We start from the raw sequence: 55417 nt of genomic DNA, 5'->3' as shown, positions 1-55417 counted from the left end.
GAATTTAACGCTGAAGGGGAGCGCGGCGTGCGCAAGGTCTCGGCGATCTCGGTTTCCAATAATGAATTCGGCAGCGATTCGCTGATGTATGCCGACAGTGTCACCGGAGGGCATCTCGGGTTCTACACCGCCGATGCGCTGACGCCGCTTGGCGTCGCGCGCCTGACCTTCGATATCCTGCGTGGACGCATGACGGACAACGAGGCGGTGCAGGCCGTAACCGTTACTGAACTGGAACTGCATTTTCCGCGTGCGCGAAAGGATATTCGCTGCGTCATCGACGGCGAACTTCTGCCGATGGACCGCGACGTCATGCTGAAGATCCACGCCGGCGAGTTGAAGGTGCTGGTGCGCAAGCCGCAACAGCCCAATATTCAGGTTCAGGCCCAGGAGGGCCGGGCGGAGGAGCCGGCGGCGCTCTGAACCCTGTCAGATGCGGGGAAGATAGGTGCGGTAATCGAAATCGGAGACGGTGCGAAGGAAAGTGATGGCTTCCTTGCGCTTCGTATCGCCAAAGAGTTTTGCATACCGCGCCCCAAAGATATCGGCGATGAAGGGCGAGGCGGAAAATTCCTCGACGGCGGTCAGGAAATCATGCGTCAGTCGACGGTTGCCGGGCGGTTGGCCGCCCGGTTCAGTGGCGGGGCCGGGATCGAGCGTTTCATCGAGGCCCCTCAGCATACCACCCAGAATGGCCGTCAGCAGCAGATACGGATTGGCGTCTGCTCCGGCCACGCGGTGTTCGATGCGGGCCGCCGGCCCGTTGCTGTCGGGAATGCGGATCGCAGTGCCGCGATGGCCAAAACCCCAGTCGATATCGACAGGCGCAAACGAGCCGGGCTGGAACCGCCGGTAGGAATTGGCAAAGGGCGCAAAGATCAGCTGCGCGTCGCGCATCGTATCGAGCATGCCGGCGCAGACGGATTTGAGCCGCACCGGATCGCCGCCTTTCGCATCGAGGATATTGTGGCCGTCGGCATCCACGATGCTGGCATGCACATGCAGGCCGGAACCGGCATGATCGCCATAAGGCTTTGCCATGCAGGTGGATTTGAGGCCATGGCGGCGGGCCGCCTGTTCGGCCAGCCGCTTCAGAAAAATGCAGTCGTCGGCGGCGGCCAACGCATCGGCGCGGTGGAGAAGGTTGATCTCGAACTGGCCGGGGCCGAATTCCGCCGTGGTCGCATCGGCCGGCAGGTCTTGCGCCTTCGCCCAGGCGCGCAGCGTCGTCAGGTAATCGGCGAGCGCATCGACGGCCCCCATGTCATAGAGCTGGTAGCCGTTCGGATCACCGCGATAGGTGAGACGCGCAGGCGGGCGCGGGCGCCCGGTCTCGCGAAAATCGTCTTCCACCAGATAAAATTCCAGCTCCGTCGCCACGACCGGCGTCAGGCCGCGCGCCTTGTAGCGATCCAGCATCCCGGCCAGGATGGCGCGCGGGTCCATGAAGCTTGGGCTGCCATCCATCTCGTGCATGGTGGCGAGCACCTGCAGCGAGCCCTGCGGCGCCCAGGGCATGGGTGCGCTGCTGCGCGGATCGGGAATGCAGAGCCCGTCCGGATCGCCGATCGTCAGCGAAAGCCCGGTAATGTCGTCATTGTCGTCGCCCCAGATGTCGAGCGACTGGGTGGACGAGGGCAACCGCACCGTGCCGTCCCACACTTTCTTCTGCGCCGAAAGCGGGATCTGCTTGCCGCGCAGGTCGCCGTTCATCCCGACCAGCAGGATTTCAATGCGCGGTTCGGCGGGATAGCTGTTGGTTGCAGATGACGGCGTCTCGGTCATGCGGTGCCCCGGTTCGTCGGGCAGGCTCAAGCCTTGCCAAACATGGTGTCGTTAGGCCATGTTCGTAGCCGATCAGAAACCGCCTTACAATCAGGCACATCGTGCCCGCGACCGGCGCGGGACAATCGATGTGCGAAAGGGATGCCGTGACCGCCGCCAAGACCCTGTCGAACCTCTCTGCCATCGATGCGGCGCATCACCTGCATCCGTTTTCCGACATGAAACAGTTGAACGCCAAGGGCACGCGGATCATCGCGCGGGGCGAGGGGGTTCACATCTGGGATGCACAGGGCAAACAATATCTCGATGCGTTTGCCGGCCTCTGGTGCGTCAATATCGGTTATGGCCGCAAAGAGATCGCCGACGCCGTTTCGCGACAGATGAACGAGCTGCCTTATTACAACACCTTCTTTGGCACGACCAACGAACCGGCGACGCTGCTGGCGCAAAAGATCACCGGTTATGCCGGGGGCAGCCTCAACCACGTCTTCTTCACCAATTCCGGGTCAGAGGCGACGGATACCTGGTTTCGCATGGCCCGCGTCTACTGGAAGGCGCTTGGCCACCCGACAAAAACCCATGTGATTGGGCGTCGCAACGGTTATCACGGCTCAACGGTTGCCGGCGCATCGCTTGGCGGCATGAAGCATATGCACGAGCAGGGCAATCTGCCCATCGAGGGCATTTCCCATATCGGCCAGCCCTACTGGTATGCCGATGGCGGTGACCTGACGCCCGACGACTTTGGCCTGAAAATGGCCCGCGAACTGGAGGCGCGGATCGATGAACTGGGCGAGGACAATGTCGCAGCCTTCGTCGCCGAACCGATCCAGGGGGCCGGCGGCGTCATCGTGCCGCCCGCCAGCTACTGGCCGGAAATTGCCCGCATCTGCAAGGCGCGCAACATCCTGCTGGTGGCCGATGAGGTGATCTGCGGGTTCGGCCGGCTGGGCACCTGGTTCGGCCATCAGCATTTTGGTTTCGAGCCGGATCTGGCGCCCATCGCCAAGGGGCTTTCCTCTGGTTATCTGCCCATCGGCGGCGTGCTCGTCAGCGACCGCGTGGCGCGTGTGATGATCGAGGATGCCGGCGATTTCAACCACGGCTTCACCTATTCCGGCCACCCTGTCTGTGCGGCGGCAGCGCTTGAAAATCTGCGCATCATCGAGGAGGAGGGGCTGGTGGAGCGGGTGCGCACCGATATCGGCCCTTATTTTGCAGCCGCCCTGAAAACACTGGAGGATCACGAGATCGTCGGCGCCGTCGATGCGGTCGGGCTGATTGCCGGGGTACAGATTGCCAGCGACAAGGCGACGCGCCGGCGCTTTGAAAAGCCTGACGATGCCGGCACCCTCGTGCGCAACCATTGCCTGGAAAACGGACTGGTGATGCGCGCGACGGGAGACCGGATGCTCGCCTCACCGGCGCTGATCATCACACGCGCCGAGGTCGACCAGATGGTGGAGACGTTGCGCGCCGGGCTCGATCACCTGCGAGATACGGTTTCTCGGTAGGCTGTTGCGGTAAGGCTCAGCGCGCCGGGGCAGGCGCCTGCTTCACCCACGCATAACCGAAGGTAAAGGTCTGGCGTCCGCCTGAAAACAGATAGGGCACTGCCGTCTGGCGCGGCCCGGTGCTTTCGTCAACCACAAGTCCATGTGCTGTTAGGAACGGGGCAACCGTGTCCGGAAGGTCGGTATCGCCGGGTTTTGCCGGCCAAGCGACCAGTCCCGCGCCCTGATGAGCCACCGCCTGCAGGGATACCGGTTCCGGCGTGCCCGGTATGAAAACCGGCACCGTTGGCAATGGCAGGCGCACATTGCCAGCCAGCATCAGGTCGCTGCTGACGATGTAGGACGGCCGTTCTCCACGTTCCGCCATCACCTGTTCAAGGAAGGGGCGGTATGGAATGTGTTCCTTGCCGTAGTCGCCGATCAGCGGGCCGATAAGGTTGCTCAGCGCCAGATAGACCGAAAAGCCGGTGACGATGCCAAGAAGCGGCGGCGCCATGCGTGCCACTGACTGGCGCATGTCGCCTTCGACTGCATCGAGCTTCAGCACCAGATAAAGCGGCAGCAGCAGCAGGAAGGGCGAAAGCCATTTCTGGCGGATGCTGGAGGCGCCGAAGCCGATGCCGATCAGCGCCACGATGACAAGCGAGGCGATGATCATGCCGCCAACAAGGCGCGTCCAGCGGCTTTGCGCCCGCACGGCAGCGCCGATGTCGCGATAAAACACCAGCCCGAACAGCAGGAGCACCGGTGCCGAACCCTCGGCCGTCGCCTCGACAATGGAGATGAGTCCCCGGATTGTGTCCTTCACGGCATCGCCGGATGCGCCTTCGTGCATGGCGTTGACCGTATCCACCGTTGCCAGGTCAAGGTGATAGAGAACCCAGACCAGATGCGGCGTGACAATGGCGAGGGCCACAAGTGCTGCCGGGACGACCCGCCAGTCATACAGTCGGCGGCGAAATTCCGCATCCGGCAGCATGGCGAGAATGGCTGCCATCGGCAGGATGACGAAATTGTATTTGGTGATGACGCCGATGCCGACAGTGACGCCAAGCACCAGATAACCTGCCAGGCTCGCGCGCTTCAGGACGTGCAGAAGCGCGCAGAGAAACAGCGAGACAAGACAGAGCGTTGCCACCGCATGGGTGAGGTCACGCTGCGCGAGGATGGTCACGGAGGGGACGGCGAGAACGCCCAGCATGGCGACGAACGGCAGGCGCCGGTCGTTGATCACCATGCGGGCTGCGATGAGATAAAACAGGCAACAGAGAAACAGCAGCCCGTTCTTCAACAGCGATATCGTTGCCACCGACAGGCCGAAGAGGTCGACGATGCCATATTGCAGCCAGTTGTAAAACGGCGGCTGGCGACCATAACCCATCAGCAGCATCTGCGCCTGAAAGGCCTGCTCGGCTTCGTCGTTCTGCAGGCTTTCCGAGCGAATGACCCGCAGAAGCACGCACAGCACGAAATAGCCGAGAATCAGCCAGATGACGACGTCCGGATGGCGGACGAGGAATTTATGAATTCGGGTGCTCACCGCTGAAAACATCTCTCACGATATAGCTCAGGGAATTTTCGTCTCGATAATAGGTCCGCGCCAGCATTTCAGCGAGGATGCCCGTCGTGATCAGCTGCATGGACGACAGAAACAGCATGATGCCGACCAGAAACAGCGGCCGCGTGCCGATATCATTGCCCATGATGAACTTGTCGATGAACAGGTAAGTGAGGATGAGGCCGGAGAGCGCGCCAAGTGCGAGCCCCAGCGAACCGAAGAAATGCCCCGGCCGCGCCTTGAAGCGCATGAAGAACATCACCGAAAGCAGATCGAGGATCACCCGGAAGGTGCGCGAGATGCCATATTTGGACGTGCCGTGCTGGCGCGCATGATGGGTCACCGGCATTTCGCCGATGCGTGAACTCGGCACGACGCCGGCCACCCAGGCAGGGATGAAGCGGTGCATTTCGCCCATCAGCCGCACCTGCTTGATCACCGATCCGCGATAGATCTTCAGGCTGCAGCCGTAATCGTGCAGGCGCACGCCGGTGATGCGGCCGATCAGCCGGTTGGCGATCCAGGATGGGATCTTGCGCAGGAAAAGTCCGTCCTGACGGTTCTTTCGCCAGCCGACGAGCAGATCCAGTTCGCGCCGCTCCAGTTCTTTCACCATGTCTGGAATGTCGCGCGGATCGTTCTGCAGGTCGCCGTCGAGGGTGGCGATCAGGCGTCCGCGGGCATGGGTAATGCCTGCCTGCATGGCAGCCGTCTGGCCGAAATTGCGCTGCAGAGCCACAACCTGCAGGTCAAGGCCCGGGCGGTTTATGGCGCTGCGGGCACTGGCAAGCGTTGCATCCGTGCTGCCATCATCGACAAGGATCAGCTCCCACGGATAGGGACAGCCGACCATCGCCTCTTCGATGCGGGTAATCAGCGGCCCCACACTTTCTTCTTCGTTGAAGATGGGAACGACCAGCGACAATTCCATCGGCACGGCCTCCGGCACGCCTTCCACCGGTGTTACAACTGACTGCACCTGTTTTCTCCTCGCTCGGTTCCTCGCGCAGCGCGTCCGGACCTGCTCTCAAGGCCGCCATTCAGGCGCCTACCGTGTATGCTGTGAGGGACCTGTTATATCAAGAGCAACGGCGTTGCCAGTGCCGCTGCCTCGTCAATACGCCGGATAGATAACGGCGTAACCGAAGTGATACAGGTCTCCGTCGGCCCCATGGATGTAAGGCAGGCCAACGGTGTGCCTCTCGATCCGGATGGACGGGCCGGCAAACCGGTCGATCGCGGCACGCAGGTCCGGCGGGATCTCGCCGATCTTGTCGGTATCGCTGTGCCATGCCGCAACGATGGGGTGATCATCATCCCATCGGTAGCTTGGCTGGAATGAGGGCAGGAAGCCCGAGTAGACCGGCACGTCCGGCAGATACAGGCGCAGATTGCCGCCGAGATGGGTGTCGCCTGCAAGGATCAGGCTCGGCCGCTTGCCCACGTCTTCAAGCAGCCGATCGACGAAGGCGTGATGGGGATAGTTCAGCTTCTCGTATTCCCCCGTCCACTGCGGCAGATAGAGGCGCACGCCAAGGATCGTCGGCACAATCACCATGATGGCAAGCGCAAGGGTGATGAAGCGCCGCATCCCTTCTGCCGTCAGTCTCCCCGCAGAGGAAAGCTTGAGCGTGAAATAAAGCGGCAGGACCACCAGAAGCGGGGCAAGCCAGCGGTCCTTCACATGCTCGGCTCCCGTCAGGAGAAGCACCAGCAGCATGCAGGCCGCCATGGCAAGCAGCATGTATTCGATGAACTGTGTCCAGGGGTTGCCGGCGCTTCGGCTTTTGAGGAAGCCGTTTCCGAATGCGAGCCAGTAGGACAGGACTGTCAGACCGCCAAAGCCGATCACGGCAATGATCAGCGACGTGACGCCCGTGAAAAACGGAAAGCGCACCGGCAGGGAGCCGCTTTCCTGCATTTTCGACAGCGTGTTTTGCGAGGCCATGTCGAGATTGCCGAGTAACCAGGTGGCATGCGGAGCAACCGCGAGAAGCGCCAGTGCAGCCGTGGCGAGGAAGCGGATGTCGAACACCCGTTTGCGCCATTGCGGATGAATAAGCACGACCAGGAACGCTGCGGCGGGCAAAAGCGCGAAATTGTATTTCGCCACCAGCCCCAGCCCGGTCGCAAGGCCGGTCACGGCATAACTCCCGAGCGTCGGCTTCTTCAGCGTGAAGAACAGGCCGTACAGGAACAGGCCGGCACAGATGATCGCGCCGACGGTATGTGTCAGGTCGCGCTGCGATTCGAAGGCCACCTGCGGAATGGTCAGCAGCCCGAGCGTCGCGATGACCGCATGCTCAGGCCGGGGCAGCAGAAGCCGCGCCGTTCTCCAGGATAACAGGTAGAACCCCAGGAGGATGGCGTTCTTCAGTGCGGCAAGCGAGGCAATCGACACGCCTGCGACAGAAAAGACAAGATATTGCAGCCAGTTGTAGAAGGGAGGCTGGGTCCCGTAGCCGAATGCGAACCACTGCGACGCGACAACCTGCTCCGCTTCGTCGAACTCGAGCGAATCCGAGACCAGCAGGCGCAGCAGAAAATTCAACAGGAAATAACCAAAGAGCAGGACGGGAAGTATGATGTCCCACCGTGTTGCGTTCTCCGTGTCAATTTCTAAGGACGTGGCGGGAGGCAACGGTGGTGAAGGCATGTCAGGTTTCATCAGCAGGGTTCTTCTGATTGGTGAAAAAGCGGCGGCCCAGTGTTCGAACGGCCCGCAACCTTGCAAAGCGGCGGTGGCAAAGCGTTGGTTGGAAAGCGAAAGGTCAGGGGCATCTTCACGCAGCCCGTTCACAACGGCAGTTGTCGATGCCTGTTCTTTCTCCTAAACGTCGCTGATAGACGACAGGCCATGGCGTTCTAGCCCGCGACCTGTCTATCACGATCCACCGTTTGGACGGTTTTTATATGAACAGCGACGGGCTTGCCAGCCAAAAGCCATGGATGATCCGCCACGCGATGACACTGGTCACCGCACTGGCGATCCTTGCCTATATCGCCTTCATCGAATGGTTCTGGGGCTGGGAGCAGATTTTTAAGCTCTGGCAGGACACCGGATGGCTGACGCCGCTTGCGGCAATGGTGCTGCTGATCTTCACCTATGTGCTGCGCACCTGGCGTATCCACGACTATTTCCCGCGCGAGACGGCCGGGCAGTTTCCGCTGCTGTTGCGCCTGGTGCAGGTGCATAACCTCTTGAACATCATGCTGCCGTTTCGAAGCGGCGAGATGAGCTTTCCGCTGCTGATGAAACGCGAATTCGGCCTTTCCATCACGCGCGCCACGTCTGCGCTGCTGGTCATGCGGCTGCTCGACCTGCACGCGCTCATGGCAGCGGCGGGTGTCGGGCTGGCGCTTGAGGCTGCACATGCCTGGGCCTGGCTTGCCTGGTGCCTGTTTGCGCTTTTGCCGGCTGCCGGTTTTGCGGCGCGCAAGCCGCTGTTTCGCCTGCTGCATGGCAGCCTGCCGGCACGGCTGGAAACTCTGCTTGGCGAAATCGAGTCAGGCCTGCCGTTCAGTGCGGGAGCCTTCGTGCGCGCCTGGGCCGCAACGCTGATCAACTGGTTCGTCAAGATCGCGGTTCTCGCCTGGGTGCTGGTGCTGATCGGCGGACTGGATGTAACGGCAGGGTTCGGCGGTGCGCTGGGTGGCGAACTTTCCTCCGTCCTGCCCCTGCATGCGCCGGGGGGCGTTGGAACCTATCCGGCCGGCATCACCGCCGGTGCGCTGGCCTTTGGTGGCGGACGCGACGCAGGTGCCGTGGCAGCGCTTGGCAAGGCTGCCGTCAACACGCATCTCCTCGTCATCGTCACCTCCGTTGCCGGCACGTTGCTGTCGATGATCGTTGCCGGGCGACGGCGGCCCGGTCGCGCCGTCTGACGCAAGCCGGGTTGGCGTTATCGAGCCTACTGGAACGCCGTCTCGTAAAAGCTGCGCAGTTTTCGCGAGTGCAGCGTCTCCGTCGGCATGGCCGCCAGTTTCTGCACGGCGCGAATGCCGATCTTCAGGTGCTGGCGCACTTGGGTGCGGTAAAACTCCGTCGCCATGCCCGGCAGTTTCAATTCGCCATGCAGCGGCTTGTCGGACACGCAGAGCAGGGTTCCATAGGGCACGCGGAAGCGGAAACCGTTGGCGGCAATGGTGGCTGATTCCATGTCGAGTGCGATGGCGCGCGCCTGAGACAGGCGTTTGACCGGTCCGCGCTGGTCGCGCAGTTCCCAGTTGCGGTTGTCGATGGTGGCAACAGTGCCGGTGCGCATGATCCGCTTCAGCTCAAAACCTTCGAGCCCGGTGATTTCCTCCACCGCATCTTCCAGCGCCTTCTGCACTTCGGCCAGTGCCGGGATCGGCACCCAGACGGGCAGGTCGTCATCCAGCACGTGGTCTTCGCGCATATAGGCATGCGCCAGAACATAATCGCCAAGGCGCTGGCTGTTGCGAAGCCCCGCGCAGTGGCCAACCATCAGCCAGGCATGCGGACGAAGCACGGCAATATGGTCGGTGATCGTCTTGGCGTTCGAGGGCCCGACGCCGATATTCACCAGCGTGATGCCGGCATGGCCCTTTTTCTTCAGGTGATAGGCCGGCATCTGCGGCAGGCGCGCAATCGGCTCCGGCCCCTTGTCGGCGCCGGGCAGGGTGACGAGATTGCCGGGCTCGACAAAGGCCGTATAACCTTCGCCACCATTTGCCATCAGTTCGCGGGCAAAGGCTGCGAATTCGTCGATGTAGAACTGGTAATTGGTAAACAGCACGAAATTTTGGAAATGCTCGGCGCTTGTTGCCGTGTAATGGCTGAGGCGCGCCAGCGAATAATCGATGCGCTGGGCGGTAAATGGCGCAAGCGGCGCCGGCTCGCCCGCCACCTGGTCATATTCGCCATTGGCAATCAGGTCATCGGTGGTGTTGAGGTCGGGTGTGTCGAACAGGTCGCGCAACGGCATGTCGTTCAGCACCGTCGACGACGAGGCTTCCACATGTGCGCCTTCACCAAAGGCAAAATGCAGCGGGATCGGCGTGGTCGATTCCGAAACCGTCACCGGCACATGATGATTGCGCATCAACAGCCCGAGTTGTTCCTTCAGGTAATGACGGAACAGTTTTGGCCGGGTGATGGTGGTGGTATAGACGCCGGGTGCCGTCACATGTCCATAAGACAGGCGCGAATCGACATGGCCGAAACTCGTCGTTTCGATGCTAACCTGCGGATAACAGGCCCGGTAGCGGCCGCGAACCGGACCACCCTGTGCCAGATCGTCGAAGCCGCTGATGAGGAACGCCGTATTGCGCTCGTAAAGCTCGGCAAGGGCATCGACCGCCTTAACGGGATCGTCAAAGCTCTGCGCCTCGTAAGGCTCCGGGCTGATGCAGTGGGCGGATGCGAAAGGAAGGATTCGTTTGCTCATGATGCATTATAAAGCGCTCTTGCTAACAAGCAAATTACGCTTTTCCGTCAATTGAATGATCTTTTTGGCGAAGCCCTGCGCCGCCGGTGGGCAGCCGGCAGCGATGCGGCATTGCTTCGCCCGCCAGCTTCGTCGTCAGAGGGGGCGAAGCGCGTGCTGCCCTGGCCCTAAAGCCGCGTCCAGGTCTGCGCCTTGCAGAAGACGGCAAGCACGCAACCCTTCATCTTCAGGGAATTGCCGGTCACGGCGCCGGTGCCGGCATAGGTCTTGTCGTTTTCGGGGTCGGTAATCTCGCCCTTGTAGTCATTACCTTGGCCATCCATCCGGCCGATCTGCTTTCCGGCAAACTTGCCGGTCTTCAAGGTTACGCAGAAGGCCTGTCCGCATTTGGCAATCGCTGCGGTCTCGCCGCTTGCGGTTTTCCAGTTGCCTTCGATCGGCTCGGCGGCGACCGCAGCCGATGCCAGCGCCATCATCAGGCCTGCGGCCCAAACTGTTTTCCGAAGCATCCCCATCAACTCCTCCGTTTGATCCTGCCGTATTTGATGCGCCCTATGGCGCGAGCGCAGGCCTTCTGCTCCTCCAGCAGATCGATCGCACCCTCATCAAAATCTAGCTTACGTTCACGTAAAGGTAAACAGGATTTGTCGTCTGAGAACCGGGATCAGGAGATGTCTTTTTGCATCCTTGTTCGATGTCTTGGTCAAACATGGTGAGCAAAGAATGAACGCGTCATGGTGAACGGGAGGTAAAGACGGCGCAAAAGTCCTTAATTTCCAAGGCATGTGATGTTTAACGAAAAGCGAGGTTTACCAAGCGTTTAGATTTTGTTTTCGGCAAATTAAGCATGCATTTTAGACAAATTTTGAAGCCCGTCCGGCATAGTGAAGCCATCAGACGAGCAGGAAAACCTGCCGGCCGGAAGGATCGCAAAGCCGCTTGAAGATGGCAGATCCGGAGGGTGCCCCTCGAGGGCCAGATAAAACAGGGTTCGTAACATTAGGCACTGAAACAGGGATCTTAACGATGGCACGCTTTGACATGCAGACTTCCGAAACAGCCCCCATGGGAGGCGAAGCCCGCGCCGAGACCTTCTGCGACATGGGCCTGAAATATGCGACCGGACGCGGTTGTCCGGTCGATCTGGTGGCCGCGCACAAGTGGCTGAACATTGCTGCCATCAGGGGTTCCGACCGGGCCGCCGAACTGCGGGCGGATCTTTCGCAATCAATGACCAAGATGCAGCTGGCCGAGGCGCTTCGGGCCGCGCGTGACTGGATGACCATGCACTGAGCCGCAGGGCGGTCATCCCCACACTCTATACTATGCTTCAAAAGCCGCGCACCGTCGCGGCTTTTGCCTGTGCAGGCTTTGGTCAGGCAAGCCGTGCCAGAACCTGCGGCAGCGCCTTTGCCAAAAGCGCCATATCCGCCTCCGGCCCGGTGCTGACCCGAATGCAGCGGTTAAGCGGGGCGACGCCGGGCATGCGGATGAAGACGCCGTGTTCCATCAGCCCATCCACGATAGCGCGCGCGTAAGTGCCGTCGCGGCCGCAATCGATCGCGACGAAATTCGTGGCAGACGGCAGCGGCGACAACCCGTTTTCGCGCGCAATCCTGGAAATCTCCTCCCGCGAGGCCTTGATGCGGGCTGTGACGGTCGCGAGGTAATCCTGATCTTCAAGGGCCGCAAGCGCTGCCGCGACGCTGATGCGCGCCATGCCGAAATGGTGGCGGATCTTGTCGAAGGCTTTTGCATTGGCAGGCGTGGTGATGACATAACCGATGCGCGCGCCGGCAAGCCCATAGGCCTTGGAGAAGGTGCGTGTGCGCATGACGTTCGGCTGATCGATGAGAGCCGAGATATCCGGCGTCGTGCCGTCAGGGGCGGTTTCGCAATAGGCTTCGTCGAGAATGAGCAGGCAGTTTTCCGGCAAAGCCTTGGCAAAGGCGGCCACGCTTTCGCCATCCCACCAGCTTCCCATCGGGTTGTCGGGATTGGCGAAATAGACGAGCGGCGCGTTTTCCCGGCGCACGATGTCAAGAAGTCCGGACAAATCTTCCCGGTCATTTACATAAGGTGTCGTTACCAGCCGGCCGCCATAACCGTTCACATGAAAATTGAAGGTGGGATAGGCGCCAAGCGAGGTCACGACAGGCGTTCCCGGCTCAACGATCATCCGGGCGATATGGCCGAGCAGCGAATCGATGCCTTCGCCGATAGCTATATTCTCCGCTCCACAGCCGAGATGCGCCGCCAAAGCCTGTTTCAGGGCAAAGTTTTCGGGATCGGCATATTTCCACGTGTCGGAGGCAGCCTCGGCGATGGCCGTCAGCACGGAAGGCGCGGGGCCGAAACCGCTTTCGTTGGCGCCGATGCGGGCCTTCACCGCCAGACCGCGGTTACGCTCGATGGCTTCCGGGCCAACGAAGGGCACGGTGGCCGGCAATTGGCTGACAAGGGGAGTGAAACGCGAAAACGCCGACATGCTGTACGTCCGATGTGAGGAAAATCATGTCTCAGCATAGGTGCGTTTCATGTCGGCGCAAGGCGGGTCCGGCGCGTTCCGGTTCGGTCACCGGTTGCCTTTCAAGCTTTCAATGCTCCGCCATCAGTGATTGGTGTCGAAGCTCACCCGGATCACGTGATGCAGGAAATCCGCGTCAATCAGCATGTTGAAGCCGACCGTGACCTTTTCCTCGTGACGACGGATCAGCGTGCAGCCGATTTCATCCCGGATGCCGAGGATTTCGAGGAAGAAGTTCTTCGGCACCGGCAGATGCGGGCTGACATCCAGTTCTGCGCCATAAAGCGAGATCTTGCGCACAAGGCAGCGCAACTGGTCCTTGGTGCTGAGGCGATGCCCGACGAAGATGATCTTGCCCGGGCGATCGATATCGAATTTTTCAAACACCTCGTCATGAGGAATGAACGGCTTTGTATCTCTGACGATGTTCAAGGGCATGGAACCCTCCCATGACTGCTACGGTCCGATCTTGACCGCTCAAGTATGATACATCCTGAAAGTGAACGATAAAATACCCGATATCGTGAGATTTTCCTGTTTTTCCGGGCGCTTGAGCCGGAAAAACTGGCACAGTTGACGAAGCCGCGGGCCGGGGTTACCCCATGGCTATCGACGGCTGCCGGAAAGGGCCGCCGCACGCCTCATGGATGGAGTGTATAAGGTGTCGGACAGGGTGGTCATCATCGGCGGCGGGCAGGCGGGATTTTCGCTCGTCGCCAAACTGCGTGCCCTCAAGGACGAGCGCCCGATCATCATGATCAGCGCCGAGGCCGTGCCCCCTTACCAGCGCCCGCCGCTCTCCAAGAAATATCTCATGGGCGAGATGGAGTTTTCGCGTCTGCTGCTGCGCCCGGAAAGCTGGTTTGCCGAGAATAATGTCGAACTGAAGCTTGCGACCTTCGTCGAGGAGATCGACCGGGCCGCCCGCACGGTGCGCCTGCAGGATGGATCGCGTCTTGCGTACGGCACGCTTGTTCTGGCAACCGGTGCCACGCCGCGTATGTTGCCGGCGGCCATCGGCGGCGACCTCGACGGCGTTTACGTGATGCGCGACAAGCGCCACGCCGACCGACTGGCCGGTGAGATGCGCGCCGGGCGACGGGTTCTGGTCATCGGCGGCGGTTACATCGGTCTCGAAGCCGCAGCCGTTGCCCGTGCCAAGGGCCTGGAGGTGACGCTGATCGAAATGGCCGAGCGCATCCTCAACCGCGTCGCCGCCAAGGAAACCGCTGATATCATCCGCGCCATTCACGTCGGTCACGGCGTCCAGATTCGCGAATCGACCGGTCTTCGCCGCCTCATCGGCGCAGACGGCAAAGTCTGCGCAGCCGAACTTTCCGATGGCAGCGTCATCGACGTGGATTTCGTCATCGTCGGCATTGGCGTGACGGCAAACGACATGCTGGCCAAGACCGCCGGCCTTGATGTGGCCAACGGAATCACCGTCGACTCGTCAGCGCGGACCTCTGATCGCCACATCTTTGCCGTCGGCGATTGCGTCAGCCTTCCTTACGAAGGCACGCAGGTTCGTCTCGAATCAGTGCAGAACGCCGTGGACCAGGCCGAATCGGCTGCGGCAATCATTGCCGGGGGAGGGCAGGCCTATCAGCCCAAACCCTGGTTCTGGTCGGATCAGTATGACGTCAAGCTGCAGATCGCCGGCTTCAACCAAGGTTATGACGAAACGCTGGTCCGTCCAGGCGCGCGCGAAGGAGCCGTTTCCGTCTGGTATTTCGCCAAGGGCCGGTTCATCGCGGTAGATGCCATCAACGATGCAAAAGCCTATGTGACCGGCAAAAAGCTGCTCGACCTCGGTCGCCAGCCCGATAAAGCGATTCTGGCCGATGCGGCGGCAGACCTGAAGCTGCTTCTGGCGTAAAAACATCCCCTGTTGCAGGGCTTTTCCGGCATTTGCAGGGTTTCCCCAAGGGAAATGCGTCAAAACGCGCAAAATGCCTTGCAATCGCCAGCCGTCCGCAATAATCACCTCCCCACCGGAGAGGTGGCCGAGTGGTCGAAGGCGCTCCCCTGCTAAGGGAGTATACCAGAGATGGTATCGTGGGTTCGAATCCCATCCTCTCCGCCACGTTCTGGTTGTAGGGCAAGCCCGGCCAGAACCGCCGATGTTCTTCTTGATCATCGCGCTTATCTAAACTTCAAGCACTGATTGTAGTCAAAGCATAGGCTGACGTGCCGTCTGCGTAAGATCCTGTGGCTTAAGGGCTTTCTTAATCAAAAGTAAATTTGCGTTAGCTCCGCCTCATACTTTTGTGTCCTTTTCGCAACAGGGGTTTCCTAAGCGCCTGTGCCAGATCGAAACCGCTCCAGTTCACGATTGCATGAACGACCCTCTCTTGTATGTTCACAATCAGAAGCGGCGGTGGATCGTTGTCTTCTAAAGAACCGACGGGGATGGGGCAGGGAATGCTGTCCTTCAGCCAAAAAACCCAGACCCTTACGAAACTTTGACTGGAGGTCAATATGAACATCAAGAGCCTTCTTCTCGGCTCCGCTGCAGCTCTCGCTGCAGTATCTGGCGCACAGGCCGCTGACGCAATCGTCGCTGCTGAGCCGGAGCCCATGGAATACGTTCGCGTTTGCGACGCTTTCGGCGCCGGCTTCTTCTACATCCCGGGTTCTGAAACCTGCCTCAAGATCGGTGGTTACGTTCGTTTCCAGACGAACATCGGCAAGGACTCTTCGGGTTCGTCTGACTGGGATTCGTTCACTCGCGCTCAGCTCGAGCTCGATACTCGTTCGGACACGGAATTCGGCGCACTGCGTGGCTTCATCGGTCTGCGTGGCGATGCTGACTCTTCGGCATCCGGCGCTCGTGGCGTCAACGTCGACCAGGCCTTCATCGAAGTTGGTGGCCTGAAGGTCGGTTACTTCTACACCTGGTGGGACGATGGTCTCTCTGGCGAAACCGACGTTCTTGCTACGGATGCAGCGCATCAGAACTCCATTCGTTACACCTACACCGCTGGCGCATTCTACGCTGGTGCAGCTGTTGACGAACTGGAAGGCTTCTCGCGCGGCAACGGCGAAACCGACAACAACGTCGGTATCGAAGCCATCATCGGTGGTGCAGTTGGCCCGGCCAAGCTCGCTCTCCTCGGTGGCTACGACACGGACCAGAGCGAAGGCGCAGTTCGCCTGATCGCGACCGCTGACCTCGGCCCGGGCACGCTCGGTCTTGCTGGCGTATGGGCCAGCGGCGTTAACGCTTACTACGATAACTCCGAGTGGACTGTTGTTGGCGAATACGCTGTCAAGGTTACCGACAAGCTCAAGCTCACCCCGGCGGTTCAGTACTTCGACGGTCTGAAGACCAGCAACACTGCTGGTTTCGGCGATGCAAATGCTTGGAAGGCTGGTCTCACGGTTGACTACCAGCTGGCAACCAACTTCTCGGCAAAGGCTTCGGTTCAGTACTACGATCCGGACAATGCTGACGAGACGTGGTCTGGTTACCTGCGCCTGCAGCGCGCATTCTGATCTGATTTAAATCGGATTGACGGAAAGCCCGGCTCTTAGCCGGGCTTTTTGCGTTTGGTAGTCGCTAAGAGCGGCCGCCGGCAGCGGTATGGCTGGCGGGGATATGTGCGGGGCTCGTGTAAGGCCTTTCATGGCTCCCGATGAATCCCGGCAAAATGCGGCGGTCTGGCGCAGGCCGATGGAACCGGAAGGCGGGATATGGCTTTGTCATGCCGTCGCCTGACACCTTCTTGCCGTGCTGGAGAGGTTACGCCGCACCCGCCACCCCCTTGCGCCTTTTTGGCCATTGAGCGGAATACCCGAAGATTGTCCGGGATGTGCCGAGTCGGATGCCAATCAAGGTCCACAGAAATGCAGGTGCTGCAGCGAATCGATCCTCGGAACGCTGGACGCTGGAACGACCGCTCCGGAGAGCATTTCTCCACGCTTGCTTGCTTTGACGATTGGCCAGAAGATTTGGCTAATTGTTACCGGAGTGCACGGATTTCACAGAGTGCGGAAGACTCGGGCGATCACATCGTCGGTGGCGTGCGGACACGCCCCCGCATCGAGCCGGTCTGTTTAACGGCATTGATGATGGCATCCCCGACCGCTGCCGCGGTCGATCGGCTGACGTCCCCAAATTTGCTCGGCTGTCCAAAAAATACGGCGGGCTTGGTCTGCGACTCGAAACGCAATGCTCTCTGTCCGAGAATCATAACCAACATTGTCCGGCAGTCTGAGTCGGGTTCCCCGGAATTCCTGACAAAAATGACAAAATGCGTCCGGTATTGATGAACGGCTGATCCGCACAGTCGCCGAAAGGTGAACAATATATTGATAAATTTTAACGGGTTAGGCGGGATTGTGTCCCGTTTCTGCGCGGCAATGGGTCGTTCTGCCTAAAAAAGGAGCGGCAAGACCTTGGCCTGTCACGAATGCGCAACACATGCGATCCAGCGACCACGCCGCTGCCCTTTTCGTGACATTTTTAATTTTCCCCGTCCGGCGATCGGTGGTTAGATAACAGCAATTCAGGCGACGGTTCGTTACCTGATGTCTTCTAAACAACGTCCCGAGGAAAAATCATGAACTTTAGAGCTGTCGTCCTGAGCTCGGTTGCCGCACTGTCTTTCGGCTCCGCCTCCTACGCCGCTGATGCCATCGTGGCTGCTGAACCTGAGCCCATGGAATATGTCCGTGTCTGCGACGCTTTCGGCGCCGGCTTCTTCTACATCCCGGGCTCGGAAACCTGCCTCAAGATCGGCGGCTACGTTCGTTTCCAGACCGATTTCGGTCGTGCGCAGTCCGGTTCGTCTGACTGGGATTCGTTCACCCGCGCCCAGCTTGAGCTGGACACGCGTTCGGACACTGAATTCGGCGCTCTGCGCGGCTTCATCGGTCTGCGTGGCAATGCTGATCAGTCTTCGAGCCGCGGCGTCAACGTCGACCAGGCCTTCATCGAAGTTGCTGGCCTCAAGGTCGGTTACTTCTACAGCTGGTGGGATGACGATCTCTCGGGCGAAACCGACATCCTGTCTTCGAACACGACGCAGTATAACGCTGTTCGTTACACCTACACAGCTGGTGCCTTCTACGCAGGTATCGCTGCTGAAGAACTCGAAGGTCGCCTTGCTGGCGACGTATCGTCAAGCTTCAACAACCTTCCCGTTTCCAGCGCATATGTTGCTGATCCGGACAACAACGTCGGCGTAAGCGGCACCATCGGCTTCGCCATGGGCCCGGTTACGGCAAACGTTATCGGCTCCTACGACACCGACGCTGAAAACGGCGCTGTGCGCGGTATCGCTTCGGCCAAGATCGGCCCCGGCACGGCAAGCATCGCCGGCGTATGGGCCAGCGGCGCAAACGCTTATTACGAAGAATCCGAGTGGACGGTTGCTGCTGAATACGCTCTTGCCGTAAACGACAAGCTCAGCATCACCCCCGGCTTCCAGTATTTCGGCACGGTTGACGTCAACTCCTCGGGCGACTTCACCGGCAGCCGTGATGCATGGCGCGCTGGCGTGACCCTGGACTACAAGCTGGCTGAAAACCTCACCACCAAGATCGCTGCAAACTATCAGGACATCGATGGTTCGTCGGCTAACGGCGGTGGCGACACCTGGACCGGCTTCTTCCGTCTGCAGCGCGGTTTCTGAGGTTGACCTCAGGAAGGCTTGATGCCTTCAGTGTCTGAAAATTTGAACCCGCCCCACAAGGGCGGGTTTTTCTATATGGAACGGGTTATTTTGACTGTGCTTGGACATCGCTTGGAATGGATCAGTCGGCGTCGCGGAGAAAGTCGAGGATCTGCCGGGGCAATCCACCCAGGTGCAACAGCGGTGCATGTCCCTGACCCTTGGCGGTCACGCACAAGAGTGCCGGGCGCTTTTCCCGCATGCGCGCCACCGTCTCCGGTGTCAGGAGCTTTGAGTATTCTCCCCGGATAACCATCATCGGCCCCTGCGGGAACTGATCGAACTGTGTCCAGAGCGACGGCAGGGGTTGGGACAGATCCAGTGCGGCAAAGGCTTGTCCGATGGCGGGATCGCAATCGGCAGCCAGCCGCCCGTCGCTTTCCCGGTAGATCGCCCGTGCAAAAGCCGCCCAGTCGTCGTCCGAGAGAAGCGGGAAGGCGGGGCCATGCACCTGTTTCAGCGTCGCCACTGCCTGCGGCCACGTGGCTGGCATATCCGGCGCGCGCAGATAATCCTGGATCTGCCGCAGGCCTTCGATGGCAAGGTCCGGCCCGATATCGTTGAAGATGACGGCGGACATTTTTTGCGGGGCGAGACCCGCCAGCACATGCAGGATGAGCCCGCCCCGAGACGTGCCGATAAAGGCGGCCCGGTCGATACCGCAGGCATCCAGCACCGTCAGCAGGTCCAGCGCCTCCTGACCAGCCGTATAGCTCGCCTTGTCGTCTGCCCGCTCTGACGTGCCGCGCCCGCGATAATCAATCGCGATGACCCGCCGGGGTTTTGCGGCGTCCTGGGCGATCAGTCCGGCCATCTCATGAAAATCCCGCGCATTCCGGGTGAGGCCCGGCAGGCACACGACGGGATGCGCTGTCGATGGACCGGCGGGATCATAGATCCGGTAGCCGAGCCTGATGCCGTCGCCAGCCGTTGCAAATTGCTGAAGCCATTCCATGATGCGCTGCCCTCCGGTTGCCTCGACACGCTAGCCGATCATCGCGGGGAAGGGCAGGCTGAAATGCGCAAGCGTCGTTCTGAACCCAGCCTGTCAGCGCCTGCCGAAACGCAGGTCGTCCTCGATATCGGCGCTCTGGCCAAGGCGCGTCTTGTACACCTGATAGTTTTCCATCACCCGCTGCACATAGTTGCGGGTTTCCGGAAAGGGGATGCGCTCGATCCAGTCGACCACGTCGTCCAGCGATTTGCCGCGCGGGTCGCCGTAACGCTCGATCCATTCCGGCACGCGGCGCGGGCCTGCATTATAGGCAATGAAGGTAAGGATATAGGAACCGCCAAAGCTGTCGATCTGCTCGCCGAGATAGTGCGCGCCAAGGGTGGCGTTGTAGCCGGGGTCGGAAGTGAGCCGTGCCGGCGTAAATGTCATGCCGTGACGGGTTGCAACACCCTTTGCCGTGCCCGGCAGGATCTGCAGCAGGCCGCGCGCATCGGCAGACGAAATGGCTGCCGGGTTAAAGGCGCTCTCCTGCCGCGCGATCGCATAGGCAAGCGCCTTGCCGGACCCCTCGATATGGGCGCTGGCGGGAATGACGCCGACCGGAAAGGCCAGCGCTGCGACATCGATCCCGCGGTTGAAAGCCGATTTGCCGATCTGCAGCGATAGCGCATGGTTGAGGTTGCGCTCGGCGCGGGCGGCCAGGATTGCCAGTTCGCCCGGGCTCGTCAGCTGGTCTGCAAGCGCCCGGTAGAGGGCGTCTGCGCGCTCGTTGTGGCCGGCCGCATCCAGCCGGTCAATGGCGCGCACGGCCTCGCGCGCATCAAAGGTCCGCCGGTCGCTCGGTGTCGGGGCGGGATAGGACACATTGATTGTCTTGGTCTTCAGCCGTGCGGCGGCCAGCTGGCCATAGAAGGTTGCCGGATAACCGGCAGCCTTTGCGTAAAACTCCGCCGCTTGGCCCGGCCCCCCCTGATCTGCGGCGCGACCAAGCCAGTAGAGCGCGCGCGAGGCTGAAAGTGGCCGCGAGGAAGCGGCCAGGATCCGCTCGAAATGTTTTGCAGCCGTTGCCGGATCGTTGAGCCCCCGCAGGGCATACCATCCTGCATGAAATTCCGCGTCGACGATATCGACCGTGCTCTTGGCGTCATGGCTGGCCGTGATGCGATAGGCTTCGCGAAAATCACCTTTGTCGGCAAGGCCTCGCGCAATGATGCGCCGTTCATTCCACCATTCGGTGGCATTTACCTGTTGCGACCGGTCGCGCGGCGCCCGCTCCATCAGGGCTGCCGCCTCGGGATAACGATCCTGCTGGCGCAGATATTCGACGCGGACAAACAGATAGGCCGGGTCTCTTGCAAAGGCAGAGCCTGCCGCATCGAGAAGGGCGCCGGCATTTCTGGCCTTGGCTGAAACGGCACTCCAGGCCGCATGGAGCGGCTGCGCATGGCCAAGCTCGGCGAATCGCTTCGCCTGCGCGGTGCGGCCGCGATACATCAGATATTCCATCCGCGCCCGGTGATCGGATGCGGTAAGGAGCCCGCCGAATTCCTGCAGGAGGCGGTCCTCCAGATCCTTGTCGAGCGCAGTGCCGATCCAGAACGGCCGCAGAACGGCGCCCGCCTGTGGTGTCCTTCCGGTGGAAACCAGCGCACGGGCAAGAATGATTGCGCCCTGCGGCGTTTCCGGTGCGCTGCGACCAAAGGCTTCCAGCACCTCTGATGGCGCCGGATTTTCCCGGAAAAGGGCCCGTTCGAAATTGCCGCGCAACCGGCCAAGGCCCGGCCAGCCCTGCAGCTCGCTACCGGCCAAGGCAATTTCGTGCGAGGGCACGTCGCGCAGGCCGGAGGTGACGATGGCCCAGGTTAAGAGGTGGCGGTCGAGCGACCCTTGCGCAAGCTGGTCGCGCACGGCCAGTGCATCGGTCGCGTCGTTGCTCGACAGGAAATCCAGCCCCGCCTTCAGCTGTGTGGTCGGCAGTGTCGGTTCTGCGGGGGAGGTGGGGCGAGGCGGAATGGAGCCGGTATATTCCGGCACGGAAACGCGTTCCAGCGGTGCCGGGCGCGTCAGCGGCAGCGGCACGGGGCCGTCCGGCACGGGGGCTGCCCACAGGCTTCCCGCGCAAAACGAAAGCCCCAGGCCGCTTAACAGAACCGACTTTCTCATCCCTCAACCTGCGGCACGAACTCTTCTATCCTATTAGTTGACGTGATGATTAACAGAGGCTTACCGAACGGCGGTCGCGACCGGATTTCTTGATCACGATCCGGTGCGAAACCGAAAAGACCCTGCTTGTTTCAACCTATTGGCCGCACTATGGTGCCCGCCACATTATCAGACAATACGGCCGAAGCATGAAGATCGGCCGTTCGGGAGTTATTGCATGTTCAAGGGGTCCATGCCCGCGCTTGTCACGCCTTTCACCGATTCGGGGGCGGTGGACGAGGATGCTTTTGCCGCTCACGTCGAGTGGCAGATAACCGAAGGCAGCACCGGTCTGGTGCCGGTCGGCACAACAGGCGAATCGCCAACCTTGTCCCATGACGAGCACAAGCGGGTCATCGAGCTGTGCATCGAGGTTACGGCAAAGCGCGTGCCGGTCGTTGCCGGCGCCGGCTCCAACAACACGCGTGAGGCCATCGAGCTTGCCCAGCACGCCGAACAGGCCGGCGCCGATGGCCTGCTGGTCGTCACCCCCTATTACAACAAGCCGACGCAGAAGGGGCTGATCGCGCATTATTCGGCGATCGCCGAGGCTGTGTCGCTGCCGATCATCATCTACAATATTCCGGGCCGTTCGGTCATCGACATGACGCCGGAGACGATGGGTGCTCTGGTCAAGGCCTATCCGAACATCGTCGGTGTCAAGGATGCGACCGGCAGGATCGAGCGCGTTTCCGAGCAGCGAATGACCTGCGGACCGTCCTTCGTGCAGCTGTCCGGCGAGGATGCAACGGCGCTCGGCTTCAACGCCCATGGTGGTGTCGGCTGTATTTCCGTCTCGGCCAATGTCGCGCCGCGGCTTTGCGCCGAATTCCAGCAGGCAACGCTTGCGGGCGATTACGCCAAAGCGCTCGATTATCAGGATCGTCTGATGCCGCTACACAAGGCAATCTTTATGGAGCCCGGCGTCTGCGGGGCAAAATATGCCCTGTCGCGTATTCGGGGGCTGAACCGCACGGTGCGCTCGCCGCTCATGTCGAGCCTTGAAGCCTCGACGGAAGCGGCCATCGATCAGGCGCTGCGCCATGCCGGCCTGCTGAACTAACAGCCGCCTTAACACGAATACGCCGGCAGTTTTGCGCTGCCGGCTTTCCATCTGGCCAGCGGCACACTACATTGGTGTGACAGCCCGGCCATCGGCCGGCCGAATTTTTTGAGACTTTTGACGGATCGGACCAGCTTCCATGGCACCCAGGGGCAGCCAGCGCGTCGTAAACAAGATCGTTGCGGAAAACCGCAAGGCGCGCTTCAACTACGAGATCATCGATACCTACGAGGCGGGCATCATGCTGACCGGCACGGAGGTGAAGTCGTTGCGCGAAGGCAAGGCGAATATCGCCGAATCCTATGCGTCCGACGAGGGGCAGGAAATCTGGCTGATCAACTCGCATTTGCCGGAATATCTGCAGGCGAACCGCTTCAACCACGAGCCGCGCCGCCGCCGCAAGCTTCTGCTCAACAAGCGCGAGATCAACCGGCTGCGCGTCGGCATCAACCGCGAAGGCATGACGCTGGTCCCGCTCAAGATCTATTTCAACGAAAAGGGCCGCGCCAAGCTCGAACTGGCGCTCGCCAAGGGCAAGAAGCTGCATGACAAGCGCGAGACCGAGAAGGAACGCGACTGGAACCGGCAGAAGAGCCGGCTATTGAAAACCGGCTGAGGATTTTGCCGCGTCACTGCAATCGTTTGAAAGCCGTGGAGCATTTTGGCTCCACGGCTTTTTCATGATGTGCGGCCGGTCGTTCGTTCAGCGGCCGCTAAAGCCCATGGCCATCATTGCGGCTGCCCGATGTGCCTCACGCAGCAGTTCATCCTGCCGGGCGGCGCGGCCTCGTCCGTCATAGGGTTCGTTGTGCCCGCCGATGAGACCGATATCGCGCAACTGGTGATCATCCAGCGCCACGGTGGAATTGCGGGCGGCGCGACGGCGAACGATCGAGAGGAAGCCGGAAAAGCCGAACAGGCGAAGGATGCGGCTTGCCGGCATCGTTTCGGTATCGGCGGAGATTTCAACGGTCTGGTCGATCGTGCGCATGGCTCACTCCTTGTCGATGAGGCACGAAATAGTGTTCCCGCTCTGCCGGTCGGGCAGCGGGCAACGGTGATGGGTTGGGGGTTTCCAGGGTGTCGCCTCTGCGACAGGCGGCAAACTGTCGCAGACCAAGCCATTCGTCCAGTGAATGTTTTGAATGTCATGCATCACGGCAACTGATCGCCGCGGGTGCCGCGTTCCGCCGTCCGTGGCGCCGAGTTGCGTCGCCGATGGTGCCGCGCGACGCTGCCACGACGCCGCGCACGGTGACTTTGCGTCTCCGTTTGCGCCTGTCATCATAATTATAGCCGCGCCTTAAATGGCCATTAAGGTTAGCAAGGCATAAATTTGGACATCAGGAAGTTACGAAACCGGTAACCATGTTTTCATGCCGGCGCCGCCTGTCCGTTCGCGTTTAGTGTCGAGTAGAGCGTAGTATGACGAGTATTATCACCAACACGGGTGCCATGGCGGCACTTGCCACCCTGCGCGATATCAATCGTGCCCTGGAGACGACCCAGGGGCGTATGGCGAGCGGCGTACGCATCGGCCAGTCCTCGGAAAATGCCGCTTACTGGTCTATTGCCGCCACGATGAAATCCGACGACAAGGCGCTGGCCGCTGTCCAGGATGCGATGAACCTTGGCGCTGCCACCGCAGACACCGCCTATGCGGGCTTGAGTGCTTCCATCGATGTGGTGGATGAAATCAAGTCCAAGCTGATTGCCGCGCGCGAACCCGGTGTCGACAAGGAGAAGGTCGACAAGGAAATCGACCAGTTGAAACAGCAACTTGTCTCCATCACCGATGCGGCAAGCTTCAACGGCGTCAACTGGCTGAAGCTCAATGACGGGTCTGACACCACGGCCAAGGTGGCTGCCTCGTTTTACCGCGACCTCGACCGCAGCGTGTTCATGGACATGATCGAGTTCGATCTGGTGGCCAGTGATGGCACCATCACTTCGCTTGTCGACAACCGTTCCACCAGCACCAATGGCGGCGCCGGCATCTTTACCAACACCCAGTTTGCAATCGATTCCGGAGCAAGTGCCAATTATGTGCTGGTCGTCAACCAGAGCAACAGCACATCAGGTGTCGAGATCGCGCTGACCCGGGAGACCACCAGTGATGAACTGGATGACATGATCACCGTGGTCGAGGAGATGTTGCAGATGATGGCGGATGCCGGCGCCAATATCGGCTCGGTTCAATCGCGCGTGGCGCTGCAGCTCGATTATACGTCCAAGCTGCGCGACTGGATGAAGGGTGGCATTGGCACGCTGATCGATGCCGAGATGGATGAGGAAGCCACGCGCCTGAAGGCGCTGACGACACAGCAGCAGCTTGCCATCCAGGCCCTGTCGATTGCCAACACGCAGCCGCAAAACATTCTGTCGCTGTTCAATTAAAGGCAGGCCACTTTTTGGCGCAGCATCAATTTGCCTGATAGGTGTCCTCACCAAAACGCGCTTGGCTTCTCCATTTGCTTCGTTATTGTCAATTTAAATGGGGGAGCACCTTGATGTCCGAGAAAACCGCGCCGGGACTTCCCTGGCTGATCATTGCCAGCGGATCGCTGATCGTGCTGCTCATCTTCGGGCCGCGCTCGGCCATGGGCTTCTTCCAACTGCCGATGCTGGCGGACAAGGGCTGGGATCGATCCACCTTCGGCCTTGCTATGGCCTTCCAGAACCTGTTTTGGGGCCTCAGCCAGCCGTTCTTCGGGGCGATGGCGGATAAATACGGCACCGGCCGTGTTCTGGTTGCCTCCGGCGTGCTTTATGCGCTCGGCCTGCTGGTCATGGCGCATGCGGCAGCACCGCTCTGGCTGCATATTGGTGGTGGCGTGCTGGTCGGCACCGCCATCGGCGCCGGCTCGTTCAGTGTCATCCTGTCGGCCTTTGCCCGCAACGTCACCCCGCAGCAGCGCTCCATGGCTTTTGGCATCGGCACGGCGGCGGGATCTGCCGGCATGTTCCTGTTTGCGCCGATCAGCCAGACGCTGATCAGCACCTACGGCTGGTCGGACAGTCTTGTCATTATGGGTGTGATGATGCTTGCCGTGCCGCTCTTGGCCTTTCCGCTGCGCGGCAATGCCTCATCGGGCACGCAGAGCAAGGCGCAGTTCGAACAGAGCGTGGCGGGGGCGCTGAAGGAAGCGTTTGCCCATCAGAGTTTTCTGTTGCTGGTCAGCGGCTTCTTCGTCTGCGGTTTCCAGGTGGCGTTCATCACTGCGCATTTTCCCGCCTATCTCGGTGATATCGGCATCGATGCCCGTTATGCGGTCATCGCCATGGCCTGTATCGGCTTTTTCAACATCATCGGTTCACTGGCCGCCGGTGTGATCGGCCAGCGTTATTCGAAGCCGTATTTTCTGGCGCTGATCTATATCGGCCGCTCGATTGCCGTCACGGCCTTCCTGCTCCTGCCGCAGTCGCCGCTGTCGGTCATCATCTTTGCCATCGTCATGGGCCTGTTATGGCTTTCCACCGTGCCTCCCACCAATGCGCTGGTCGCCATCATGTTCGGCACACGCCATCTTGGCCTCCTCGGCGGCATGGTGTTCCTTTCGCACCAGATCGGCTCGTTCCTCGGCGTGTGGATGGGCGGTTTTCTCTATGACCGTTTTGGCTCATACGATGCGGTCTGGTGGCTTGGCGTGGTGCTTGGCCTGTTTGCCGCCGTGGTTCACTGGCCGATCCGCGAACGACCTGTGGACCGGCCCCTGGCACCTGCGGTTTAAATTTTAGTCCTGCGGAACAGTCGAAATGCGCGTCAGCGCCTTCAGCGCCGCCTGCACAAAACCGTCGCGGGCGGCGTTTTCGGTGATGCCGCGCGGCTCGTAGACGTGGCGGTTGAGAAAATAACCGCTAAGGCGGAACGCAGCCGCCAGGCTCTGCGGATCGACGCTGCGGTTTGACTGGGGGCCCAGAAACGCCGGCAGAGCCAGAAGCCTATCCGCATACGGCGCGCCGGCCGCACGGCTCACCGCCCGCCCGCTTTTCGGGGATACGTAGACCAGATCCTCCAGCGTCCCCGTCGCCGCACATTCGCCAAGGTCCAGCCCGAAGCCGAGATCGTTCAGCACCGCAAGCTCGAAGCGCACGAACAGTTCGCCGGCGCCTGCCGGATCGTCCATGTGGTCAAGGATGATATCGAGTGCCTCGAACAGATGCGGATGCGGATCGCGCTCCGGCAAAAGCCGCAGTAGCGAGCCCATGGCCTGCACGCCGTAAAGCGCGGTGGCGCTTTCCATCAGCCGGGCGGCACGCAGGTTGACCGGCTCCAGCTTGAAATCGCCGAGATGCTCATCGAGCCGCGCCCGCCACACGGCCTCCACCCGGTTGCCCGGCTGCAGCACCGGCTGCATGCTGCGTGAGCGCCCGCCGCGCACCAGCCCCATATGCCGGCCGCGGGCGCGCGTCATCAGTTCCGCCACCACGCTGGTTTCCCCGTGACGGCGAACGCCGATGATGATGCCTTCGTCCTGCCATTGCATGCTCTGGCCAAATTCCTGTCAGTTTATCCGCATGTTAGCGCATCAAAACGCGCCGATGAACCGATTTATCCGCTTGCTTCTTCGCCAATGGAACAAACTGCCGGGTTTGGGGGTTGCTGGCGCGAAACAAATGAGGGAGTTCCCATGCGCCACGCCGCTGCCGCCATCTTTCTTTTCGCTATCCCGACGATCGTTGTCGCAGCACCCCCGGCGTCCGCCCAATCGCCGGCCCTGGAGCAGGCCTGCGTCAACGTGGCAAAAAACTTCCTTCTTTCGCCGAAGCTGACGACCGGTATCGTGCAGTCCTTCCCGGAGCTTGATCCGCCCGGCGCGCGGCTGACCTATGCGACGCGCGACAATCCGCAGCCGGTCGATTTCACCAATCAGATCGAGTGCGAGTTCAATAAAGCCGAAGCGCCGTTCGGCCTGACGCGCTTCTGCATTTCCAACACCTGTTATTCGGCAACGGAACAGGAACCGGAACAGCGCCGTCGTTATCTCGAGGTCAAGGCGCTGATGGACCGCCAGAAGTAAGAAGGGGCCGCAAGGCCCCTTCAAGGATCGGATGACGCGAAGGTCGCCTGACCGCCGAAGCCAGATCGGCACGGCAAGGTCGGGTGATCAGCCTTTTGGGAACTCCAGTCCCATTTCGCGAAAACGCTCGGGGTCGTCGCCCCAGTTTTCGCGCACCTTCACGAACAGGAAGAGATGGACGGGCTGCTCGAGGATTTCGGAGATTTCCTTGCGGGATGCGGTGGAAATTGCCTTGATCGCGTCGCCGTTCTTGCCGAGCGCAATCTTCTTCTGGCTGTCGCGCTCCACATAGATCACCTGTTCGATGCGCACCGAACCGTCCTTGCGCTCTTCCCACTTTTCGGTTTCGACGTGGGAGGCGTAAGGCAGCTCCTGGTGCAGGCGCAGAAACAGCTTTTCGCGGGTGATTTCAGCGGCGAGCTGGCGCATCGGCAGGTCGGAAATCTGGTCTTCCGGATAATACCACGGTCCTTCCGGCAATTTCCTGGCCAGATAATCCATGAGGTGCGTGCAGCCCGATCCGGTCGTTGCCGAAATCATGAAGGTCTGCTCGAAGGCAACCTTCTCATTGGCAATCTGCGCCAGTTTCAACAGGTCTTCCGGGCGGACCCGGTCGATCTTGTTCAAGACGAGGATCTTTGGCTGATAAACGTCCTTCAGGCCCTCCAGGATCGTATCCGCATCACCGCGAATGCCGCGCTCGCTGTCGATCAACAGCATGATACGGTCCGCGTCCTTGGCGCCGCCCCAAGCGGTCGTCACCATAGCGCGGTCCAGCCTGCGGCGCGGCTTGAAGATGCCGGGCGTATCCATGAAAACGATCTGCGTGCGGTCATGGATCGCGATGCCGCGCACGATGGCGCGTGTCGTCTGCACCTTGTGGCTGACGATCGATACCTTGGCGCCGACCAGGCGGTTGAGCAGCGTCGACTTGCCGGCATTGGTGGCGCCGATCAGTGCGACGAAACCGGAACGCGTCGGGCGTTCTTCCTCAGGCGTCTCAACTTCGGCCACGGCGTCTTCGGCGGGAATGTTGTCTTCTTCGGTCATAAAGTCCTTCAGCCTTCGTTGGCGGGCTTTTGCCACACGCCTTCACGTTCGAGCATTTTGGTCGCCGCCACCTGTTCGGCTGCGCGTTTGGAGCGTTCGACGCCGGTTTCAGGGGCAACGCCCTTGATTGACACGGTCACGGTAAAGCGGGGATCGTGATCCGGGCCGGAGCGATCGTCAACCGTATAAAGCGGCGTGGTGCCGAAACGGGCATGCGACCATTCCTGCAGCTCGGTCTTGGCATCCCGCTTGGCGGCATCGGCACGGGTCGCCCGGTCGTGCCAGTTGCGCAGGATGAAACCGCGTGCTGCCTCCAGGCCGCCATCGAGATACAGTGCGGCAATCAGGCTTTCCACCACGTCGGCGCGCACGTTCAGCATTCGCTTGCCGGTGAGCTTCTTTACATCGGCGCCGGTGCGGATGAACTCGTGCAGGCCCAGCTCATCGGCAATGCCGGCGCAGCTGTCGGCGCTGACCAGCTGGTTCAGGCGCACGGAAAGCTCGCCTTCGGTGGCATTGCGGAAGGTCGTGAACAGCATTTCGGCCACGCAGAGGCCGAGAACCCGGTCGCCCAGAAATTCCAAGCGCTCGTAGTTGGCGACTTTCGCGCTGCCGGTGCTGGCATGGGTCAGCGCGCGGTCCAGCCATTGCTTGTCCGAGAAAGCATGGCCGATGACTTTCTCAAGCCTCTGGCGTTCTTCCCCGGATAGCGATGTCGGCTTCATCAGTTGACCACCTTGAACAGACGATCCCAGCGCATATTGGCCGGCCAGTTCCAGATCTCGCGGAACGAGGTATCGTTGCCGAGCGAGAAGAAGATGACGCTGGCGCGACCCACGAGGTTTTCAGCGGGAACATAACCCACATCGAAGCGGCTATCGAGAGAGTTGTCGCGATTATCGCCCATGAAGAAATAATGGCCTTCAGGCACGATGAATTCGCGGGTGTTATCGCCGCGCGAGACGGGCGACTGGTCCAGCGTGTCATAGGTCTTGCCGTTATCCAGGGTCTCGCGGAACACCGGAACGTCGGCTCCCGGATCAAGGCGATAATCGGAGGTAAAGCTGCCATCGGCCATTTTCGGCACCGGCTGTCCGTTGATGTGCAGCACGCCGTTGATCATCTGGATACGGTCGCCGGGCAGGCCGACGAGGCGCTTGATGTAATCCACGTCCGGATCCGTCGGCAGGCGAAAGACGATCACGTCGCCACGCTTGGGCGGCGAAAACTCTAGGACGCGGCCGGAGAACAGGTTCGGCGAGAACGGCAGCGAATATTTCGAATAACCGTAAGCGAACTTGTTGACGAAGATATAATCGCCCACGAGCAGGGTCGGCATCATCGAGCCGGAGGGGATGGTGAAGGGCTGGAACAGCACGGTACGGATCACCATGGCAAGCAGCAGCGCCTGGATGATGACCTTGATATTTTCCCAAAGGGCGTTCTGCTTCTTTTCGGTTCGTTCTGCCACGTGTGCGTCTTTCGTTTCCAGCGTTTTGCGCTTCTCTAAACTCTTAACCCCATGCGGGCAATGGCCTTGACCGTGCGGGCCTTTTCAGGCGGCAACGACCGGACGGGCTTCGATGACCACGAAGGCCTGCGCATAGGGAAATTCGTCGGTGATGGTGAGGTGGATAACCGCTTCATGGCCGGGAGGCAGAAGGCTTTTCAGCCGCTCGCCCGCGCCATTTGTCAGGGCCATGGTTGGTTTTCCCGAGGGCAGGTTGACGACGCCCATGTCACGCCAGAACACGCCCTGCGCAAGGCCGGTTCCGAGCGCTTTCGAACAGGCTTCCTTGGCGGCGAAGCGCTTGGCATAGGAGGCGGCGCGCATCTTGCGCCCGTCGGACTTTTTGCGTTCGATTTCGGTGAAACAGCGGTGCGTGAAACGCTCGCCGAAGCGCTCGATGGATTTTTCGACCCGTCTGATATCGATCAGGTCGCTGCCCATGCCAATGATCATGCCCATTCTCCCTGCTGCCAGTCTGACCGAGATGTCAGGGCGCACTCTGCGTATCGACCGCTGCGGCTTCTTCGCGGCGCGCGACGAAATTTGCCCGTCGTGCGGCACGATACCTTCTGATCCCCACAAAAGTGGCGATATAGCAGCAAAGGCCAGTCAAAATCGCGGGAGGAAGGGCGCCAATCGCCAGCGGTTCGAAAACCGGCCGCCACAGTTCGCGCACGTGAAAACCTTCAAGCAGATGAAGGAGATCGGCCGTGGAGGTGGCGGCACTGGGCTCGCGGCCAAGCATTTCATGGCCGATCTGCCAGGTAATCGGCAGAATGAAGGGAATGGTCAGCGGATTGCTGAAGGCGGTGCCAAGTGTTGCGGCAATCAGGCTTGCCCGCAGCAGGAAGGCGATGGCCAGCGCCATGGCAATGTGAAAGCCGAAAAACGGCGTCCAGGCCGACATCAGGCCGATAGACAGACCCGCTGCGACCGCATGCGGTGATCCGCCCATCCGCAAGGCCCTTGCCCTGACATAACGCAGGGTCCGCAAGAGGCCTTTGCGGCGTCTGTTCTTCAACCCGCGGGAAGGGGCGGGATGAGTTTTCTTCATGAAACTGAACGGCATGAAAGCGCGCATGAGTGACTACCGGTCCTTGCCGGCAGGGCCCGGCGCTTCGCTTGCGCGATCAGAGGCCCTTACGGAACATACCGCGGTCGATCTGGCGCATGCGATATTCGAGTTCGATCGCATCGTGCGATTCATTCAGATAGGCCATTTCACGATCCTGAACAGAGGGAGCGCGAAGGGCGCGGGCGATGGTGCGAAGCGGCTTGAACATTGTTATCTCCTAATGTTGCGTTGCACAACATATAGTCGATGCCAGACCTTTCCACCAACGCGACCTTCCCTCATCAGCCGTGCGTGTAGTGCATAGCGGCAGGACATCATCCTGCCGCAGTGCTTAACAGGTGATCAATCGTAGACGCGCTTGACCGTAGACACGCAGTCGAGATCCTTCAACTGCGTCAGAAGCTGGTTGAGATGGCGCAGGTCCCAGACCTCGATTTCCAACGCAAGCTCGGAAAAATCCGCCGCCACCCGTCCCATCGTCATGGTGCGGATATTGATGTCGAGACCGGCGATCTTCTGGGCGATGGTGGCAAGCGTCCCCGGCTCGTTCAGCGCATTGATCGCGACCTTTGCCGAGAACCGTTGCTTGTTGGCGGCATCGAGATCCCAGCGCACGTCGATCCAGCGCTCGGGCTGGTCGTCGAACCGCTGCAGCGCGGAGGCCTGGATCGGGTAGATGGTCATGCCCTTTCCCTCGTCCATGATGCCGACAATGCGGTCTCCCGGCACGGCACCGGCGGGGGCGAAATGCACTTCCATATTGCCCGAGAGCCCGCGGATCGGCAGCGGATCCGGGCCATCGATCTCCCCCGCTGCCTTCGTTGCGTCATGCGCCGTGCGTTCTGCACCGGGCAGACGGAACATCATGCCGGATGCGCTCTGCATGTTGAACCAGCCCTGGTCGGCAGCCGGCTTGATAGTTGTGCGTTCATCCTTGAAATCCGGATAGACAGCCTTCAGCACGTCGAGCGAAGACAGCTCGCCGCGACCGACCGATGCAATCGCATCCTCCACATCCTTCTGACCGAGGCGATGCAGCGCAGGTTTCAAAACCTCGCGCGAAAAAGCCTTGCCGGCGCGCTCGAAGGTACGCTCGAGAATGCGGTGGCCAAGGCCTGCATATTGTTTGCGGATGGCCATGCGGGTGGCGCGGCGGATGGCCGAGCGCGCCTTGCCGGTCACGACGATTTCTTCCCAGGCCGCCGGCGGCACCTGCACGCCCGAGCGGATGATCTCCACCTCGTCGCCATTGGCAAGCCGGGTGACCAGCGGCATGATGCGGCCGTTGATCTTGGCGCCAACCGTGGTGTCGCCGATATTGGTGTGCACGGCATAGGCAAAATCGATCGGCGTTGCCCCGCGTGGCAGCGCAATCAGCTTGCCCTTCGGCGTAAAACAGAACACCTGGTCCTGGAACAGTTCGAGCTTGGTGTGCTCGAGGAATTCCTCCGGATTGTCGCCTTCCGCGAGCGCTTCAATCGTGTGGCGCAGCCAGGAATAGGCATTGCTTTCCCGTGACAGAAGTTCGCCCGGTTCGCCGCCCTCGCCATCCTTGTAGAGGCTGTGGGCGGCAATACCGTATTCGGCAATATCGTGCATGCGCCGCGTGCGGATCTGCAGCTCGATGCGCTGGCGCGACGGGCCGACGATCGTGGTGTGGATGGAGCGGTAATCGTTCTGCTTCGGCGTCGAGATATAATCCTTGAACCGCCCCGGCACGACGCGCCAGCGTGTGTGGACGATGCCAAGCGCGCGGTAACAGGCCGGCACGTCATCGACGATCAGCCGGAAGCCATAGACATCCGACAGCTGTTCGAAGGACAGCGACTTCGACTGCATCTTGCGGAAGACGGAATAGGGTTTTTTCTGGCGTCCCTTGGCGGTGGCGTTCAACAGGCCGTTTGCCACCATCAGGTCGCGCAACTCGTCCTCGATCTTGGCGATCAGGCCTTCGTTGCGGGCGGAAAGTTCGGCCAGCCGGTTGGTCACCGTCTCATAGGCTTCCGGGTTGAGATAACGGAAGGAGAGATCTTCCAGCTCGTCGCGCATGTCCTGCATGCCCATGCGGCCGGCCAGCGGCGCATAGATATCCATGGTTTCTTCGGAAATGCGGGCGCGTTTGTCGTCGCGCATGTGCTCGAGCGTGCGCATGTTGTGCAGCCGGTCGGCAAGTTTTACCAGTAGCACACGCACATCGTCGGAAATCGCCAGCAGCAGCTTGCGCAGGTTTTCCGCCTGCTTGGCCTTCTTCGAAACGAGATCCAGCCGCTTGAGCTTGGTCAGCCCCTCGACGAGGCGGCCGATGTCCTCGCCGAACAGTTCGTCAATTTCAGCCCGCGTGGCCGTCGTATCCTCGATCGTGTCATGCAGCAAAGCGACGGCAATCGTCGACTCGTCGAGATGCATCTCAGTGAGAATGGCGGCCACTTCCAGCGGATGCGAAATATAGGGGTCGCCGCTCGCGCGTTTCTGCTGGCCGTGTTTCTGCATCGCATAGACATACGCCTTGTTGAGCAGAGCCTCGTTTGCATCGGGCTTGTATTTCTGGACCCGCTCGACAAGCTCGTATTGCCGCATCATGCTGTGGAAGATCCTTTGAACAAGCCGGAACAAAAAGAAAAAGGCGCGCCAACCGTGAGATTGGCGCAGCCATCATTATGCAGACAACAAGATTATGGCGAGATCATTGACGATCGGTAATCGTCGGTGATCCCTCAGTAATCGTCGCTTTTTTCCGGCGGTACCAGGCCTTCGATGCCGGCCAGCAGGTCTTCTTCCGTCATCTGGTCGAAGGTCAGCGTTTCCGGCAGGTCGTCTTCGTCCATGCCCTTTTCGGCGCCGGCGCCGGCGGAGGCACCGGCATTGGCCGAGATCATCGTCGACGGATCGGGCTCGGGTTCGTCCACTTCCACATGCTTCTGCAGCGAGTGGATGAGGTCTTCCTTGAGGTCGTCGGGCGACAGGGTTTCGTCGGCGATTTCGCGCAGCGCAACGACCGGATTCTTGTCGTTGTCGCGATCGATGGTGATCGAGGCGCCCTGCGAAATCTGGCGGGCACGATGGCTGGCGAGCAGCACCAGCTCGAAACGGTTATCGACTTTGTCGATGCAATCTTCTACGGTGACGCGGGCCATTGCCTGTCCTTCTGCGATCGGTATTCATGTGATTAGGACGCCGGATACAGGCAATGGGCGAGGAATTCAAGTTTTTCCTCGTCTGCCCTTGTGTGTGATGGTGTCTACGACCAAATCTCTATGGATAACCAAGCGAAATCGCTTGGATAAAGCCGAATCGTGAATTAAACACTTCGTATATGAAGATATGGTAATGTAAGAGAGCAGCCTGCCCCTTTTTTTAAGATAGGGGCGCCTGGGGAGAGGCTGGCAGTTCAAAAACATTTTGAGAATGAATGGAGGAAACCATGTTTGACCCACGGGAAAAAATTGCCCTTTTTATTGATGGCGCCAATCTTTACGCCGCATCGCGTAGCCTTGGATTCGATATCGATTACCGCAAGTTGCTGAAGGCGTTCCAGAAGCGCGGTTATCTGCTGCGCGCCTATTATTACACGGCGCTGATCGAGGATCAGGAATATTCGTCCATTCGACCGCTGATCGATTGGCTGGATTATAATGGCTACAAGGTCGTGACCAAGCCTGCCAAGGAATTTACCGATTCCCTGGGCCGCCGCAAGGTGAAGGGCAATATGGATATCGAGCTTGCCATCGATGCAATGGAACAGTCGGAAACTGTCGACCACCTGGTTCTGTTTTCCGGTGACGGTGATTTCACCACGCTGGTGGAAGCGCTGCAGCGCAAGGGCCGCAAGGTCTCCGTCGTCTCGACCATGGCAACCCAGCCGCCGATGATTGCCGACGACCTGCGCCGCCAGTCGGATCACTTCATCGACCTCATCTCGCTGAAGGCCGAAATCGGCCGCGATCCGTCCGAGCGCGTGCAGCGCCCGGTGGAACCGGCACCCGAGCAGGCAGAGGCCTGAACGCCGACATCGGTTGAAGGCAACGTCCAGGCGTTCATGCGCCTTTCCCGCCGGGCTGCAAGCGCGGTGGGAAAGGTGTCAGCGGCGCTTGATGGGCCAGGTGTCGCGCCGGTCGAGGATTTTTGCGGCATCTCCGACGGCAATCGTTCCCGAACCCACCGGCACGGCGTTCCAGCCGAACAGCGGTCCCGGCACCCGCCGGTCCGCCGACATGCGGATGCGGCCCATGGCCGGCATCGGACTTGCCCCTTCGCGTGAGCCGGTCTGCTGGTCCTGCGTCGTCATGATGCAGCGCGCGCAGGGTTTGACGAGATAAAGCACCACGCCGCCGATTTCGATGGAACCCCAGCCGTCTTCGGCAAAGGGCTCGTCATGGTCGATCACCACATTGGCGCGAAAACGGTCCATGCCGACCGGTTCCTCGCCATGGGCTGCCATGTCGGCATTGAGCGCGGTCAGCGACCCCGTCGTCGTCACCAGAACCTGATAGCCATCACCAAAGGCGACCGGCGTGCCGGGGCCTGCCCAGTCTGCGCTTGCGGTTCGGCGCGACTGCGCGTCGAAATAGACCAGTTTGACCGGGCGGCCGAGAAAGGCCGACAGGGCGTCGTTGACCCTGGTGTCGGCCACGGCGGCACTCACCGTCTGATCCCAGATCGTCACATCCATGCGATCATCAACCGGTGGCGGCGCGACCGCGAGCGGCGGCTGGCCTTCCATCGACAGGGTCAGATGCACGCCAAGCGTTGTCGAAATCTGCGCCAGCGCCGGCAGTTGCCGTTGCGTGATGAAACTGCCGGATGGATCGGTCACCATCCAGCGTCGGTCATGGCCAAGGCCCCAGGCATCGATCGGGCTTTCGCGGAGCGAGATGCCGCGCCCGCTCTTTAAGGGGAAGATGTTGAGGGCAGAGACGCGCATGGAAAATCCTCAGATTTCATCGAGAAACAAATCGCGGAACTGGGCCAGCCGCTGGTGCCGTTCGCCGGCAAGGTGCCGGCCGGTCGGCGTCTGGAAACCATCGGCCAGCCGCAGCAGCTTTGTCTCGAAATGATCGAGTGAAAAGGCCTTGTCGTCCAGCGCGCGGTGCTCTCCTTTCGGGTCGGCCGGCTCGTAGAGTTTTGAGCCCATGCGGCCGGCCGTATAGAAGGTGCGGGCAATACCGATGGCGCCAAGCGAATCCAGCCGGTCGGCATCCTGCAGGATCTTTGCCTCGAGCGTTTGTGGCGCATGGCCCGCCGAAAAACTGTGGGTGAGGATGGCATGTGCCACCGCCTCGATCCGCGCTGGCGGCCAGTTCAATCCAGCCAGGATGTTGCTTGCCTTTTCGCTGGCAAGCCGGGACGACTGTGCCCGCTCGGGATGGTTTTTGGCCAAGGACACGCAATCATGCAGAAGCACGGCCGCGGCAAGGATTTCGCCGTCGCCGCCCTCCTGCGCCTGGATGCGAAGGGCATTGTGGAACACGCGCACAATATGGGCGATATCGTGGGCGCCATCCTCCTCCTGCACCGCATGGTGCAGAAGCGCATCGGCCAGAGTTTCATAAGGCGCAAAACGCGCCACGATGGGGTTCACTTTTCCCTCAGGCATCAGCTGCTTCTTCCGATTCGGAGACGGTCTCTTTGCCGTTCTTCTGCGCCAGAATGCGCTGGTAGAAAAGCCCGATCCCGATCAGAACGCCGCCCAGACCAATGAAGGACAGCGCGCGTAAAATGCCTTCGAGATTGGCCATGTCGATGAGGAACACTTTGAGCACGGCCACCAGCACCAGGCCCGCCGAGACGAGCCGCAGGCTGCGCAGATCGCGCCAGGAACCGACCGCCAGAAGCCCCACGCCGATCAGCAGCCAGACCACCGAATAGGTATAGGTCTCGCCCTCGAAAAAGCCCTTCCAGGAGGCGATGTTTTCCCCCTGCCAGAACCAGCGTACCGACAGCGTTGCCCAGGCAAAGCCGAGGATGGCGGCGGTGATTGCAAGCATGGTCACGTAGGGCGCTGGCCGTCTCTGCCGTGCATAAGCGGCAAGGCCCGAATAGGCGAGCGCCGGCAGCAGGTAGCCGGGCACCAGCAGATTGAGGAACGGCCAACTGCCGGTGTTTTCGCCGGAAAAATACGGGTTGAGCGCGCCGAGATGCAGTGCCAGCACATTGAGCGTGGCAACCACCCCCGCCAGCATCGAGCCATAACGCAAGGCGCGGCTCGGGCTTTTGATGTCGAGCGTCATCAGCACGCCTGAGAGGCCGATGGTCAGGAGTGTATAGATGGACTGTTCGCCAAGCGTCGGCACCCGGTCATCCAGAACGCCACCGGAAGCCGCATGGCGCACCAGAATGGCAAGCGTCAGCAGCCCCATTAGGGCGGCAAGTCCCTGCAGCGCGTTAAGCGCCCGCCGGCCGGGCCAGTGGCGCAGGTGCCAGCAGGCAGCCACGAGAAGCAGCGCCGGCACGCCATAACCCGGCAGCAGCGCATTAAAGACCGGCGTGGTGGAGAGATGCAACGGGCCAACGATGGTCGGTTCATAGGCAATGCGCGCCATCACCACCAGGGTTGCCGCAACCATAACCAGCGGCAGGCCGCGCCAGGGGCGCAGGCGCGTTGCAAGAACATAGACAAAGCCCAGAATGGCGAGGCCCAAGGTGGTGGCAAGGCCGTGGGTCAGCGTGTGCAGGCAGAGCGTGAAGGCCGCAAACGAGCCTAGAATGAGGATGTCGCGCGCAAGCACGCCGGAGGGGCTTGGCGTCTGTGGTTTTTCCATCCGCTCGACGGTCGACAGGATGGCAAGGCCGAGTGCCAGGGCAAAGCCGCCATGCAGCCAGTCGCGGCCGAGCGCCCCTTCGGTTAGGAAGGTGATGGTGGCGAGTGTTGCCGGAACGATGGCCACGATCACGGCCCAGACAACGGCCATGTCCCGGTCCTGCCGGCCGCGGCGGTGCTGGAACAGCAGGCCGCAGGCGGCAAGGATGGCGGCAAGAACAAGGCCTCCAAGCACGGTGGTGCCCGGCGAGGGGAGCCAGCTTGCGGTGCCGGTGACGATCAGCGGTTCGGACAGGCCGCCACTGAGGTTCATCAGGGCCAAGAGAGCCGTGCCCCAAACGGCAGCCAGGGCAGAAAACAATGCCGGCCAGGCGCCGGGTCTGCGGCCTGCGCCAAGGCTTGCCAGCATGCCTGTTGCCGCAACGAAGATCAGCATCGGGTCGCCGTTTGATCCGTTGCTGGTGGCAAGAAGCGTCATCACGCAAAGCAGCGTGCCAAGCGAGACCGACAGCATGATGCCACGCGGCCGGCGACCGAGCAGATGGCGGATGCGTTGCCACCTGCCGGCAGCATGGGCCGGGGCGTCGGCCATGTCGTCAAACAGGCGGCCGGGCCACAGGAAAGCTGAGCCGGCAATCATCACCAGAAGCGCGATGCCCGGCGGAAACGGATCGCGCATATCGGCATAGAGCGAGTAGGCAATCACCCAGAGCGACAGGCCGGCATTGGACAGGATCGGCAGCATGTGCCAGCGGCGCAGGCGCGCGGCCCCATTGGCGGCAAGCCAGACGATGGAGAGGAAACCGAACAATGCCATGATATCCGGCGCATCCGTCGTCACCAGCGCAGGCGTGGCAAGGGAGGCTGCAAGGCCAAGGCCGGCCAGCGCCTGTCCGTGCAGCAGCGAAAGCGCAAGCGTTGCAAGCGAGACGGTTGCCAGCAGAAAAAAGGCGGGCAGGGGGCCGATAAACGCATAGACGCCGTAGGCAACATAAATGGTTGCCAGCAGCGTCACGCTGGCGGCAGCCGTCAGTATGCCGGGGATCATCGCATTGGAAAAGGCTTCCAGGCGCTGCGGAAAGGATCTGCGCCTGAGGATCTCGCCGAAGGCCGCCAGCAGGAGCCCGAACAGGGTGGCCAGCATCAGCCGGGTTTTCGGGCCAATCAGCCCGCTTTCGATCGAATAACGCACCAGGAAAACGCCGCCGAGCGCCAGCGCCAGCCCGCCGACCCACACCGTCCAGCGCGCCCCAAGCCGGCTTTCCAGGCTTTCGCGCGGTTTTGTGACGCCAGGCTTTGCCGGGGCTTCCTGAATGCGCTCCTCTTTATCCTCCGCGACCTCGGGCTCTTCAGATGCTTGGGAGGTTTGCGCCTGTCCCGGAGCCGGCTCGTCCTTGTCGTTCATGATGCGCAGGGCGGGAGAGGCTGTCTCGGCAAGCGGCACGGCATCGCTGCCCATGGCCTCGCGCAGCGCCGTGACATTCTTTTCCAGCACCTGCAGTCGCTGCGCCAGCCGCCGGTGTGATACGACGAGCGCCAGCAGCAGGACGAGAAGTAAAAGTTCCAGCATGTATGCTCCGCCATATGGTTTGGGTCTGCTTATATCGGTGCAGCCGCGGCAAAGGAAAGGTCGCAGTCCCGAGGTCGGACAATCGGCGCTTCGAGGTTAAATCTTCGGCAGGACTTGCCTCCTTATCGACCATATGTCTTTATTTTAGTCATTAGACTTATTGTGGTCATATTCTGTGCAATTTTGACTTGCGTGCGGGGCCAAGAGTGGCTTTGATGGCGCGTATCAGCATCAGTCCAGGGGGAAACAGTTCATGATCACGCGCCGCCTCTTTACCCGGCTTCCGGCCATCGCGGCCTTTGCACTTGCCGCCGGCCTGTCCGCGCCGGCGCTTGCCGATACGGCCATCAAGTTCACGCTGGACTGGAAATTCGAAGGCCCTGCCGCCGGCTTCCTGCTGGCGCTCGACAAGGGGTATTTCAAGGCGGAAGGCCTTGATGTCACCATCGACAGCGGCAATGGCTCGGTCGAGGCCATTCCGCGTGTCGCCACCGGCGCCTATCAGATGGGCTTTGGCGATATCAACTCGCTGATCAAATTCCTCGATGAGGCCCCGAGCCAGAAGATCAAGGCCGTGATGATGGTTTATGAGCGCCCGACCTTTGCGGTTGTCGGCCGCAAGTCGCTCGGCATCACCACCGATCCGAAATCGCTGGAAGGCAAGAAGCTCGGCGCACCGCCGCCGGATGGCGCCTTTGCCCAGTGGAAGGCCTTCAAGCAGGTCGCCAAGATCGATGACAGCAAGATCAAGATCGAATCGATCGGGTTTCCGGTCCGCGAGCCGATGCTGGCGAAGGGCGATGTCGATGCCGTCTTCGGTTTTGCCTTCTCGGTCATCCTCAACCTCAAGAAGCAGGGTATCAAGGACGAGGATATCGCCACCATCCTGATGGCCGAACATGGCCTCAACCTCTATGGCAACGCGGTTCTGGTGAACTCCGATTTCGCGGCCAAGAACCCGGAGGCCGTCAAGGGCTTCCTCAAGGCGCTGACCAAGGGCTTTATTGCATCGGTCGCCAAGCCTGAAGAGGGTGTTGCCGCAGTCCTCAAGCGCAATGAAACGCTCGACAGCGCCATCGAACTGGAACGCCTCAACATGGCCAATGCCATGAACATCAAGACGCCTTATGTGGTCGCAAACGGCTTTGGCGGCATCGACCCCACCCGCCTTGCCGCCTCCATCGAGACGCTGAAAGTGTCGATGGGGCTCAAGGGCGCCGTGAAGGCCGAGCAGGTGTTTGACGCCAGCTACCTGCCGGCCAAGGCGGAACGCATGCTGCCTTAAGGAGGCGCATATTGCCCTAACGGGCTTGCCCCTCACCCTGGCCCCTTCCCCCCGCCTGCGGGGAGAGGGGACCATTGCCTCTAACCCTTACCTGAACGAGGATCTGGGCGTGTCGGCATCTCCCTTCTCCCCCGCGGGGAGAAGGTGCCCGAAGGGCGGATGAGGGGGCTCCTTGCGCCAACTCTGTGCCGTGTCGCCCCCTCATCGCCTCGCATACGCTCGGCACTTCTCCCCGCTGGGGAGAAGGCAAAGTTGTCGTTGAAGGAGACTTATTTTGTCCCACCTCGTTTCCATCGATAATGTCGACATGCGTTATGGCGGCGCGGATGGCACGCTTGCCGTCTCCGGCCTCACCATGCGCGTCGACAAGGGCGAGTTTTCAGCCGTCGTCGGTCCCTCCGGCTGCGGAAAATCCACGCTGATGAAACTCGTCACCGGCCTGCATATTCCGCAGGCGGGTGTCGTGGTGGTGGCGGGTGCTCAGGTGACAAAACCGGTGTCCATCGTCGGCATGGCCTTCCAGAACCCGACCATGCTGCCGTGGCGCACGACGCTCGAAAACATTCTTCTACCGCTGGAGATCGTCGAGCGACATCGCCATCGCCTGCGCGCCAACAAGAAGGAATATGTCGAAAAGGCCGAACATCTTCTGGAAACCGTCGGCCTCAAAGGCTTTGGCCAAAAGTTCCCCTGGCAATTGTCGGGCGGCATGCAGCAGCGCGCCAACCTTTGTCGGGCGCTGATCCATGAGCCGGATCTTCTGATGCTGGACGAACCTTTTGGCGCGCTCGATGCCTTTACCCGAGAAGAACTCTGGTGCGTCATCCGCGATCTGCATGCAGCCCAGGGCGTCACCATCGTGCTGGTCACCCATGATCTGCGCGAGGCGGTGTTTCTCGCCGACAAGATTTTCGTGATGAGCGCAAGGCCCGGCCGCATTCTGAAGGAACATCATGTGCCCTTCGCCCGCCCACGCGATCTCGAGATCATGTACCAGACTGAATTCAACGACATGGTGCACGAACTGCACGGTGAAATAGCCAAGGCGAGGGTTGTGGCATGAGTAGCATCACCGAAACCCCCGTCGCAACGCTGCCGAAGAAGCCGCTTTCGGCGCGGATCAACTGGGTGCGCGCCGCACCTTTCCTCTATACGCTGGCGCTGTTCGTGCTCTGGGAAGGGCTGGTGCTGGCGCTCGACATGCCCCCCACCATCCTGCCGTCGCCGACGCGGGTGTTTCAGGCCATCGTGCAATACTGGTCGCCGATCTGGAAAAATTCGCTGCAGACGCTCTACACCACGACGGTCGGTTTTGCGATTGCGGTGGTGGCGGGGCTTGCCATCGGCCTCTTCATCGGCTGGTCGAAAACGATCTATGCCGGGCTTTACCCGCTGATGATCGGCTTTAATGCCATCCCCAAAGTGGCGCTGGTGCCGATCCTCGTTATCTGGTTCGGCATCGGCACGGTGCCGGCGGTGCTGACGGCCTTTTTGATCTCCTTCTTCCCGATCGTCGTCAACGTCGCGACGGGCCTTGCGACCATCGAGCCGGAAACGGAAGACGTGCTGCGCGCGCTCGGTGCCCGCAAGATGGATATCATGCTGAAGGTCGGCATACCCCGCTCGATGCCCTATTTCTTCGGCTCGCTGAAGATTGCCATCACACTCGCTTTCGTCGGCTCCGTAGTCTCGGAAACGGTCGCCTCCAATTATGGCCTCGGCAACATGATGAGTTCGGCGCAGAGCCAGTTCAACGTGCCCCTGGTGTTTGCCGGCCTGCTGATGCTCGCCATCGAAGGCATTGTCATGTACGCGCTGATGGCCTGGCTGGAACGCCGCATGACCGGCTGGGCGCATCGCTCCACGATGGCGCAATAAGGAACCCGGGAATGGCGCGATTTCATGCGCCTTTCACCTCGGCGGTGCGAACCGCTGCCGCCTCACACCATCGTTGGCGGAGGCGGGGTGTCATCCTGTTTCGTGTCTGCGGGGTGGTAGGTCACCTGCGGGAAGGGGATGCTGATGCCGTTTGCGTCGAAGGCTTCCTTGGTCCACTTGGTCATGTCGCGGGATGTCATCCACCACACACTGCTGTTTGCCCAATAACGCAGCGCAAGGATGACCGCGTTGTCGCCAAGGTCCATAACGAAGGCGGACGGCGGCGGATCCTTCAGCACGCGTTCGTCCTTGGTGGCAAGATCGAGAAGGATGGAAAGCGCCCGGTCGATATCGTCCTCATAAGCGATGCCGACCTTGAAATCATGCATGCGGGTGGAGAGACGGCTGTAATTGGTCACCGGCACGTTCCACAAAAGCGAGTTGGGTGCCAACCGGTAGAGCCCGTCATAGGTTTTAAGCTCCGTGGCAAACAGCCCGATATCCTGCACGATGCCGTTTACGCTGCCGGTATCGATATATTCGCCGACGCGAAACGGCCGCAGCACCAGAAGCATGATGCCAGCTGCGATGTTCTGCAGCGTGCCCTGAAGCGCAAGGCCGATGGCGAGACCGATGGCGCCAAGGGCTGCAAGGATCGAGGCCGTCTGAACGCCGAACTGGCCAAGCACCATCACGAGAACGATAATCAGTACCGCATAACGGATGACGTTGGAGAAAAACTGCGCCAGCGTCGCATCGATGCCATGAATCCGGCCGAGCCCGCGCCGCGCCCAGCGGCTGAGCAGGCCCGATGCCAGCCAGCCAAGCACCAGCAGCAAGAGCGCGCCAACGACCGAAAACGAATATTGGACAGCGAGCGCGGAAAGTTGCGCCAAAGCCGCTTGTGTGGCCACCACCAATTGCGATGCCTGATCCTCCATGGCCGAAATTACTCCTTCTTCAGCAGACGAGAGGGGGTAACTGGCGCGGCAGGGGGCGAGGTCAAGCTTTTTCAGAGGCGGGAAGGGGCTGGTCCGCGGGTGCGCAAAGCGGCAGCATGAACGTGGCCCGCCCATCCGTCTCAGCCCCGCGGCCGATGGATTTGATCGCAGCGACGAGGCGGCCGCCACGCTGAAGCGCGCGGTCGCCGATCTCGATCAGGCGGGTGTTGGGGGTGGCATGCGGGGCAACTTGGCGCAGGCGCGCGGCAAGCGCATACTCATCCTGATCCGGATCGACGGAGAGCACCGCAATCACGGCGGCTGCCGGCGAGCGGGAGACCCCCATCCAGCAATGCATGAGGAGCGGTGCCGCGCGGTCCCAGTCCCGGGCAAAGGCAATCAACTCTTCCACATGCTGCTCGCTTGGCGCCACCAGATTGCCGGTGCCGGCAAAGGCGATGTCATTCATCGCAAGCTTCAGGTGCCGATCCGCGGAAATGACGCCGGGACGGTGAAAATCCTGTTTCTCAGCCATCAGGCTTACCATTTCACGCGCCTTGTGGCGCACGGCAAGTTCGGCGATCTTTTCCAGGGGGCCAACGACAATGCCGGTCATGGCATCTTGCCGGTTGGGCACAGCGCATCCAGAGCATGGAAGCGCTCAAGGAACCGCGTCTGCGCTTCGGTTGCCGCCATTGGTTCGATTGCGAGCATGTCGCTTGTAATGCCGCGCGGCAGGCCGAAGAATTTCTGCGCCTCGGCTACGGAAAATCCGGCAAGCTCCGTCGCCTCGAAGAAGGCCGCCACCGTATCGGCCTTTTTGATGCGGGTTTTCAACTCGCGACCCGGATGCGGGGGCAGCCCGAAGCGCAGGTGGATGGCTGCTTCCAGGCGCTTTTCCACCCCCTTGTAGCCGCCGCCGACGACAGCCTTGAAGGGCGAGATCATGTCGCCGATGACATATTCCGGCGCGTCATGCAGCAGCGCCATCATCAGGTCCACAGGCGAAGCGGCGGGGTTCGTCCGGCAAAAAATCTCTTCCACCATCAGGCTGTGCTGGGCCACCGAAAAGGCGTGGTCGCCGCGTGTCTGGCCGTTCCAGCGGGCCACGCGCGCAAGGCCGTGGGCGATGTCGGCAATTTCCACATCGAGCGGCGAGGGGTCGAGCAGATCGAGACGGCGACCGGACAACATGCGCTGCCAGGCGCGCGCGGAAGATTGGCTCGTGCTCACGCGTCTGCCTCGGCAGCGTCGGACGGGAAGGAGAGCCCGGTCCAGGCAGGCAGTGTGAGACTGACAGGCTGGTCGCCGGCAAGGATCGGCAGATCGCGCGACAGCGCATCGCCCACCCGGTCTGTACGCACAATGGCAAGCCCCTTCGTGCCCAAGACAGTGCCGAGCGTTCCAAGCGGCTTGCCGCCGGCCGTCAGTTCCGTGCCTGACGAGGGCAGTGCCGTCTCAGATGAAACCTGCACCAGACGCCGGCGCGCGGTGCCGCGATGCTGCATGCGCGACACCACTTCCTGGCCGACATAACAGCCCTTGCGGAAGGAGAGGCCGCCATCGAGATCGAGCAGGATGTCGTGCGGGAAAGCGTCCTGGAGCGCGTAATCCTTGCCGGACTGGGCAAGGCCTGCCTCGATGCGCAAGGCATGGTATGCCGTCTCCGCGGCCGCATCGGCTATCGCATCCGGGCCGGCGGGCGCGCGCTTCAAGAGAATGCCGGCCTTGGCAAACGCCATGTCGGTCACACCTGCCGCAGAGTCTGCCGCGTCTCCCCAAGTAACGTTGACGCCTGCCTGCCCTTGCGTGATGCTGACGGCAGCGCGCAGCTTGTACATGGAAAGCCGGCGCGAAAAGGCCTCGCAGAGCGACGAGTCGCATTCCAGCATAAATCCGCCGTCCGTGCGCCAGATGATGAAATCGAACAGGATCTTGCCCTGCGGTGTCAGAAGCGCGCCGGGGCGGGCCTCGTTTTCGGCAAGGCCGTCAATATCGGTGGTGACGATGCCCTGCAGGAAAGACTGTGCATCGGCGCCGTCGATGCGGATCAGGCTGCGGGTCAAGAGAGTGGCAGTGGTCATGGCAATCCTGTCTGGTTCTCGATGCCAGACATATAGTGCCGCTCGCATTTTTCAAAATGCAACGGCAAGGTGGAGAGGGCAATTGGCATCAGGAGAGGTTTGGCAGGAAGGGCCGGCAGCGCGGTTCAATCGCCGCCGGTAAACATCTTCCACTGGCCATCGGGTGCGATGCCGAGGCGATAGAAATTGTAATTGTTGGTCTCTTCCATCGCCGCAAGGTCGCCGGCCGTAATGATGCGCAGCAGTTCCACGCGCTCGGGCGATGACAGCGTATCCAGCGGCTTGCCGACGAAATAGGGCCAGACATACATCTCCTCCGGCGTGCCGGCATTGATGCGGGCCGCACCGGTCTGCAGAAGATCCAGCATGATGGCGAGGATTTCCAGCCCTTCCGGATCGCCGGACAGGCTTTTCAGCGCGTCCAGCGCGTCACTGCCATCAGCGCCAAGCTGGCGCATCTGGTCTGCGTCGAAATGCACCAGCGGCCGCAGGCGCTCGAACTCGCCGGACGCGGCGGCTTCGACAAGCGCAGACCGGGCGGCCTTCACCGGTTCTGGAAGGCGTTCCAGATCGCGGATGATCTCGGCTGGCGCCGGGGCTGCGGCTTGCGCATCCGGGGCATCGACGGCCGGTGGGGCAGCCGTGCCATTGGCGGAAGGGCTGAACAGCGGGCCGGGCGCCTGCATTGGTGCCGTATCGGGCTTTGTGGCATCCGGCGGATCGCTCGCCTGGCTGACTGTCGTGTCGGAAAGGGCATAAGCTCCGTGAGGGCCAGTTGTCACGGCAAGCACAAGACCTGCCGCAGCCAGCAGTATCTGCAGAGAGGAGGGGCGAGCAATTGTCGCCGCTTGGGTCTTCATGAAAAAGCCTCGGTTTCTTCAGGCTCGGAGCGTCAGGGCCGTTTAATCCGCCTGACTTTTGGATCCGGCAGGTGATTTTATTCAGCCCTTGGAGTTAAAGCCATTGGATGTGCAAGCCCGTGACGTTTACTGAACGGTCCGCTCGGGTGAAAATTCACCGGCAAGCATGCGGGCCCGCAGCGATTCCAGCATGGCTTCTGCGCCGTCTTCGCCATGCATGCGGATCGTTTCCCGCATGGCAAGCGCGATGGCCGCGTCGGCAATAATTTCCGGCTCGATGCCGTCTGCACGGCCGTCGGCCCAGGCTTCATTCTGGTATTCGAGCGCCGCCTGCATCTTCTCGTGCACAATCATGTCGTCGATGTCGTTGCGCGCTGTCTGCATTTTTATTCCTCTTGCAAGGGGTGTCCGTTGTTACCGGCACGTTAACAACACTAGCAGTCTTTTATCGAAACCACACGCCCCCAGCGCGAAAGAGGTAAATAAAAGCCTAATTTCCGTAGCGTGCTGCGATTTCGCCCGACAGTGTTGCACCTTCGTTACGGTAGCGTTCTTCCGCAACCCGGGCCGCCGGCGTGCAGGTGGTGTGCACCGCAGCAAAAGTCCTGTATCCTCGGTTGAACGAGGCCGTCAGTTTTTCCCGCCGCTTCGGCTCATTGGCGGTTTCAGCATCCAGCAGAGACTGCATGGAAGCCCGCCATTCATCCGAATCAGTCCCGCAGAGCGTGCGCAGGTATTGGACGGAGCCAAGAATTTCTGCAAGCCGCAACAGTTGCGCGTCATAGGGGGCAGGCTTTTCCGTCGGCTGTTCGGCAGCCTGCGGTTCAGCTGCCTTTTTTTGCGCAAGCGCTACGGAAGAAAAGCCCGGCAGATCCGGAAATGGCGCCAAGGGCAAAAGGCCAAGGCCCAAGGCCAGAACACGCAGGATCGGGAGGGGGAGGAAAGGCTTCACGGTCATCATGTGCTCTATGGAGGCGCCAGACGCGCCTTTTCAAGGGGCGGAGCGGGATTGGGCTGCCAGCCGTTCGACGCAGTCCAGAACGCTTTCTGGAACGGCAAGCGCGCGGATGTCTTCCAGCGTGAACCAGCCGGCATCGGCTGCATCATCGGCGGCGATGGCCTCGCGATCGGCATCGGCCTTCACCAGAAACACCGACAGGAAGAAGTGGCTCTCCAGATGGCCGGCCGCATCGTGCGTCTGAAGGTCATAGGTGGCAAAGAGTTGAGCGTCGCGTGCGACAATGCCGGTTTCCTCAAAAAACTCCCGCAGCGCCGTTTCCTGCGGTGTTTCGCCCGGTTCGGCGCGCCCGCCGGGAAAGGCAAAAAGATCCAGCGAGGGGGGATTGCGGCGTCGGATCAGCAGGTAACGCCCTTCGCGTTCCAGGATGGCGGAGGAGGCGGCGCGTGGGCCGTCTGCGGTCTTGTCGGTCATCGTCATCGGGCCACCTTAGCGGGCCTTGCGTCTTGCGCAAGCATGCGGGCTCTGCAACAGATGAGACATGAAGAGCACTTTCCTGTTTGGCCTGGCGGCACTTGCCGAAATTTCCGGCTGTTTTGCCTTTTATGCCTGGTGGCGGCTGGAAAAATCGGCGTGGTGGCTGGCGCCCGGCCTGTTGTTGCTGGTGCTGTTTGCCTGGTTGCTGTCCCTGGTCGAAAGCACCGCGGCCGGGCGCACGTTTGCCGCCTATGGGGGGCTCTATGTGGCGGCCTCCCTGTGCTGGCTTTATCTGGTGGAAGGCAAGGCGCCGGACCGCTTCGATCTGTCGGGCGGCGCACTCTGCCTGCTCGGCTGTGGCATCATCCTGCTTGCGCCGCGCAGCACCTGATCCGCTCCACCCCGGGGGGGGGCGCTTGACGGGCTTGCGCCCGGGTGCGATCAAAAGGTCATGTGTGGACGTTACGCCCTGACCGCGACGCCGGAAGACATTCTGGAATTTTTGAGCGTCATCGAGATCGACGATTTTCCCCGGCGCTACAATATTGCGCCGACGCAGCCGATCCTGCTGGTGACCGCCAGCGACAGACCGGCGCCCGGCAGCAACCTGCCGGAGCGGCAGGCGGTTCTGGCCCGTTGGGGTTTTCTGCCCAGCTGGGTCAAGGACCCGAAGGAATTTCCGCTGCTCAACAATGCGCGTGCCGAAACCGCCATCGGCAAGGCCTCGTTTCGCGCCGCCATGCGCCACCGCCGCGTGCTCATTCCCGCCACCGGCTTTTATGAATGGCATCGGCCTGCCAAGGGCGAAGACGGCAAGGCGCAGGCCTATTTCATCCGCCCGAAATCGGGCGGCATCATCGCCTTTGCAGGCCTTATGGAGACGTGGTCTTCCGCCGATGGTTCCGAGGTGGATACGGCGGCCATCCTCACCACACGCGCAAACGTGATGATCGGATCCATCCACGAGCGTATGCCCGTGGTCATCGATCCCCAGGATTTCACCCGCTGGCTTGATTGCAAAACGCAGGAGCCAAGGGAAGTGGCAGACCTGATGAAGCCGGCGCAGGAGGATCTCTTCGAGATGATCCCGGTGTCTGACCGCGTCAACAAGATCTCCAACATGGGGCCGGACGTGCAGACGCCGGTCGAACCGGTTTTCGCGCCGAAAGCTGTCGCGCCGAAAAAGAGTTCCGGCCAGCTCTCGCTGTTTTGACGTGAGGGCGGCTGTCTGGCCGATCAGGCCGGCTTCAGCGTCTTGCGCTTCAGCATCAGCGCTGCTGCGACAACGGCCTTGATGCCGAGCGGGCGCAGCGGCGCATGCAAATCCTGCTTTGCAGTTTCGACGGTGGTGATGGTCTTCTGTTCGCTCATGACGTTCCCCTGAACTTGCGCGATTCTCTTTGCTAACAATGTCTGGCCGCGCATCTCCGCAGAAATCAGGGCGGAAATTTGGCGCGCGGCACAAGAAGCGGTCAGCATGAAACCTAGAGACGCAGACTTGCGGGAAACTGTTGTTGAAAAAGCGCATTTGCGCCGCACCGCAACCTAATATTGCAATGCAGCAGTAGTTTGAATCAGACGTTGGCGTGATCGTCTTCGATGGTCAGCGTACCGTAACGACGCTTCCAGGCCCGGGCACTGAACGGCAGCACCAGCAGGTAAGCAACGGTGGTGACGGCCAGAACCTCCCATGTGTAGCTCATCAGCAGGGCGACATAGATCACCACACACAGAATGACCGGCAACATCAGGTCCCGCCGCACGCGGGTTTCCGATTTGCCCGACCAGACGGGAAGACGCGAGACCAGAAGGTAACCGATCAGCACGGTATAGGCCGTGGCACACCAGGCGATGCCACGATTGCTCTCAAGCCCCAGAAAACCGAGATAGACCGGCAGCAGAACCAGAAGTGCACCCATCGGCGCGGGCACGCCGACAAAAAATTCCGACTGCCATTTCGCCTTGTATTCACGGTCCGCCATCACATTGAAGCGGGCAAGCCGCAGGCCGGCGGCAATCGCATAGATGAGCGCGGCGATCCAGCCGATGGAGCCGACCTGATCGAGCACGAAGACATAAAGAACGAGTGCCGGGGCGACGCCGAAATTGATGATGTCGGCCAGCGAATCCATCTGCACGCCAAATTTCGACGTGGCCTTCAACGCGCGCGCCACGCGTCCGTCGATCCCGTCGAGGAAAGCTGCCAGCAGAACCATGGCGACGGCCAGCTCGAAGCGGTTTTCGAAGGCCAGCCGGATGCCGGTAAGGCCGGCGCAGATGGCCAGTACCGTGATGAGGTTGGGCACCATCAGCCGCAGGGGGATTTCCCGCAGGCGAGGTCCGCGTGCCGCATCGTCATCCGTGCGGTGTTCGGCACTCGTCTGGTGCGCATCGTGGGTTGCGTCGCGGTGATCGTCCAGCGGCTGCATGGCATTCTCCAGTTTAGGTCAGCTGCGGCGGCTGACGGTCGGGCCCTTGAAGGAGCCGAATTCGGCGATGACGGTTTCGCCGCCGACCGTGCGCTGACCGAGCGAAACACGCGGCTGGCCGCCTTCCGGAACGTAGACGTCAAGACGCGAACCGAATCGGATGAGGCCAAAACGTTCGCCGGCATCAAGCGGCTCGTTGGCATGCACAAAGCAGAGGATACGGCGGGCAACCAGGCCTGCGATCTGGACGACGCCCAGCTTGCCGTGCTTGGTTTCGATCACCATGCCATTGCGTTCGTTGTCAACGCTTGCCTTATCCAGTTCGGCGTTGACGAACTGGCCGGGGCGATAGACGATCTGCGACACGCGGCCGCGCGCCGGTGCCCGGTTTACGTGGCAATCGAACACGTTCATGAACACTGAAATGCGCAGCATCGGCTCGCTTCCGAGATCAAGTTCGACCGGCGGCACCACCATCTGCACGGAAGAGACCCGGCCATCAGCCGGGCTGATGATCACATCGTCGTCCTGCGGGACAACGCGCTCGGGATCGCGGAAGAAATAGGCGCACCACAGTGTCAGCAAGAGGCCGATCCAGAACAGCGGTGCTGCAATCAGGCCCGCGACCAGAGATACGACGAAAAAGGCGATAACAAAGATATAGCCTTCCTTGTGGATCGGCACGAGCGTGTTGCGGATGGTGTCGAACAGATTGATCAACGGTCTCTCCAGATTGTCCAGCTTTTATCATAGCTGACTACAGGCAAACCGTTTTGGGAGCAATGTGGTTCCGATGGCAGCTGTTTTAGCCGATCCCCAGAAATACCGCCAGCGAGCGTGTGACGGAGAGCATTGTTTCATCGTCCAGTCGTCCGAAAACCGGACCGATCCTGTCGCGCTTTACGGACATGGCCTTGTCGATCATCACCTGAGAAGCTTTGCGAAGGCCATTGGCAGGGGCGGGATGGACCGTGGGGCGCAGCAATGGTGCATCCACCAGTGTTCCGGACAGGAGCAAGATTGTCACCGTACCGGTGCCTTCAAATGAATCTGCCTGTATGATCAGCGCAGGACGTGGCTTTCCGAAATCCCCAGAAACCGCAACGGTTACCAGATCGCCGCGCCTCACGCGCCGTCCTCGTCCTCGATATCGGCCAGAGCTTGGTCGACCAGAACGTCTAGGTCTTGATCTGCGGCATCCGCCGCCGCAACGATCCGGGCTTGTCGGCGACACTCGTCGGCAAAGCCGGGACGGCGTGTATCCGGCACCCAGATCTGCACGGGACGCAGCCCTGCTGCGCGCAAGGCATCGCGTCGCTTTTGAACCCTTTGACCGAGAGGTGTTGGCATGTCTGCCTCCGTCATTCTGTTACATGTAACGTAGGCAGGCAGTCGATTTTCGTCAAGCCGCCAAGCTCGGGAGGCTACAGGATGATTCGTTTTGGGATCACACTGCCGGCGTCTTGCGCACCACCACGCCCTCGTTATCGCTCTCGCGCACCTGCCGCAGGTGTTCTTCAGCCTGCGTTGCCTCCCGCTGGCGGTTCCACATCGAGGCGTAGAGGCCGTTTTGCTCAAGAAGGTTTGCGTGCGTGCCGCGTTCGGCAATCTCGCCGTGGCGCAGCACGATGATCTCGTCGGCATTGATGACGGTGGAGAGGCGATGCGCAATCACCAGCGTCGTGCGGTTTTTCGAAACCAGTTCCAGCGCGTCCTGAATTTCCTGTTCCGTCGTCGTATCGAGCGCCGATGTGGCTTCGTCGAGAATGAGGATCGGCGGGGCTTTCAGAACCGTGCGGGCAATCGCCACGCGCTGCTTTTCGCCGCCCGACAGTTTGAGGCCGCGCTCGCCAACCATGGTCTGAAACCCATCCGGCAGGCTGGTGATGAAATGGCCGATCTGGGCAATATCTGCGGCCGCCAGCATTTCCTCTTCCGTCGCGGTCAGGCGTCCGTAGCGGATGTTGTAGGCGATGGTATCGTTGAACAGAACCGTATCCTGCGGCACCATGCCGATCGTGGCGCGAAGGCTCTTTTGCGTGACGTCGCGCACGTCCTGGCCGTCGATTTCGACAGAACCCTGCTGCACGTCGTAGAACCGATAGAGCAGGCGCGAGATGGTGGATTTGCCAGCCCCTGAGGGGCCTACGATGGCGACCGTCTTGCCGGCGGGCACCTCGAACGAGACGCCCTTCAGGATCGGCCGTTCCGGATCATAGGCAAAATGCACGTCGCGAAAGGCGATGCTGGCTTCGCGAACGGCAAGCGGCACGGCACCGGGACGGTCCACCACCTCGGCATCCACTTCCAGAAGATCGAACATCTGCTCGATATCGGTCAGCCCCTGGCGGATTTCGCGGTAGACGAAACCGATGAAGTTGAGCGGCACCGAAAGCTGGATCAGCAGCGCGTTGACGAAGACGAAATCGCCAATCGTCTGCGTGCCGCGCTGCACGGCAAGTGCCGACATCACCATCATCACGGTCGTGCCGGCGCCAAAAATCAGGCCCTGGCCGAAGTTCAGCCAGCCGAGCGAGGTCCAGACCTGCGTGGCGGCTTTTTCGTACCGCGCCATGGAGGCATCGAAGCGGCTCGCCTCCATATCCTCATTGCCGAAATATTTGACCGTTTCGAAGTTGAGCAGCGAATCGATCGCCTTGGTGTTGGCGTCGGTGTCGCTGGCATTCATCGAGCGGCGGATGGCAATGCGCCAGTCGCTGGCGCGGATGGTGAACCAGATATAGGCAGCCACCGTCACGGCCGTCACCGCCACATAGGCAAACCCGTAGGACACCCAGAAGATCACCGCCGTCAGCACGAACTCGACCAGCGTCGGCACCGAGTTGAGGATGGTGAAGCGGACGATGGTCTCGATGCCCTTCGTGCCGCGTTCGATGATGCGCGACAACCCGCCCGTCTTGCGTTCCAGGTGGAAGCGCAGTGACAACTGGTGCATGTGAACGAAGGTCTTGTAGGCAAGCTGGCGCACCGCATGCTGGCCGACGCTTGCAAACAGCGCGTCACGCAGCTGGTTGAGGGCAAGCTGCACGATGCGGGTAAAATTATAGGCGATGACCAGAACCACGGCGCCGAGCAGAAAGGCCGGCACGAGGCCTGCCAGATCCAGCTTGCCGTTCAGCGCATCGGTTGCCCATTTGAAAAAATAGGGAACGCCGATCAGTACGAACTTTGCCGCAAGCAGCAGAACCGTTGCCCAGACCACGCGGGCCTTGAGGTCCGGCCGGTCGGAGGGCCACATATAGGGCCAGAGGTTCACGATGGTTGTCAGCGGATTGCTGGTATCCGCCGCAACGGTCTTTTGTCGGTCTGCCATGGCTGCCTCCGGAAGGAACCCAGCACATAGGCTGCATGCGTTGTCTTTGCAACGCAGCTTCGGTCCGGCCGGCAAAGATCATGTCCCTGCCGGCTGCGGCTTTGCGCGATCAGCCTTTCTTCAGGCGCTCGCGGTGGATCTTTTCCGCTTCGGGATCCGGCAGGGCCTTTTTCGGCACGCCAAAAATCTGGCCGGGCTGAATCACGTCAGGGTTGGCGATCTGGTCCTGGTTGGCCAGATAGATCGTGGTGTAGCGCACGCCCTGGCCGCCATAAACGCGGCGTGAGATCTGCCACAAAGTGTCGCCGCGCCGGATGATGACGGAGGCGGCTTCGCTCTGCGTCAGCGGTGCCTGCGCAATGGTGCGGGCACCGGCCTCAACCTGCGCTTGCGCAGCCGCTGCCGGCAAAGGCGCCACCGTGCCGTTTGGCAGGATGGGGCCGACGGCGCGGGCAATCATCTCACCGATCGAGCCGAGCTTGGCGCCAACGGAGTTGACGTCGCGCGGCAGCGCGTCGAGCGAGGAAAGTGCCGCTGCTGCCTCACGCACGGTATTGTCGGCAATCATGCGTGTCGTTTCATCGGCACCGGCTGGCAGACGGTATTCGGTGAGCGACCGCAGCGCGATCACTGTGGAGGAGCGGGCCGCCGCCACCTGTTCGTCGGAGGGCGTTGCGCCGTTCGCATAGAGCTTCTGCAACAGATCAAAGCCGCGCGAGACTTCGTTGCGCAGGCGGTCGAAGGCGCCGCCATCGATCTGGGCAAGGCCGGCATTGCCCGACAGCGGGCTCGCAACGGCTGCCACCTGATCGCCGGCCGGACGGTTGAAGGGCACTTCGACACGCACGATCACCTGGCCATTCGGACCGATCTGATCGACCGCGATGCGATGCTCGCCAATCGACAAGGCAACGGTTCCGTCGATGACGAAATGGCCGTCGGCGCCGGCAAGCGTTTCGCCGATGACGGTCGTGTCAGCATAGCCCTTCAGCTTGGCGCCCGACTTCGCAATGCCGGCGACAAAAATGCGATCGCCCTCGATTTCGACGGCGCTGACCTGCAGCGCCGGCTTTTCCGTCACGGCGCCGGCCGGGGCCTGCGGCACGGGTGCCGTTGCCACCTGCGTGTCGGCGGGTGCCGCAGCGGCAGGTGCCGTGGTCGGTGCCGGCGTCGTTGTGGAACGAGCCGTGGTTGCCGGCGCCTGCGGAACGGTCACCGTATCGCTGGCGGAAAGCGCCACGCGCTCCGTCTTGGTTTTCTGGTTGATGTTGGGCAGCGCCATCAGGCGGCTCGCCTCGCCGGGCTTGGTGACCATGGCCAGCAGTTCGCCGTTCTTGTTTTCCGGCACGGAGACGGTGGCGATCTCTTCGGAAATCACCGTGCGGCCATCCGTGGCGGTTGCCTTCAGCACCAGCTGATGGTCGCCGGGAGCAAGCGGCTTGTCGATGATGGCGACAAATTCACCGGCCTTGTCGACAGAGGTTGTGGCAACCGT

Annotated in this window: 56 protein-coding genes and 1 tRNA gene (2 of these 57 running past the window's edge); 19 read left to right on the top strand and 38 right to left on the bottom strand. The window is 61.0% G+C overall.

Translation table 11 applies throughout. From position 1 onward, the window contains the following. Nucleotides 1-423: the final stretch of a diacylglycerol/lipid kinase family protein gene (locus tag AC4CWF_RS12665; RefSeq protein WP_491282008.1), read on the top strand. The gene continues 537 nt to the left of window position 1, outside the view; the window shows 423 of its 960 coding nt (coding positions 538-960); its start codon lies off the left edge, out of view; it ends in the stop codon at nucleotides 421-423. A 6-nt stretch (nucleotides 424-429) separates the two neighbouring features. Here AC4CWF_RS12665 and AC4CWF_RS12660 read toward each other — a convergent pair whose 3' ends face one another. After that, nucleotides 430-1785: a glutamine synthetase family protein gene (locus tag AC4CWF_RS12660; RefSeq protein WP_491282007.1), complete on the bottom strand. Its 1356-nt coding sequence runs from the start codon at nucleotides 1783-1785 to the stop codon at nucleotides 430-432. 128 nt (nucleotides 1786-1913) lie between these two features. On the opposite strand from AC4CWF_RS12660, the gene AC4CWF_RS12655 reads away from it, so the two are divergent. Further along, the gene (locus AC4CWF_RS12655) at nucleotides 1914-3299 is read left to right on the top strand and encodes an aspartate aminotransferase family protein (RefSeq protein ID WP_491282006.1); all 1386 of its coding nucleotides are present in this window, start codon (nucleotides 1914-1916) and stop codon (nucleotides 3297-3299) included. A 16-nt stretch (nucleotides 3300-3315) separates the two neighbouring features. Here AC4CWF_RS12655 and AC4CWF_RS12650 read toward each other — a convergent pair whose 3' ends face one another. From AC4CWF_RS12650 to AC4CWF_RS12640, 3 genes are all read right to left on the bottom strand, one after another. Beyond that, on the bottom strand, nucleotides 3316-4839 hold the full coding sequence (locus tag AC4CWF_RS12650) for an ArnT family glycosyltransferase (protein WP_491282005.1): 1524 nt from the start codon (nucleotides 4837-4839) through the stop codon (nucleotides 3316-3318). Next, complete coding sequence (locus AC4CWF_RS12645; protein ID WP_491285388.1) at nucleotides 4820-5788, bottom strand: glycosyltransferase family 2 protein; 969 nt, start codon at nucleotides 5786-5788, stop codon at nucleotides 4820-4822. The genes AC4CWF_RS12650 and AC4CWF_RS12645 overlap by 20 nt, the downstream gene beginning before the upstream one ends. A 183-nt stretch (nucleotides 5789-5971) precedes the next feature. Beyond that, nucleotides 5972-7408 (bottom strand): glycosyltransferase family 39 protein, encoded by a 1437-nt coding sequence (locus tag AC4CWF_RS12640; protein ID WP_491282004.1) that lies wholly within the window; start codon nucleotides 7406-7408, stop codon nucleotides 5972-5974. A gap of 362 nt (nucleotides 7409-7770) precedes the next feature. On the opposite strand from AC4CWF_RS12640, the gene AC4CWF_RS12635 reads away from it, so the two are divergent. Continuing rightward, nucleotides 7771-8742 (top strand): lysylphosphatidylglycerol synthase transmembrane domain-containing protein, encoded by a 972-nt coding sequence (locus AC4CWF_RS12635; protein ID WP_491282003.1) that lies wholly within the window; start codon nucleotides 7771-7773, stop codon nucleotides 8740-8742. 26 nt (nucleotides 8743-8768) lie between these two features. On the opposite strand, the gene amn is transcribed toward AC4CWF_RS12635, so the two are convergent. After that, the gene (gene amn / locus AC4CWF_RS12630) at nucleotides 8769-10268 is read right to left on the bottom strand and encodes an AMP nucleosidase (RefSeq protein ID WP_491282002.1); all 1500 of its coding nucleotides are present in this window, start codon (nucleotides 10266-10268) and stop codon (nucleotides 8769-8771) included. 167 nt (nucleotides 10269-10435) lie between these two features. After that, nucleotides 10436-10777 carry a DUF2147 domain-containing protein gene (locus AC4CWF_RS12625; RefSeq protein ID WP_491282001.1) on the bottom strand — a complete coding sequence of 114 codons (342 nt, stop codon included), beginning with the start codon at nucleotides 10775-10777 and terminating at the stop codon, nucleotides 10436-10438. A 517-nt stretch (nucleotides 10778-11294) separates the two neighbouring features. On the opposite strand from AC4CWF_RS12625, the gene AC4CWF_RS12620 reads away from it, so the two are divergent. Further along, nucleotides 11295-11561 (top strand): sel1 repeat family protein, encoded by a 267-nt coding sequence (locus tag AC4CWF_RS12620; protein WP_491282000.1) that lies wholly within the window; start codon nucleotides 11295-11297, stop codon nucleotides 11559-11561. 82 nt (nucleotides 11562-11643) lie between these two features. Here AC4CWF_RS12620 and AC4CWF_RS12615 read toward each other — a convergent pair whose 3' ends face one another. Together AC4CWF_RS12615 and AC4CWF_RS12610 are read right to left on the bottom strand one after the other, a co-directional pair. Beyond that, nucleotides 11644-12756, bottom strand: coding sequence for a pyridoxal phosphate-dependent aminotransferase (locus tag AC4CWF_RS12615; protein ID WP_491281999.1), 1113 nt, complete (start codon nucleotides 12754-12756; stop codon nucleotides 11644-11646). 123 nt (nucleotides 12757-12879) lie between these two features. After that, the gene (locus tag AC4CWF_RS12610) at nucleotides 12880-13233 is read right to left on the bottom strand and encodes a hypothetical protein (RefSeq protein ID WP_491281998.1); all 354 of its coding nucleotides are present in this window, start codon (nucleotides 13231-13233) and stop codon (nucleotides 12880-12882) included. A gap of 223 nt (nucleotides 13234-13456) precedes the next feature. Here AC4CWF_RS12610 and AC4CWF_RS12605 point away from each other — a divergent pair, with 223 nt between their 5' ends. The 4 genes from AC4CWF_RS12605 to AC4CWF_RS12590 all read left to right on the top strand — a co-directional run bounded on the left by AC4CWF_RS12605 (nucleotide 13457) and on the right by AC4CWF_RS12590 (nucleotide 18434). Further along, nucleotides 13457-14674 (top strand): NAD(P)/FAD-dependent oxidoreductase, encoded by a 1218-nt coding sequence (locus AC4CWF_RS12605; RefSeq protein ID WP_491281997.1) that lies wholly within the window; start codon nucleotides 13457-13459, stop codon nucleotides 14672-14674. 117 nt (nucleotides 14675-14791) lie between these two features. Next, a tRNA-Ser gene (locus AC4CWF_RS12600) sits at nucleotides 14792-14881 on the top strand. A 395-nt stretch (nucleotides 14882-15276) separates the two neighbouring features. Continuing rightward, on the top strand, nucleotides 15277-16293 hold the full coding sequence (locus tag AC4CWF_RS12595; protein WP_491281996.1) for a porin: 1017 nt from the start codon (nucleotides 15277-15279) through the stop codon (nucleotides 16291-16293). A gap of 1067 nt (nucleotides 16294-17360) precedes the next feature. Continuing rightward, nucleotides 17361-18434 (top strand): porin, encoded by a 1074-nt coding sequence (locus AC4CWF_RS12590; RefSeq protein WP_491281995.1) that lies wholly within the window; start codon nucleotides 17361-17363, stop codon nucleotides 18432-18434. Nucleotides 18435-18555: 121 nt separating this feature from the next. Here AC4CWF_RS12590 and AC4CWF_RS12585 read toward each other — a convergent pair whose 3' ends face one another. After that, nucleotides 18556-19428, bottom strand: coding sequence for an alpha/beta fold hydrolase (locus tag AC4CWF_RS12585; RefSeq protein WP_491281994.1), 873 nt, complete (start codon nucleotides 19426-19428; stop codon nucleotides 18556-18558). A 93-nt stretch (nucleotides 19429-19521) separates the two neighbouring features. Then, entirely contained in the window at nucleotides 19522-21591 is a 2070-nt protein-coding gene (locus tag AC4CWF_RS12580) for a lytic transglycosylase domain-containing protein (RefSeq protein ID WP_491281993.1), read from the bottom strand. Between the two features lie 217 nt (nucleotides 21592-21808). Here AC4CWF_RS12580 and dapA point away from each other — a divergent pair, with 217 nt between their 5' ends. Further along, nucleotides 21809-22693 carry a 4-hydroxy-tetrahydrodipicolinate synthase gene (gene dapA, locus AC4CWF_RS12575; protein ID WP_491281992.1) on the top strand — a complete coding sequence of 295 codons (885 nt, stop codon included), beginning with the start codon at nucleotides 21809-21811 and terminating at the stop codon, nucleotides 22691-22693. Nucleotides 22694-22832: 139 nt separating this feature from the next. Next, entirely contained in the window at nucleotides 22833-23309 is a 477-nt protein-coding gene (gene smpB, locus AC4CWF_RS12570; protein ID WP_491281991.1) for an SsrA-binding protein SmpB, read from the top strand. 87 nt (nucleotides 23310-23396) lie between these two features. Here the strand turns inward: smpB and AC4CWF_RS12565 are convergent, their stop codons facing one another. Then, entirely contained in the window at nucleotides 23397-23684 is a 288-nt protein-coding gene (locus tag AC4CWF_RS12565; protein WP_491281990.1) for a hypothetical protein, read from the bottom strand. A 434-nt stretch (nucleotides 23685-24118) separates the two neighbouring features. Between AC4CWF_RS12565 and AC4CWF_RS12560 the strand changes: the two genes are divergently transcribed. Both AC4CWF_RS12560 and AC4CWF_RS12555 read left to right on the top strand, forming a co-directional pair. Continuing rightward, nucleotides 24119-25090 (top strand): flagellin N-terminal helical domain-containing protein, encoded by a 972-nt coding sequence (locus tag AC4CWF_RS12560; RefSeq protein ID WP_491281989.1) that lies wholly within the window; start codon nucleotides 24119-24121, stop codon nucleotides 25088-25090. A 113-nt stretch (nucleotides 25091-25203) separates the two neighbouring features. Then, nucleotides 25204-26424, top strand: a complete 1221-nt coding sequence (locus AC4CWF_RS12555) for an MFS transporter (RefSeq protein ID WP_491281988.1) — start codon at nucleotides 25204-25206, stop codon at nucleotides 26422-26424. Nucleotides 26425-26427: 3 nt separating this feature from the next. Here the strand turns inward: AC4CWF_RS12555 and recO are convergent, their stop codons facing one another. Next, nucleotides 26428-27180, bottom strand: a complete 753-nt coding sequence (recO, locus tag AC4CWF_RS12550) for a DNA repair protein RecO (RefSeq protein ID WP_491281987.1) — start codon at nucleotides 27178-27180, stop codon at nucleotides 26428-26430. Between the two features lie 144 nt (nucleotides 27181-27324). Between recO and AC4CWF_RS12545 the strand changes: the two genes are divergently transcribed. Beyond that, entirely contained in the window at nucleotides 27325-27714 is a 390-nt protein-coding gene (locus AC4CWF_RS12545) for a hypothetical protein (RefSeq protein WP_491281986.1), read from the top strand. Nucleotides 27715-27801: 87 nt separating this feature from the next. Here the strand turns inward: AC4CWF_RS12545 and era are convergent, their stop codons facing one another. The 8 genes from era to rpoZ all read right to left on the bottom strand — a co-directional run bounded on the left by era (nucleotide 27802) and on the right by rpoZ (nucleotide 34483). Beyond that, nucleotides 27802-28764: a GTPase Era gene (gene era, locus AC4CWF_RS12540; RefSeq protein ID WP_491281985.1), complete on the bottom strand. Its 963-nt coding sequence runs from the start codon at nucleotides 28762-28764 to the stop codon at nucleotides 27802-27804. 8 nt (nucleotides 28765-28772) lie between these two features. Beyond that, nucleotides 28773-29489, bottom strand: a complete 717-nt coding sequence (gene rnc, locus AC4CWF_RS12535) for a ribonuclease III (RefSeq protein WP_491281984.1) — start codon at nucleotides 29487-29489, stop codon at nucleotides 28773-28775. After that, the gene (gene lepB / locus AC4CWF_RS12530) at nucleotides 29489-30235 is read right to left on the bottom strand and encodes a signal peptidase I (protein WP_491281983.1); all 747 of its coding nucleotides are present in this window, start codon (nucleotides 30233-30235) and stop codon (nucleotides 29489-29491) included. The genes rnc and lepB overlap by 1 nt, the downstream gene beginning before the upstream one ends. 84 nt (nucleotides 30236-30319) lie before the next feature. Further along, complete coding sequence (gene acpS, locus AC4CWF_RS12525) at nucleotides 30320-30727, bottom strand: holo-ACP synthase (RefSeq protein ID WP_491281982.1); 408 nt, start codon at nucleotides 30725-30727, stop codon at nucleotides 30320-30322. A gap of 34 nt (nucleotides 30728-30761) precedes the next feature. Next, a complete protein-coding gene (locus AC4CWF_RS12520) occupies nucleotides 30762-31229 on the bottom strand; it encodes a DUF2062 domain-containing protein (RefSeq protein WP_491281981.1) in 468 nt (155 codons plus the stop codon). A 175-nt stretch (nucleotides 31230-31404) separates the two neighbouring features. Next, entirely contained in the window at nucleotides 31405-31557 is a 153-nt protein-coding gene (locus AC4CWF_RS12515; protein WP_491281980.1) for a DUF3563 family protein, read from the bottom strand. Between the two features lie 134 nt (nucleotides 31558-31691). Further along, nucleotides 31692-33929, bottom strand: coding sequence for a RelA/SpoT family protein (locus AC4CWF_RS12510; RefSeq protein WP_491281979.1), 2238 nt, complete (start codon nucleotides 33927-33929; stop codon nucleotides 31692-31694). A 134-nt stretch (nucleotides 33930-34063) separates the two neighbouring features. Continuing rightward, on the bottom strand, nucleotides 34064-34483 hold the full coding sequence (gene rpoZ, locus AC4CWF_RS12505; RefSeq protein ID WP_491281978.1) for a DNA-directed RNA polymerase subunit omega: 420 nt from the start codon (nucleotides 34481-34483) through the stop codon (nucleotides 34064-34066). A 287-nt stretch (nucleotides 34484-34770) separates the two neighbouring features. On the opposite strand from rpoZ, the gene AC4CWF_RS12500 reads away from it, so the two are divergent. Then, nucleotides 34771-35349: a LabA-like NYN domain-containing protein gene (locus tag AC4CWF_RS12500; protein WP_491281977.1), complete on the top strand. Its 579-nt coding sequence runs from the start codon at nucleotides 34771-34773 to the stop codon at nucleotides 35347-35349. Nucleotides 35350-35427: 78 nt separating this feature from the next. Here AC4CWF_RS12500 and AC4CWF_RS12495 read toward each other — a convergent pair whose 3' ends face one another. From AC4CWF_RS12495 to AC4CWF_RS12485, 3 genes are read right to left on the bottom strand one after another with little or no spacing between them, the layout of a single operon-like run. Beyond that, a complete protein-coding gene (locus AC4CWF_RS12495; RefSeq protein ID WP_491281976.1) occupies nucleotides 35428-36270 on the bottom strand; it encodes an MOSC domain-containing protein in 843 nt (280 codons plus the stop codon). 9 nt (nucleotides 36271-36279) lie between these two features. Then, nucleotides 36280-36942: an HD domain-containing protein gene (locus AC4CWF_RS12490; RefSeq protein ID WP_491281975.1), complete on the bottom strand. Its 663-nt coding sequence runs from the start codon at nucleotides 36940-36942 to the stop codon at nucleotides 36280-36282. Then, nucleotides 36935-39676 (bottom strand): DUF2339 domain-containing protein, encoded by a 2742-nt coding sequence (locus AC4CWF_RS12485; RefSeq protein ID WP_491281974.1) that lies wholly within the window; start codon nucleotides 39674-39676, stop codon nucleotides 36935-36937. Before AC4CWF_RS12485 ends, AC4CWF_RS12490 begins: the two co-directional genes overlap by 8 nt. A 253-nt stretch (nucleotides 39677-39929) precedes the next feature. On the opposite strand from AC4CWF_RS12485, the gene AC4CWF_RS12480 reads away from it, so the two are divergent. The 3 genes from AC4CWF_RS12480 to AC4CWF_RS12470 all read left to right on the top strand — a co-directional run bounded on the left by AC4CWF_RS12480 (nucleotide 39930) and on the right by AC4CWF_RS12470 (nucleotide 42839). Further along, entirely contained in the window at nucleotides 39930-40961 is a 1032-nt protein-coding gene (locus AC4CWF_RS12480; protein ID WP_491281973.1) for an ABC transporter substrate-binding protein, read from the top strand. Nucleotides 40962-41235: 274 nt separating this feature from the next. Continuing rightward, nucleotides 41236-42024: an ABC transporter ATP-binding protein gene (locus AC4CWF_RS12475; RefSeq protein ID WP_491281972.1), complete on the top strand. Its 789-nt coding sequence runs from the start codon at nucleotides 41236-41238 to the stop codon at nucleotides 42022-42024. After that, nucleotides 42021-42839: an ABC transporter permease gene (locus AC4CWF_RS12470; RefSeq protein WP_491281971.1), complete on the top strand. Its 819-nt coding sequence runs from the start codon at nucleotides 42021-42023 to the stop codon at nucleotides 42837-42839. The genes AC4CWF_RS12475 and AC4CWF_RS12470 overlap by 4 nt, the downstream gene beginning before the upstream one ends. Before the next feature lie 62 nt (nucleotides 42840-42901). Here the strand turns inward: AC4CWF_RS12470 and AC4CWF_RS12465 are convergent, their stop codons facing one another. The 8 genes from AC4CWF_RS12465 to AC4CWF_RS12430 form a co-directional block, all read right to left on the bottom strand. After that, the gene (locus AC4CWF_RS12465; protein ID WP_491281970.1) at nucleotides 42902-43780 is read right to left on the bottom strand and encodes a mechanosensitive ion channel family protein; all 879 of its coding nucleotides are present in this window, start codon (nucleotides 43778-43780) and stop codon (nucleotides 42902-42904) included. Between the two features lie 61 nt (nucleotides 43781-43841). Then, complete coding sequence (locus tag AC4CWF_RS12460) at nucleotides 43842-44396, bottom strand: tyrosine phosphatase family protein (protein ID WP_491281969.1); 555 nt, start codon at nucleotides 44394-44396, stop codon at nucleotides 43842-43844. Beyond that, a complete protein-coding gene (locus tag AC4CWF_RS12455; protein WP_491285387.1) occupies nucleotides 44393-44974 on the bottom strand; it encodes a hydrolase in 582 nt (193 codons plus the stop codon). Before AC4CWF_RS12455 ends, AC4CWF_RS12460 begins: the two co-directional genes overlap by 4 nt. 35 nt (nucleotides 44975-45009) lie before the next feature. After that, complete coding sequence (ygfZ, locus tag AC4CWF_RS12450; RefSeq protein ID WP_491281968.1) at nucleotides 45010-45864, bottom strand: CAF17-like 4Fe-4S cluster assembly/insertion protein YgfZ; 855 nt, start codon at nucleotides 45862-45864, stop codon at nucleotides 45010-45012. Nucleotides 45865-45989: 125 nt separating this feature from the next. Then, nucleotides 45990-46724 carry a hypothetical protein gene (locus tag AC4CWF_RS12445; RefSeq protein ID WP_491281967.1) on the bottom strand — a complete coding sequence of 245 codons (735 nt, stop codon included), beginning with the start codon at nucleotides 46722-46724 and terminating at the stop codon, nucleotides 45990-45992. A gap of 126 nt (nucleotides 46725-46850) precedes the next feature. Further along, nucleotides 46851-47108: a hypothetical protein gene (locus tag AC4CWF_RS12440; RefSeq protein ID WP_491281966.1), complete on the bottom strand. Its 258-nt coding sequence runs from the start codon at nucleotides 47106-47108 to the stop codon at nucleotides 46851-46853. A 106-nt stretch (nucleotides 47109-47214) separates the two neighbouring features. Beyond that, nucleotides 47215-47685, bottom strand: coding sequence for a TIGR02301 family protein (locus tag AC4CWF_RS12435; RefSeq protein WP_491281965.1), 471 nt, complete (start codon nucleotides 47683-47685; stop codon nucleotides 47215-47217). Nucleotides 47686-47715: 30 nt separating this feature from the next. Then, a complete protein-coding gene (locus AC4CWF_RS12430; protein ID WP_491281964.1) occupies nucleotides 47716-48162 on the bottom strand; it encodes an NUDIX hydrolase in 447 nt (148 codons plus the stop codon). A 61-nt stretch (nucleotides 48163-48223) separates the two neighbouring features. Here AC4CWF_RS12430 and AC4CWF_RS12425 point away from each other — a divergent pair, with 61 nt between their 5' ends. Together AC4CWF_RS12425 and AC4CWF_RS12420 are read left to right on the top strand one after the other, a co-directional pair. Continuing rightward, on the top strand, nucleotides 48224-48550 hold the full coding sequence (locus tag AC4CWF_RS12425) for a YnfA family protein (protein WP_491281963.1): 327 nt from the start codon (nucleotides 48224-48226) through the stop codon (nucleotides 48548-48550). A gap of 60 nt (nucleotides 48551-48610) precedes the next feature. Further along, the gene (locus AC4CWF_RS12420; protein WP_491281962.1) at nucleotides 48611-49372 is read left to right on the top strand and encodes an SOS response-associated peptidase; all 762 of its coding nucleotides are present in this window, start codon (nucleotides 48611-48613) and stop codon (nucleotides 49370-49372) included. 23 nt (nucleotides 49373-49395) lie between these two features. Here the strand turns inward: AC4CWF_RS12420 and AC4CWF_RS12415 are convergent, their stop codons facing one another. From AC4CWF_RS12415 to AC4CWF_RS12385, 7 genes are all read right to left on the bottom strand, one after another. After that, nucleotides 49396-49530: a hypothetical protein gene (locus AC4CWF_RS12415; RefSeq protein WP_491281961.1), complete on the bottom strand. Its 135-nt coding sequence runs from the start codon at nucleotides 49528-49530 to the stop codon at nucleotides 49396-49398. A 203-nt stretch (nucleotides 49531-49733) separates the two neighbouring features. After that, on the bottom strand, nucleotides 49734-50588 hold the full coding sequence (gene pssA, locus AC4CWF_RS12410; RefSeq protein ID WP_491281960.1) for a CDP-diacylglycerol--serine O-phosphatidyltransferase: 855 nt from the start codon (nucleotides 50586-50588) through the stop codon (nucleotides 49734-49736). 18 nt (nucleotides 50589-50606) lie between these two features. Further along, entirely contained in the window at nucleotides 50607-51305 is a 699-nt protein-coding gene (locus AC4CWF_RS12405; RefSeq protein ID WP_491285386.1) for a phosphatidylserine decarboxylase, read from the bottom strand. Nucleotides 51306-51393: 88 nt separating this feature from the next. Continuing rightward, a complete protein-coding gene (locus AC4CWF_RS12400) occupies nucleotides 51394-51717 on the bottom strand; it encodes a type II toxin-antitoxin system PemK/MazF family toxin (RefSeq protein ID WP_491281959.1) in 324 nt (107 codons plus the stop codon). After that, nucleotides 51714-51938 (bottom strand): antitoxin MazE family protein, encoded by a 225-nt coding sequence (locus tag AC4CWF_RS12395; protein WP_491281958.1) that lies wholly within the window; start codon nucleotides 51936-51938, stop codon nucleotides 51714-51716. Before AC4CWF_RS12395 ends, AC4CWF_RS12400 begins: the two co-directional genes overlap by 4 nt. 97 nt (nucleotides 51939-52035) lie before the next feature. Then, nucleotides 52036-53922 (bottom strand): ABCB family ABC transporter ATP-binding protein/permease, encoded by a 1887-nt coding sequence (locus tag AC4CWF_RS12390; RefSeq protein ID WP_491281957.1) that lies wholly within the window; start codon nucleotides 53920-53922, stop codon nucleotides 52036-52038. A gap of 109 nt (nucleotides 53923-54031) precedes the next feature. Further along, nucleotides 54032-55417, bottom strand: the 3' portion of a protein-coding gene (locus tag AC4CWF_RS12385) for a LysM peptidoglycan-binding domain-containing protein (protein ID WP_491285385.1). It continues 399 nt past the right edge of the window; only the last 1386 of its 1785 coding nucleotides appear in the window; the start codon falls outside the window, past its right edge; its stop codon occupies nucleotides 54032-54034.

The organism is Neorhizobium sp. PAMB6630 (assembly GCF_058242775.1).
The sequence above is the reverse complement of the archived record's forward strand: the minus strand, read 5'-3'. Positions and strand labels throughout refer to the sequence as shown.

Bases quoted from the DNA above. Each gene is read 5' to 3' on its own strand.
- AC4CWF_RS12660 (WP_491282007.1), bottom strand. From the start codon at position 1,785: ATGACCGAGACGCCGTCATCTGCAACCAACAGCTATCCCGCCGAACCG.
- AC4CWF_RS12655 (WP_491282006.1), top strand. From the start codon at position 1,914: ATGTGCGAAAGGGATGCCGTGACCGCCGCCAAGACCCTGTCGAACCTC.
- AC4CWF_RS12645 (WP_491285388.1), bottom strand. From the start codon at position 5,788: ATGGAATTGTCGCTGGTCGTTCCCATCTTCAACGAAGAAGAAAGTGTG.
- AC4CWF_RS12635 (WP_491282003.1), top strand. From the start codon at position 7,771: ATGAACAGCGACGGGCTTGCCAGCCAAAAGCCATGGATGATCCGCCAC.
- amn (WP_491282002.1), bottom strand. From the start codon at position 10,268: ATGAGCAAACGAATCCTTCCTTTCGCATCCGCCCACTGCATCAGCCCG.
- AC4CWF_RS12625 (WP_491282001.1), bottom strand. From the start codon at position 10,777: ATGCTTCGGAAAACAGTTTGGGCCGCAGGCCTGATGATGGCGCTGGCA.
- AC4CWF_RS12620 (WP_491282000.1), top strand. From the start codon at position 11,295: ATGGCACGCTTTGACATGCAGACTTCCGAAACAGCCCCCATGGGAGGC.
- AC4CWF_RS12615 (WP_491281999.1), bottom strand. From the start codon at position 12,756: ATGTCGGCGTTTTCGCGTTTCACTCCCCTTGTCAGCCAATTGCCGGCC.
- AC4CWF_RS12610 (WP_491281998.1), bottom strand. From the start codon at position 13,233: ATGCCCTTGAACATCGTCAGAGATACAAAGCCGTTCATTCCTCATGAC.
- AC4CWF_RS12595 (WP_491281996.1), top strand. From the start codon at position 15,277: ATGAACATCAAGAGCCTTCTTCTCGGCTCCGCTGCAGCTCTCGCTGCA.
- AC4CWF_RS12590 (WP_491281995.1), top strand. From the start codon at position 17,361: ATGAACTTTAGAGCTGTCGTCCTGAGCTCGGTTGCCGCACTGTCTTTC.
- AC4CWF_RS12585 (WP_491281994.1), bottom strand. From the start codon at position 19,428: ATGGAATGGCTTCAGCAATTTGCAACGGCTGGCGACGGCATCAGGCTC.
- AC4CWF_RS12580 (WP_491281993.1), bottom strand. From the start codon at position 21,591: ATGAGAAAGTCGGTTCTGTTAAGCGGCCTGGGGCTTTCGTTTTGCGCG.
- dapA (WP_491281992.1), top strand. From the start codon at position 21,809: ATGTTCAAGGGGTCCATGCCCGCGCTTGTCACGCCTTTCACCGATTCG.
- smpB (WP_491281991.1), top strand. From the start codon at position 22,833: ATGGCACCCAGGGGCAGCCAGCGCGTCGTAAACAAGATCGTTGCGGAA.
- AC4CWF_RS12565 (WP_491281990.1), bottom strand. From the start codon at position 23,684: ATGCGCACGATCGACCAGACCGTTGAAATCTCCGCCGATACCGAAACG.
- AC4CWF_RS12560 (WP_491281989.1), top strand. From the start codon at position 24,119: ATGACGAGTATTATCACCAACACGGGTGCCATGGCGGCACTTGCCACC.
- AC4CWF_RS12555 (WP_491281988.1), top strand. From the start codon at position 25,204: ATGTCCGAGAAAACCGCGCCGGGACTTCCCTGGCTGATCATTGCCAGC.
- recO (WP_491281987.1), bottom strand. From the start codon at position 27,180: ATGCAATGGCAGGACGAAGGCATCATCATCGGCGTTCGCCGTCACGGG.
- AC4CWF_RS12545 (WP_491281986.1), top strand. From the start codon at position 27,325: ATGCGCCACGCCGCTGCCGCCATCTTTCTTTTCGCTATCCCGACGATC.
- era (WP_491281985.1), bottom strand. From the start codon at position 28,764: ATGACCGAAGAAGACAACATTCCCGCCGAAGACGCCGTGGCCGAAGTT.
- rnc (WP_491281984.1), bottom strand. From the start codon at position 29,489: ATGAAGCCGACATCGCTATCCGGGGAAGAACGCCAGAGGCTTGAGAAA.
- acpS (WP_491281982.1), bottom strand. From the start codon at position 30,727: ATGATCATTGGCATGGGCAGCGACCTGATCGATATCAGACGGGTCGAA.
- AC4CWF_RS12520 (WP_491281981.1), bottom strand. From the start codon at position 31,229: ATGGGCGGATCACCGCATGCGGTCGCAGCGGGTCTGTCTATCGGCCTG.
- AC4CWF_RS12515 (WP_491281980.1), bottom strand. From the start codon at position 31,557: ATGTTCAAGCCGCTTCGCACCATCGCCCGCGCCCTTCGCGCTCCCTCT.
- AC4CWF_RS12510 (WP_491281979.1), bottom strand. From the start codon at position 33,929: ATGATGCGGCAATACGAGCTTGTCGAGCGGGTCCAGAAATACAAGCCC.
- rpoZ (WP_491281978.1), bottom strand. From the start codon at position 34,483: ATGGCCCGCGTCACCGTAGAAGATTGCATCGACAAAGTCGATAACCGT.
- AC4CWF_RS12500 (WP_491281977.1), top strand. From the start codon at position 34,771: ATGTTTGACCCACGGGAAAAAATTGCCCTTTTTATTGATGGCGCCAAT.
- AC4CWF_RS12495 (WP_491281976.1), bottom strand. From the start codon at position 36,270: ATGCGCGTCTCTGCCCTCAACATCTTCCCCTTAAAGAGCGGGCGCGGC.
- AC4CWF_RS12490 (WP_491281975.1), bottom strand. From the start codon at position 36,942: ATGCCTGAGGGAAAAGTGAACCCCATCGTGGCGCGTTTTGCGCCTTAT.
- AC4CWF_RS12485 (WP_491281974.1), bottom strand. From the start codon at position 39,676: ATGCTGGAACTTTTACTTCTCGTCCTGCTGCTGGCGCTCGTCGTATCA.
- AC4CWF_RS12480 (WP_491281973.1), top strand. From the start codon at position 39,930: ATGATCACGCGCCGCCTCTTTACCCGGCTTCCGGCCATCGCGGCCTTT.
- AC4CWF_RS12470 (WP_491281971.1), top strand. From the start codon at position 42,021: ATGAGTAGCATCACCGAAACCCCCGTCGCAACGCTGCCGAAGAAGCCG.
- AC4CWF_RS12465 (WP_491281970.1), bottom strand. From the start codon at position 43,780: ATGGAGGATCAGGCATCGCAATTGGTGGTGGCCACACAAGCGGCTTTG.
- AC4CWF_RS12460 (WP_491281969.1), bottom strand. From the start codon at position 44,396: ATGACCGGCATTGTCGTTGGCCCCCTGGAAAAGATCGCCGAACTTGCC.
- AC4CWF_RS12455 (WP_491285387.1), bottom strand. From the start codon at position 44,974: ATGTTGTCCGGTCGCCGTCTCGATCTGCTCGACCCCTCGCCGCTCGAT.
- ygfZ (WP_491281968.1), bottom strand. From the start codon at position 45,864: ATGACCACTGCCACTCTCTTGACCCGCAGCCTGATCCGCATCGACGGC.
- AC4CWF_RS12445 (WP_491281967.1), bottom strand. From the start codon at position 46,724: ATGAAGACCCAAGCGGCGACAATTGCTCGCCCCTCCTCTCTGCAGATA.
- AC4CWF_RS12440 (WP_491281966.1), bottom strand. From the start codon at position 47,108: ATGCAGACAGCGCGCAACGACATCGACGACATGATTGTGCACGAGAAG.
- AC4CWF_RS12435 (WP_491281965.1), bottom strand. From the start codon at position 47,685: ATGATGACCGTGAAGCCTTTCCTCCCCCTCCCGATCCTGCGTGTTCTG.
- AC4CWF_RS12430 (WP_491281964.1), bottom strand. From the start codon at position 48,162: ATGACGATGACCGACAAGACCGCAGACGGCCCACGCGCCGCCTCCTCC.
- AC4CWF_RS12425 (WP_491281963.1), top strand. From the start codon at position 48,224: ATGAAGAGCACTTTCCTGTTTGGCCTGGCGGCACTTGCCGAAATTTCC.
- AC4CWF_RS12420 (WP_491281962.1), top strand. From the start codon at position 48,611: ATGTGTGGACGTTACGCCCTGACCGCGACGCCGGAAGACATTCTGGAA.
- AC4CWF_RS12415 (WP_491281961.1), bottom strand. From the start codon at position 49,530: ATGAGCGAACAGAAGACCATCACCACCGTCGAAACTGCAAAGCAGGAT.
- pssA (WP_491281960.1), bottom strand. From the start codon at position 50,588: ATGCAGCCGCTGGACGATCACCGCGACGCAACCCACGATGCGCACCAG.
- AC4CWF_RS12395 (WP_491281958.1), bottom strand. From the start codon at position 51,938: ATGCCAACACCTCTCGGTCAAAGGGTTCAAAAGCGACGCGATGCCTTG.
- AC4CWF_RS12390 (WP_491281957.1), bottom strand. From the start codon at position 53,922: ATGGCAGACCGACAAAAGACCGTTGCGGCGGATACCAGCAATCCGCTG.